The sequence below is a fragment of the Pseudomonas sp. PDM01 genome (assembly GCF_014852325.1).
Lineage (GTDB): Bacteria > Pseudomonadota > Gammaproteobacteria > Pseudomonadales > Pseudomonadaceae > Aquipseudomonas > Aquipseudomonas migulae.
On record NZ_JACVBK010000010.1, the window covers coordinates 57,482 to 115,152 of the forward strand.

The window sequence follows — 57,671 nt, forward strand, 5'->3', positions numbered from 1 at the left end:
ATACACCTCGCCCGCTACATGGCCACATCCGAGCAAGGCACCCGGCCGCGCTTCTCCACCGAGAGGTGCGGCTTTTTTTCGTCTGGCGGTTTTACACGCGAAAACGCTGCACCATCCCCTGCAACGCATTGGCCAGTTTCGACAACTCATGACTGGAGGCACTGGTCTGATCCGCGCCGGTAGCGGAACGCACCGACAGATCACGAATGTTCACCAGATTGCGATCCACCTCCCGGGCCACTTGGGCCTGTTCTTCCGCTGCACTGGCAATCACCAGGTTGCGCTCGTGGATTTCGTGAACCGATGCAGTGATCGTCTGCAATGCGTCACCCGCCCGCTTCGCCATCACCAGAGTTTCGGCAGCACGGGAAGCGCTGGCATTCATCGAGTCCAGCGCCAGGCTCGAACCATTGCGCATGCCCTGGACCATTTGTTCGATTTCCTGGGTCGATTGCTGCGTGCGATGCGCCAGTGCACGCACTTCATCGGCCACCACCGCAAAACCGCGCCCGCTTTCACCCGCACGCGCCGCTTCAATCGCAGCGTTGAGCGCCAACAGATTGGTTTGCTCGGCAATGGCCCGAATCACATCCAGCACCTTGCCGATGTCCTGGGACTGATTGGCCAGCGATTGCACCAACTCACCGGTGTGCTGAACATCATTGGCCAGGTCGCTGATGGCACTTGCGGTTTCGCTGACCCGCTCCTGCCCCAGATGCGCCGACTCGCTGGACTGGCGAGTGGCGTCGGAGGTCGACACTGCGTTGCGCGCAACTTCTTCGACGGCGGAGGTCATTTCGTTGACCGCCGTGGCGGCTTGCTCAATCTCGTTGTTCTGTTGTTGCAGGCCCTGAGTGCTGTCGAGGGTGACGGCGTTCAGCTCATCTGCCGCCGTGGCCAGCTGCGTCGCCGAGCCACTGATGGCTTGCAGGGTTTCCCGCAGGTTCTGCTGCATGGTCGCCAGCGCCTTGAGCAAACGGCTCACTTCGTCGTTGCCATGGGTCGCGATAGGTCGGGTCAAATCGCCCTGCGCCACGCTTTCCGCTGCACTCAGGGCTTCGTTCAGCGGACGGACGATACTGCGAGTCAGCAACATTGCCAGGCCGACAGTCGCCAACGCCGCGAGGGCGATGAACAGGCTGACGATGGACCGCGAGGTTTCGTAGTGCGCTGCGGATTTCTGGCTTTCAACGGCGACCTGTTTGGCGAACAGTTCCGCCAGGTCATTGAGCTGCTTGCCGGAACCATCGACCACGGTTTTCATGTCGATCAACAGCAGTTTGGTCAGCTCGTCACGGCGACCTTGCTCGGCCAGGGTGAACGACTGGGCAATGCCGGTGCGATAGGCGGCGAAGGTGGTTTTGAACTGGTCGTACAAGGCCTGACCTTCAGCGGTGTCGACCAACTTGTCGTAAGCCGCAATCTTCTCGCTCAGTTCCTTGTCGCGAGTGTCCATCTGGCCGCGGTAGGTGGGAATGTTCTTTGGGTCTTGATCCAGTGCCATGCGCAAGGAAATGGTACGGATGCGCAGCATCAGCTCGCGGATCTCATCACCACCACGGATGCTCGGCAGCCATTGCTTCTCCACCGCCACCTCGCTCTCGCGAATGCTCGACATTTGCCCCAGGGCAAATATTCCAAGCAACGCCACCAGCACGGCAATCAAGGCAAAACCCAGCGCAGCACGAGGGGCAATATTCAGCTGACGAAGAAACATAACGAGTGCCTTTCTTGTTGTTGGCCTGAATGGGAGGTCGCGAGTGCGCCCCGACAGCTCGTTATCGGCTAGTTGTACGATGACTTGAAAGGATTCGGCTTTTTCAAAGGCAAAAAAAATCCCCGTATCTTTCGATACGAGGATTTTTAATATGGTCGGGGTAAGGGGATTCGAACTCCTGACATCCTGCTCCCAAAGCAGGCGCGCTACCGGACTGCGCTATACCCCGGTAAAAAAAAGGCACCTTTAAAAGGCGCCTTCTGCGAACAGAGCTTTTGGCGTCTGATCTTAAGATTCGATTCCAGCGTTAACTGGTTTCAAAAATGGTGGGTCGTGTGGGATTCGAACCTACGACCAATTGGTTAAAAGCCAACTGCTCTACCAACTGAGCTAACGACCCAAAAATGGTCGGGGTAAGGGGATTCGAACTCCTGACATCCTGCTCCCAAAGCAGGCGCGCTACCGGACTGCGCTATACCCCGGTTTGAAATTGGCTCCGTGACCAGGACTCGAACCTGGGACCCAATGATTAACAGTCATTTGCTCTACCGACTGAGCTATCACGGAACTACATATTTCAATTTACAACGGTGAAGCTTTACTGCGTTCTCTTCGACCCGTTCGCATCGCTGCGTTCGTGTGTCTGAGGCGCGCTATTCTACAATCTTAAGCACCTCTGTCAACCCCCTAAATTGCATTCAAGTTAATGATTTGCAACTTATTTCAGATTCCTGCTTGGGGAGCAGAAACCCTTCCGGGTGACTTACTGCGGGGCGCACTTTACAAGCCTTTTCCTTTGAGTTCAACAACCTGACGAAAAAAAGGCCTCGCAATGCGAGGCCTCTTCAGTTTTGTTGCTAACGCGGATCAGGCGAAGACGATTTCGTCGTTTTCCACCACACCCTTGGCGGTATCGCCGGGCATGAAACGACCCGACAAAATCAGCTGCGCCAGCGGGTTTTCGATCCAGCGCTGAATCGCACGTTTCAGTGGCCGTGCGCCGTACACCGGGTCGTAGCCAACCGCGATCAGCTTGTCCATGGCCTCAGGGCTGAGTTCCAGTTTCAGTTCGCGCTCAGTCAGGCGACTGCGCAGACGACCCAACTGGATCTCGGTAATGCCCGCGATCTGATCCCGTGCCAATGGCTCGAAGATCACTACTTCGTCGACCCGGTTGATGAACTCCGGCCGGAAGTGCGTGGAAATCGCATCCATCACCGCTGCGCGCTGAGCCTCACGATCACCGACCAGTTCCTGGATCTGTACCGAGCCCAGGTTGGAGGTCATGACGATCACGGTGTTCTTGAAATCCACCGTGCGGCCATGGCTGTCGGTCAGGCGGCCATCTTCCAGCACTTGCAGCAAGATGTTGAACACGTCCGGGTGGGCCTTCTCGACCTCATCCAGCAGGATCACCGAATAAGGCTTGCGACGCACCGCCTCGGTCAGGTAACCGCCCTCTTCATACCCTACGTAGCCTGGTGGCGCACCGATCAACCGTGCCACGGAATGTTTCTCCATGAACTCGGACATGTCGATCCGCACCATCGCCTCTTCGGTATCAAAGAGGAACTCGGCCAACGCCTTGCACAACTCGGTTTTACCGACACCGGTCGGGCCGAGGAACATGAACGAACCGCTTGGACGATTCGGGTCGGACAAACCGGCCCGCGAACGGCGCACCGCATTGGAAACCGCGATCACCGCTTCGTCCTGACCGATCACACGCTGGTGCAACAGGCCTTCCATCTTCATCAGCTTGTCGCGCTCGCCTTCGAGCATTTTCGACACGGGGATACCGGTCCACTTCGAGACGACTTCGGCGATTTCTTCCTCGGTCACCTTGCTGCGCAGCAACTGGTTTTCGCTTTTGCCATGCTGGTCGACCATTTGCAGGCTGCGCTCCAGGTCCGGGATCACCCCATATTGCAGCTCGGCCATGCGGTTCAGGTCGCCTTTACGGCGTGCGGCTTCCAGTTCCTGGCGGGACTGTTCGATTTTCTGCTGGATCTGCGCAGAACCCTGGACTTCGGCTTTTTCCGAGTTCCAGATTTCTTCGAGGTCCGAATACTCACGCTCATGACGAACGATTTCTTCCTGGAGTTTTTCCAGACGCTTGATCGCCGCTTCGTCGCTCTCTTTCTTCAGCGCCTGGGATTCCACCTTCAGCTGAATCAGACGACGCTCAAGACGGTCCAGCACTTCCGGCTTGGAGTCGATCTCCATGCGGATGCGGCTGGCCGCTTCGTCGATCAGGTCGATGGCCTTGTCCGGCAACTGACGATCGGTAATGTAGCGATGACTGAGCTTGGCCGCGGCGATGATCGCGCCGTCGGTGATCGCCACTTTGTGGTGAACTTCATAACGCTCTTTCAGGCCACGCAGAATGGCGATGGTGTCTTCTTCGCTCGGTTCATCCACCAACACTTTCTGGAAGCGCCGCTCAAGGGCCGCGTCCTTCTCTATATATTGGCGGTACTCGTTGAGCGTGGTCGCGCCGACGCAGTGCAACTCGCCACGGGCCAACGCAGGTTTGAGCATGTTGCCCGCATCCATCGAACCTTCGCCTTTACCGGCGCCGACCATGGTGTGCAGTTCGTCGATGAACAGAATGATCTGCCCTTCCTGCTTCGACAGCTCGTTGAGCAGGGATTTCAGGCGTTCTTCGAACTCGCCACGGTACTTGGCACCGGCAATCAGCGCGCCCATGTCCAGGGACAGCAGGCGTTTGCCTTTCAGGCCATCCGGCACTTCGCCGTTGATGATGCGCTGGGCCAGGCCTTCGGCGATGGCGGTTTTACCCACGCCAGGCTCACCGATCAGCACCGGGTTGTTCTTGGTGCGGCGTTGCAGCACCTGAATGGTCCGGCGAATTTCGTCGTCACGACCGATTACCGGATCGAGCTTGCCGTCTTCGGCGCGCTTGGTCAGGTCGACGGTGTATTTATCCAGCGCCTGACGCGACTCTTCGTGGTTGGCGTCGTTGACCGCTTCGCCACCACGCAGGTTGTTGATCGCGTTTTCCAGGGCTTTTTTGCTGACGCCCTGACCGAGCAACAATTTGCCGAGTTTGCTGTTCTCGTCCATGGCGGCGAGCAGCACCAGCTCACTGGAAATGAACTGATCACCCTTCTGCTGGGCCAGGCGATCCGCCTGGTTGAGCAGACGCGCCAAGTCCTGCGACATGTTGACGTCGCCGGTCGGGTTCTGGATTTTTGGCAGCTGGTCGAGCTCTTTGGTCAGCTCTTTACGCAGGCTGTTGACGTCAAAACCGACCTGCATCAACAGGGGTTTGATCGAACCACCCTGCTGTTCAAGCATGGCTTGCATCAAATGCGCCGGTTCAATACCGGGATGGTCAAGGCCGACGGCCAGCGATTGGGCGTCGGATAGAGCTAACTGCAATTTGCTGGTTAAACGATCTATACGCATGGGTCACCTTCCTTTTGAGCAGGCCGGACCTATAAAACATCCTGAATGAAGAAACCTGCCAGATACCGCTATAGATGTGGTCGATTCTGGGAGTTTCAAGCGTCGTGACGTTGATGCAGATCAGTCGAGTCTAGCTTTCGAGCCAGACCAGGGAGGCAAACCGACCAGTGCGAGGACTGCGACGGTAAGAAAAGAAGCGGGGATCGGTCACGGTGCAGAAACCGCCACCATAAACAGCAGTGACACCACGAACCGCCAGACGCAAACGCGCCAGCTCATAGATGTCAGCCATGAATTTGCCAGCGTTTTGGCTTGGGACGAAGGCTTTGGCGGATTCGGGCAATTGCTCGACGAAGGTAGCCCGCACTTCCGGGCCGACTTCAAAGGCTTGCGGGCCAATGGCCGGACCGAGCCAGACCAGCACGTCTTCCGAGGGCACGGCCAGCGCATCGAGCGTCGCTTCGAGCACACCCGCCGCCAACCCGCGCCAACCGGCGTGGGCCGCAGCGACACGAGTGCCGGCACGGTCGCAGAACAACGCGGGCAGGCAATCAGCCGTCATCGCCGCGCAGGCAATACCGGGCGTTGCCGTCCAGCTGGCGTCGGCGGTGGCCACAAGGCTTGGGTCCGCATGAGCCACGGCGATGCCGTGAACCTGCTTCAACCAGGCCGGCTGCATGGAGAAATGATCGGTGAGGCGACGGCGGTTTTCGGCAACAGCTTCGGGGCTGTCGTCGACGTGATCGCCGAGGTTGAGGCTGTCGAACGGCGCCAGACTGACGCCGCCCGCACGGGTGGTGACGCAGGCTTTCACCCCGGCAGGCGCAGGCCAGTCGGGAATCAGCCAGTCACTCATCCGATGAACGCCTCGCGGTCTTGCTTGAGCAGCGTCAGCAACCAGACGAAATCGTCCGGCAGTGGCGATTCCCAGCTCATGCGTTTACCGGTAGTCGGGTGATCCAGCTCCAGGAACCGCGCATGCAGCGCCTGACGCGGGAACGTCTTCAAGGAATCGACCATGGTCTGGCTGGCGGCTGGCGGAATACGGAAACGACCGCCGTAGGCAGGATCTCCGACCAACGGGTAGTTGATGTGCGCCATGTGCACGCGAATCTGGTGCGTACGACCGGTTTCCAGCTTCACCCGCACGTGAGTGTGGGAGCGGAAACGCTCAAGCACACGGTAATGGCTGACGGCTTGCTTGCCACCTTCCATCACGGCCATGCGCTGGCGTTGCTGGCCGTGACGACCGATCGGCGCGTTGATCTTGCCGCCCGCCGTCACCACGCCGATCACGATGCACTCGTAGATCCGGCTGACGCTGCGGCTCTGCAACTGTGTAACCAGCTGCGTCTGCGCTTGAATGGTCTTGGCCACCACCATCAGACCGGTGGTGTCCTTGTCCAGACGATGCACGATACCGGCGCGGGGCACATTGATGATGTCCGGTACGTGGTGCAGCAAGGCGTTGAGCAAGGTGCCATCAGCGTGACCGGCAGCCGGGTGCACCACCAGGCCCGCAGGCTTGTTGATCACCAGGATGTCGTCGTCTTCATAGACGATGTCCAGCTCGATGTCTTGAGCGATCCATTCGCCCTGAGCTTCCTGCTCGGCAGTCAGTTCAAGAATGGCGCCACCGTGAACGATGTCTCGCGGGCGGATAACCGCCCCATCCACAGTCAGGCGGCCGTCTTTGATCCAGGCGGAAAGGCGCGAGCGCGAGTGCTCAGCGAATAATTGTGCGGCGACTTGATCGAGGCGTTGGCCGCCCAATTCGGACGGCACCTCTGCGCGAAGTTCAATTTTATCGGACATGCTCAGACTAGGCGTCGGCACAGCCTTTGGTTTCGGCTGCGCGCTTGTGGTTAAATACGGCGTCTTTTGCCCCGAGGCTATTCAACGGGGCGCTCATCATAACAGGACGGCCTCGCCCAAGACAGCGGCCGTCATAGGGACGCAAGCCGCCATGCAAGTGAAACACCTGCTGCTGATCGCCATCCTCGCATTGACCGCTGCTTGCTCATCGAAGGAAGTCGTAGACGAAAACCTTAGCGAAGTCGAGCTGTACCAGCAGGCTCAGCAAGATCTGGACAACAATAGCTACACCGCCGCCACAGCCAAGCTGAAGGCGCTGGAGTCGCGTTATCCGTTCGGTCGCTACGCCGATCAGGCTCAACTCGAGCTCATCTACGCCAACTACAAGAACACCGAGCCTGAGGCTGCGAAGTCTGCCGCCGAGCGCTTCATTCGTTTGCACCCTCAGCATCCGAACGTGGACTACGCCTATTACCTCAAGGGCCTGACCTCTTTCGACCAGGACGTCGGCCTGCTGTCGCGTTTCCTGCCGCTGGACATGACCAAGCGTGACCCGGGTGCTGCCCGCGACTCCTACAACGAGTTCGCCCAGCTGACCAGCCGCTTCCCGAACAGCCGCTACTCGCCGGACGCCAAGCAGCGCATGATTTACCTGCGCAACCTGCTGGCTGCCTACGAGATTCACGTCGCCGACTACTACCTGACCCGTCAGGCCTACGTCGCTGCCGCGAACCGTGGTCGTTACGTGGTGGAAAACTTCCAGGAAACCCCATCGGTCGGCGACGGCCTGGCGGTGATGACTGAAGCCTACCAGCGTCTGCACCTGGACGACCTGGCAGCCACCAGCCTCGAAACCCTGAAGCTCAACTACCCGAACCACCCAACGCTGGTAGACGGTCAGTTCGTGCCATCGGTCGACGAAGCCGACAACCGTTCGTGGTTGAGCAAGGCGACTCTGGGCCTGATCGAATCCCGTCCACCGCTGCCGCCGGGCGAAACCCGCGCCAACCAGGACGTGCAGAGACAATTCCGGGACGCCAAAGAAGCGATTCCGAACGATCTCAAGCCTAAAGATGAAAATGGCGACGTGATCGAAGAAGAAAATCACGAAGCGGAAGGCAACAACAGCGACCGCTCGTGGTTCAGCTACATGACCTTCGGCGTGTTCGACTGATACGACCGGTGGTGCAAAAAGGAGCCTTTCGAGGCTCCTTTTTTATGTCCGGACTTTTATTGCGGCGCTAACAGGCTGTGCGCCCGTCATGTCCTTGGCTAAACTGCTTAATCACTCGTCATAAAGCAGCTCATCATGCTTCGTTTACTGTTCTGGATCGCCCTGATTGCCGCTGCGGTATGGTTCTGGCGCAAGTTCAAGGGTCAGGCTTCTGTGCCCAAGTCCCCCGCCGAACTGGAAGCCGCGCCCATGGTCCGCTGTGCCCATTGCGGCGTACATCTGCCCCGCGACCGCGCGCTGAGCCTTCAACAACAGTGGTATTGCAGCCAGGCTCACCTCGAGCAAGGCCCGGGCTCCAGTGATCGCTGAGACGTCCAGTCCCGGCAGCAAACAGGCTCAGCGACTGCTGCGCCTTTATCACCTCTACCGCCTAAGCGTCGGCATCACCTTGGTGCTGCTGATCTCCAGCAACCTGGACAACCAGTTGCTGACGTTCGCCAATGACAGCCTGTTGCGCAGTGGCAGCTGGCTGTACCTGGTGCTGAACATCTTGCTGGTGGTCTTCTTCGAGAACACCCGCCGCCCGGCGCAATTGTTCGGCCTGGCGCTGATTGATGTCCTGCTGTTGTGTGGCTTGTTCTACGCCGCCGGCGGTGTCGCCAGCGCCATCGGCAACTTGCTGATCGTCTCGGTGGCCATCAGCAACACCTTGTTGCGAAGCCGCATCGGCCTGCTGATCGCCGCCGTGGGCGCGCTCGGCATCGTCGGGCTGAGCTTTTTCCTGAGTTTCAGCCATCCCGCCAGCCCCAACGATTACCTGCAAGCCGGCACCCTCGGTGTGTTGTGCTTTGCCGCGGCGTTGCTGGTGCAAGGCTTGATCCAGCGCCTGGAAGTCAGCGAAACCCTCGCCGAACAACGGGCCAGCGAAGTGGTGGGCCTCGAAGCCCTCAATGCATTGATCCTGCAACGCATGCGCACCGGCATCCTGGTGCTCGACGGCCAACTGCGGGTGCAATTGGCCAACCACAGCGCGCTGATCTTACTGGGCCGAGACAAACTCGAAGGCCAACGGATCGACGACTGCTCGCCCATTCTGGTCGAACGCCTGCAACTGTGGCAGAACAATCCGACGCTGCGCCCCCAGAGCCTGAAAATCGCCAACAGCGGCCTGGAACTGCAACCGAGCTTCATTGCCCTGGCCCAAAGCCCACACCACCAAACCCTGGTCTTCCTTGAAGATCTCGCACAAATCGCCCAACAGGCCCAACAACTGAAGCTCGCCGCTTTGGGTCGCCTGACGGCCGGTATCGCCCACGAAATTCGCAATCCTTTGGGCGCCATTAGTCATGCCGCTCAGCTATTGCAGGAATCGGAGGAACTGAACGGCGCGGATCGACGTCTGACCCAGATTATTCAAGACCACTCTCAGCGAATGAATCGGGTTATCGAAAACGTCCTGCAACTGTCCCGCCGCCAGCAAACCGTACCGCAACGACTCGATCTGAAGCCGTGGCTGGAGCAGTTCGTGGCCGACAGTCGCGAAAGTGCGCTCGATCGTCAGCAGATTCACCTGCGCATCGGTTCAGGCGACTTCAAAACCCTGATGGACCCGAACCAGCTCACCCAGATTCTCGACAATTTGTTGCGCAACGCCTGGCGTCATAGCGCTCAGGTCCACGATCAGGCGCAGGTCTGGCTCGATTTGTTTGTCGACCCCGACAGCCAGTTGCCGATCATCGAGGTTCGGGACGATGGCCCCGGCGTGGCACCGGACCAGCAGGTGCATTTGTTCGAACCGTTCTATACCACCAGCGCCCAAGGCACAGGCCTGGGGCTGTATCTGTCCCGTGAGCTGTGCGAAAGCAATCAGGCCCGCCTAGACTTCAAGCCACGCCATGATGGCGGCTGCTTTCGCATCACCTTTGCTCACGGACGGAAACAAAGTTGAACATGTGCCCACGGCAAAAAGTCCTGATCGTCGACGACGAGCCGGATATCCGCGAACTCCTGGAAATCACCCTGGGACGGATGAAACTCGACACCTTCAGCGCCCGTAACCTCGGCGAAGCCCAGGCGCTGTTGAAGCGTGAGACCTTCGACCTGTGCCTGACCGACATGCGCCTGCCGGACGGCACCGGTCTTGAACTGGTGCAACATATCCAGCAACGCGCCCCAAACCTGCCGGTGGCCATGATTACCGCCTACGGCAGCCTCGAAACGGCGATCAACGCCCTCAAGGCCGGCGCCTTCGACTTCCTGACCAAACCGGTGGACCTCACGCGGCTGCGCGAACTGGTCACCAGCGCCCTGCGCATGCCGGCACCGGGCGCAGCCATCGACCGACGGTTGCTGGGCGACTCGCTGCCCATGCGCAGCCTGCGTAAACAAATCGACAAACTGGCCCGCAGTCAGGCGCCGATCTACATCAGCGGCGAGTCCGGCAGCGGCAAGGAACTGGTCGCCCGACTGATCCACGAACAAGGACCGCGCGCCAACCAGCCGTTTGTCCCGGTCAATTGCGGGGCGATACCGTCGGAACTGATGGAAAGCGAGTTTTTCGGCCATCGCAAAGGCAGCTTCAGCGGCGCCATCGAAGACAAGCCCGGGCTGTTCCAGGCCGCTCAGGGTGGCACGCTGTTCCTCGACGAAGTGGCCGACTTGCCGCTGTCGATGCAGGTCAAGCTGCTGCGGGCGATTCAGGAAAAAGCCGTTCGCAGCGTTGGCGGCCAGCAGGAAACCGTGGTCGATGTGCGGATCCTCTGCGCCACCCACAAAGACCTCGACGCCGAAGTCGCCGCTGAACGCTTTCGCCAGGATTTGTATTACCGGCTGAATGTGATTGAACTGCGGGTTCCGCCTTTGCGCGAGCGCCGCGACGACATCGAGTCATTGGCCGGTCATGTACTCAAGCGTCTGGCGGCAGCCAGCGGCCAACCCGTCCCGAAGCTCCACCCACAAGCGCTTGAAGCGCTGAAAAGCTATCGCTTTCCGGGCAATGTGCGGGAACTGGAGAATATGCTCGAACGCGCCCACACCCTGTGCGACAACAAACAGATCGAAGCCAGCGACTTGCGACTGGCCGAAGGCAATTGCAGCGCCGACAGCGGTGTGCCGGACCTGACGCAGATCGACAATCTGGAAGACTATCTGGAAAACGTCGAACGCAAACTCATCCTCCAGGCCCTGGAGGAAACCCGCTGGAACCGCACGGCAGCGGCTCAGCGATTGAATTTGTCGTTTCGGTCGATGCGTTACAGGTTGAAGAAATTCGGGCTGGATTGAGGGCCCCTTCGCGGGCAAGCCTCGCTCCTACAGGATTTGAGTCGATCGAAAATATTGTGATCGCCACAAATCCTGTAGGAGCGAGGCTTGCCCGCGAAGGCGTTCTGGAAGGCGACGAATGTTTCGCGTCTAGATCCGCCCGGCCGGCGCATACGGCGCCGGATCAATGATCGGCGTCCTGCCCAACATCACATCCGCAAACAACTGGCACGACGCCGGCGCCAGCACCAACCCGTTACGGTAATGCCCGCAGTTGAGCCACAACCCCTCGAAGCCCGGCACCCGGCCAATGTAGGGAATGCCCTCCGGCGAACCCGGTCGCAACCCCGCCCAATGCCCGACCACCTCGGCATCCGCCAGCGCTGGAATCAATTCCACTGCAGACGCTTTCAGGCTCTCTAGCGCAGAGCCGGTCGGTGTCTTGTCGAAGCCTTCATGTTCCAGCGTGCTGCCAATCAGAATGTGTCCATCCCGGCGAGGAATCGCATAACGACCCTTGGCCAGCACCATGCTCGGCAGGAAGTCCGCCGCGCACTTGTAAAGAATCATCTGCCCTTTCACGGGTTCAACCGGCAACGCAAGGCCCAGGCTTTTGAGCAAATCACCGCTCCAGGCACCCGCCGTCAGCACCACCTGATCACCGAGGATCGCGCCCGCCGAAGTCTGCACGCCGACGACTTTTTCGCCCTCGCGAACGAACCCGCTGACTTCGCACTGCTCATGAATCGTCACGTTCGGCATCGCCAGCAAGGCAGCCTTGAGGGATTTCACCAGCCGCGGATTGCGCACATTGGCCACGTCGGCCATGTAGATCGCGCGGGTGAAACCGCCACCCAGGACCGGCACCGCATCGTGCGCCGCCGAGATATCCACAGCCCGCAATGGACGGTTTTCCCGCTCAGCCCAGGCCAGCGCCTCGGCTTCATCGTCCAGGTCCAGCCAGTACAGGCCGGTGGTGTGCACTTCTGGATCAACCCCGGTCGCGGCAAACAGACGCTCGCCCAGCTGTGGATAAAAGTCCTGAGACCAATGGGCCAGCGCGGTAACTGCCGGGCTGTAGCGCCATGGGTAGAGTGGCGAAACGATACCGCCACCGGCCCAGGACGATTCCTGACCGACATTCGAACGGTCCAGCAGCACAACGCTCTGTACTTGCGACGCGAGATTGAACGCTGTCAGCAGGCCAATCACACCGCCGCCGACTATCACCACTTGCTGTTGCATGGTCATGTTCCGATCCAACCGTTAAAGAGACAGGAGGCGCAAAAGGCGCCCGAAAAAAAACTCAGCGACCCCAGCAATCTTTGGTGGTCAGTCCGGCCGTCGCATTGACCATGCTTCTGACACCGGTGTTGGTGATGGTGAAATCGCCACACTTGTCAGTCGCCATGCTGCCGGCCTTGCGTGTAGCGGTCAGCAGGAAGGTCTGGTCGGTCAGGGTCGGGGTGATGGTGTAATAGTCATTGCCGGCGCTCAGGCCGGTGGCACCGGTGTAGACATTACCCTTCGAGTAAAACCGTTCAAGAACCTGCGCCTGCTCGGAGAGCAGCCCGGCCACTTCAGCCCGGCGGCCCTTTTTCACGTATTCGGTGAGGCTCGGGTAGCCGATGGTGATGACGATCCCGATGATCGCAATCACGATCATGATTTCGATCAGGGTAAAACCTCGGTTGGATCTGCGCATGCCTCAACTCTCACTTACTGTATTTGTCGCCACATGATGCGACGGCTGCCACCGCCGCCCTTTTCGGTCAGCTTGGTTACCGTTGAACCTGTATCGGTTACGATCTTGCCGGTGCCGCCGTTGGTAACGGCGCTCAAGAATGGCATCCCGCTAGTGAAAATCACCCCGCTGGATATCGCATCGTTGCTGTCGACTAACCCATCGCCAGTGGTGTCGAGCACCGCGTAGTTGAGCATCTTACCGCTGAACGCATCCAGTTCGACCAGTTTGCCGGTGCCAAAACTGGCACAAGGGTCAGTGGTGTCCACAATGGCCGTGGTAAATACGATTCGCCCCAGCACCAGCGCCGCCTGGCTGATCACCCGTTCACCGGTCAATACGCTGTTGTAGACCAGTGGTAAATACCAGCCCTTCTCCGCCGGATAGGTCACTTCGTTCTGGCTGGTGGTGATGAATTGCCCCGTGCTTCCCGAGAACACACCGGTCACCGATTGGGCCTGCAAACTGGACGTGGTGATCTGTCCAGAGCCGCCGTCAGCATCCCACACCGCATAGAACGCCTGCAGATCCTTGTTGGTCTTGTCGACCGTTTCATTGAATTTGCCGGTACCGAAAAACACCACTTTGCCGCCCAGTGAATTGTCCGCCAACAGCGGCTGCGCGGTGATTGGCTGGGTGGCGCCGCCCGCCGTCGTGAACAACGGTTTGCCGGAAAACGCCACGCCCCAGGTGTCCGTGGTGGCGCCGCTCAAATCAAACTTCCATAAACGCCCTTTCAGATCCCCGCCATAGGCGGCCTGCACCACATTCTGCGAGTTGACCTTGAGTTTCACCGACGACAAACCGTTGGTGGTTTCCGTGCTGTCGATGACGATTTTCTTGATCAGCGACCCATCGCGGATATCCACCACGTACAACGCCGCCACACCCGAATTGCTGCCGTAGCCGTTGGAGATGAATGCCGCCCAACGACCATCCGCCAAGCGTGCCACTTCCGGACGGGCGTAGGCATAACCCAGATCATTGAAAACGTTCGCCGTGTTTGCTGTGGCAGGGGCACTGATTTCCCACAACGCCTTGGTCACGTTGCCGGCCGAGGCGTCAAACAGCTGCAAGGCGTAGAACGTCTTGCCGCCCGCGCCTGTTCCGCCGAGTGCCAGGGTTTTCCAGGCACTGTTGAGTTGAGCATCAAAAACGCCGACCTGACCGTCGACCAGAAACTTGTGGCTGACGCCGTTGATGTAGGCGGTATCGGCGATATAGCGCAACGATGGCAAAACACTGGAGGGCATGTAGGCATAACGCCTGGCGCCGTTACCCGAGTTGATGACGCTGACAAAACCATCGTTGGCATTGACCACCAGGCTGGTGTTCATGTTGCTGGATTTGGTGGCCAGATAGGTGCTGTAGCTGGTGTCACTGACCAGATCGGATGCGGTTTTTTCCGTGGGTGAGGCCAGCACCAAAGGCGAGTTGATGATGTCGCCGAGCAACATACTGCGTACTTTCAACCCGGTCTTGTTGGTCCCCTTGCTCCACTCCACCAGGTCGCTGCCCGTGGTGCCGGTTGGCAGGCCCTGATTCAGCACCGTCTGCTGTGCCGGGGCGAAATTGGCGAAGGCCAGCGTGACGGGGGCGTTGCTCACGTTGTTCCACGACTGGTAAATCGGCGCTGTGGCGCCGGGCACGATGGCCGTGTCAGTCGTCCAGAGCACCGTGGAGGTATTGACCGAGCCGGTGGCGGTGAACCCGTAAGACTTGATGGTGCCGCGCCAATCCTTGGGGTCGTAGCTGGTCTGGTAGTAAGCGGAACCGACCCCGACGATTGCGCTGCTGGTGGTGCCGCTCCCGCCGGAACCGGCTTTCGACGTGATGTCGCTGAGTGCTGATGACAACGCGGTATTCAGGCCGGCACTGTCCGTTGCCTGGTAGTACTTGCCCTGCCCGTAACCGGCGGCGTCCGACAACATCTGGTTCGCGGCGGTGAAACCCACGGTGTAGGTGTTCATGTTCTGTTTGGGGAAATCTGCGGCGTTCCAGTTTTTGCCACCGGCGTCGGTACCGGTGGTACGCATATCGATGTCAAAGGCGAACTTGGCGATGTCGTCCAGGTACAACGTATCCCCCTCACCATCACCGGAGAGGTTGTCGCCATCGTTCGCGCTGTTGCCGTCCCAGTTCGGCAAGCGGGCGCCACCGAGCGGATCGTTGGTCGGGAAGGTACGGTCGAACGTAGGCAGGCCATCGGTGATCACCACTCCATAGTTTTTCTGGCAGCGATACTGGATCGGGCTGGTGTAAGTGGTTGGCGTCGAGTTGTAGTACGGCGCCATGCCGCGCATGTACCGCGTAATCTCGTAATAGGTTTCCGCCAACGGGGTACTGGCGATTGCACTCAAACCATTGATGGAAGAGATCAACGCGTTGTAGTTGGTGTCCGCCTGGGATTGGGAAACGCTACCACTGACGGGAGACAGATCACTGACCGCGCGGGCGATAAAACCGCCGGGGCCGGAGTTGCCACTGACAGAAGGGTTGAATGTCGCCAGGCCTATTCTCAATGAACGGTTGCTGGTGACCAGATTGGTGGACACATCCTGCGCAACGCTGATGCGGTAATCATTGGGGATCGCACCGGTACCGGTGGTGAAATCCCTGTTCGAACCGTTGGCCAGTGTGACCAGATAAGACAGATAGTTAGCCGTATAACGCGTGTTTTCGTTGCCCACCGGGTCGGGCAGCTTCAGGCATATCGATGACAGTCCCAGGAAGCCCCGATAAAAACCGTACCAGTTGCCATTGTTGGAGCAACCGCCGCGATTGAGGCTCGACAAGGCGATGTTGGTATCGTCCATGTCCAGGTTCTGACCAGTCAGACACGAGCTGTTCGAACTGCAATTGGCAATTTGCGGGCGACTGACCGTCGGATCGAATCCCGGCGCCCAAATGATGTTGTTCATGCTCCCCGAATCATCGATCAGCAGCATCACGTTGGGCGCAACCGCCGCAGCGCTCAACAGGGGCGAGTCCGAAGGTATGAACGCGTACGCAGGCGCTGACAGGTAAAGACCCAATGCAATACCACTCAGTAACCGCCAGATCCCTGAGCACCTATTAGTATTTGGCATAGATGCTCTCCACCACACTGCGCACGTTGTTGCCCACAATGGCCACTGCCGTGACCCGATAAAGCGTCGCAGAGGTGTTGCTCGGCACATTCACGGCATTCAACGTGGTGCCGATGTTCTGTACCCCATAGAAACCGTTCGCGGCCGCGATCCAGGTGACCCCCGAGGAGGAATTGAGACCGGCAGCCGTGAGGGTCGATGACTCGGCGGGCGGCAAACATTGATTGCCGCTGCAAACCGGCAATGTATAGGTATCGAGCTGAACCGCACTTTCGCCGATGCGCAACGCGGCTTCGGCGATCTGGAACGACTGATTGCGCAGGGTGACGCTGCTGGCCATCTTTTCCTGCAGGGTTGCGTTCTGCATCGATGAAATGCCAATCAGCGTCAGCAACAGAAGGAACACCAGGCTGACCAGCAGCGCCATGCCGCGCTGGGCGTGAGGGGTAGCGGGAGAAAAACTCATCTGCCCTCCCCTCATGGCAAGCGGTTGCGCAAAGCGGCAACCACGTTGAATGTTTGATCGCGGACCCGGCTGTTCGGATCTTTCAGTGTCAGCGTCAGGCGCACACTACGGATTCGCGCAGGGTCGGACGGGTTGGTGCTGTAACTGGAAGCGGCCGTATCTGTGGCTGACGCTGCGAGACCGAAGCTCACGTCAAAGGCTTTGACGTTGTCGACAAGCACCGCCTGAGCCGGCGTGCCGATGCCACTGCCCATCGTCAGTTGGCCGTTCTTGAGGCTGTAGATCAGTCGTCGAATCGGAAACGCCAATTGTCCTGTGGCGGGAGCCTGCACGTTGGAGTAAGCCGTCGCGGTGTTTCGGCAATCCGAAACCACCGTCCAGGTCGGCGTACCGCCACCCGCTCCGACATCGGCGGTCACCAGGGTCAGCTTTAAATTGGCATTGTCCCAGCTGATCGGCGTTATTTGGCTGGCAGTAAAACTCGCCCCGGCGCTTGCATCAGTAATCGTCCCCAGACAACCAAACATCCCCACCATGCGGATTTCCTGAATCATTTTGCTCAGCACGAAACGCGCGTCTTCCTGCATGTTCGCCGCCGCGTTCTGGCTGACATACGTGTTCTTGGCCGCTATGAAAATCTGCGCCACACCGAGCACCACGACCAGGCTCAACGCCAACGCGATCAACATTTCGATCAGGCCGAAACCTCTGTTGAGCCGGTTCATGGTGTCGCCACCGGATCGACGGCGGCGCGACTGGTCAGCACAAAGCTGCGACGGGAGTTGGCGGCATTGGCAGCCCGCGAGTCGTCCCAGGTAATGGTGATGGTGTACACCCGCTGATTGAGGGTGACGCTGCCCGTAGCGGTGGCGCCGAGCATACTGACGATATTGGTGGTGAAGTCGTAGAGGTCCTGATCCCGGGCAACGTTGAGGTTGCCCGACGTCGGCGGCGTGACGGTGTAATCGGCGCCGGCGTTGGCGCGGATGCGGTCCATCATGTCGTAGGCGATAAAACTGGCCTGGCTGGTCATCCGCGAACTGTCGGTGTACTTCAGCGCATTGAGCTGGAACGCCGCCGCCCCCAACAGCCCCACGCTCAAAATCAACAACGCCACGAGAACCTCGATCAGCGTCATGCCCTCCTGTGCACGCTTGCTCCATCCCCTCATCCGCAACTTCCACCCAATAGAATTCGTCCGTTCAAACACACATTCAGCGTCCTGCTTTGCGCCCCCAGTACGTAGCTGATCACCACCGCCGTGGACGGTGCCGACAGACCGCCCAGATTGTTGAAATCGATGGCGGTCACGCCTGAGGTTAGCGTCAGAGTCGCGCCGCTGCTCATCGCGGGAACAACCCGCAATACATTGGCCACAGTGCCAGTACTGTCATAGACCGCTAATTCTCCGGTCCAGACGCTGCCACCCGCCGTCGGCCGCACCCGGGTGGTGATGCCGCGATCGATGGCCTCAAGCCGGGCGAAATTCAAGGCGCGCTGCAGGTCGCCGATCTCGGTGTCGGCCCTGGTGCCTTGCACCGAACGGGTAAACGCCGGCACGGCCAGGGTGATCAAAATCAAAAAGACTGCGAGCGCGACCAGCAACTCGATCAGCGTGAAACCTTTTGTACGATGATCCATCAATGCCCTCCGTTGCCGTCGGCTATACCTGCTGTTACACGCTAGAACAATCGACCCACAGGTGTCGGTTGTTTTGCCATTACTGCGCAAGGATTGCGCGGGCCACCGCACTCCAGGGAGGGAGATGTCATGCGTCAGCAGGGTTTCAGTCTGATTGAACTGCTCATGGGACTGACGATTGTCGGGATTGTTCTGCATCTGGTCAGTCCGGCGTTTGCAGCGCTCACGGAATCGAACCATCAGGAGGAGGCAGCGAAGTCGCTTGTCAGTGGCATGCGCAGTGCCAGAAGCGAGGCGATCACGCGAAACCAGGCTGTCGTCATACACGGGATAAACGACGATTGGGGCCAAGGCTGGCGGATGATTCTGGATTTAAATGGCAAGGGACATGAGGACAGCAACAATCCGCTGCTGGTCGAGCGCCGAAGCGACACTCGGGTGCCGGTTATCGGCAATCACTATGTCAGGACTTCAGTACGATTCAGCCATCTCGGCGAACCGCAGCACGGAGGCTTTCAAGCGGGGACATTGCATGTTTGCGCAAAACACGAGCCAGTGAGTCAGCACCAAGTGGTGCTGGCCCCGAGCGGTCGCGTCAGCCTGCGCAGCATCAAGGCTGTGCAGGCGTTGTGCGAGAAAGGAAAAAAATCAAAGCAGCGAACGAACGCGTAACTCTTTCGGCATGGAGAACGTGATGTTCTCCTCGCGACCCGCCAGTTCATCGGCACCGGTAGCGCCCCAGGCCTGCAACTGCTGGATCACGCCACGCACCAGTACTTCCGGTGCAGAGGCACCTGCGGTAATGCCGATGCGCTCGACACCGTCGAACCAGCTCTTTTGCAGGTCTTCAGCGCCGTCGATCAGGTAGGCCGGAGTGGCCATGCGTTCGGCCAGCTCACGCAGGCGATTGGAGTTGGAGCTGTTCGGGCTGCCGACAACCAGCACCACGTCGCATTCGTCGGCCAGCGTCTTGACGGCGTCCTGACGGTTTTGCGTGGCGTAGCAGATGTCGTCCTTGCGGGGGCCACCAATCGCCGGGAAGCGTGTACGCAGGGCGTCGATGACGCGGCTGGTATCGTCCATGGACAGGGTGGTCTGGGTCACGAACGCCAGTTTTTCGGGGTTGTTCACCTGCAACGCGGCGACGTCTTTCTCGTCCTCGACCAGGTAAATCGCGCCGCCATTGCTGCCATCGTACTGGCCCATGGTGCCTTCGACTTCCGGGTGACCGGCGTGGCCGATGAGGATGCATTCACGGCCATCACGGCTGTAGCGCGCGACCTCGATGTGCACTTTGGTCACCAGCGGGCAGGTGGCGTCGAACACCTTCAGGCCACGGCCGGCGGCTTCGGTACGCACCGCCTGGGAAACGCCGTGTGCACTGAAGATCACGATGACGTCGTCCGGTACCTGATCCAGCTCTTCAACGAAGATCGCGCCGCGAGCGCGCAAGTCTTCGACGACGAATTTGTTGTGGACCACTTCGTGGCGCACATAGATCGGCGGCCCGAAGACTTCCAGGGCGCGGTTGACGATTTCGATCGCCCGGTCCACACCGGCGCAGAAGCCACGGGGGTTGGCGAGTTTGATTTGCATGCTGTGCCTCGTGTCTTGCGCGCAGGAAAATTAGATCTTTGTAGGAGCCGGCTTGCCGGCGATGAGGCCCTTGGCGTTGCAGCGAGCCTGATGGCCCCATCGCTGGCAAGCCAGCTCCTACAGAACAGCGTTTACAGCGATTTGACGTTGATGATTTCCACGTCAAAGGTCAATGTCTTGCCGGCCAACGGATGGTTGAAGTCGATGGTCACTTGCTCGTCATCGAACTCTTTCACCACGCCAGGCAGCTCAGTATTCGCCGCATCGTTGAAGATCACCAGCAAACCCGGCGAAAGGTCCATGTCCTTGAACTGCGAACGCGGGATGATCTGCACGTTTTGCGGGTTCGGCTGACCGAAAGCGTTTTCCGGCTGAATCGTCAGCGTACGCTTGTCGCCGGCCTTGAAGCCGAACAGGGCCGCTTCGAAACCTGGCAACAGGTTACCGTCGCCGACCTGGAAGGTCGCCGGGGCTTTGTCGAAGGTGCTGTCGACGGTGTCGCCGTTCTCCAGGCGCAGTGCAAAGTGCAAGGTGACTTCCGTGTTCTGGCGGATGCGTTGCTCAGCCAATACCTGTTCAGTCATGAACTGCTTCTCCCGTCTTCTTTGATTTGAACATGTCCAGCGCCAGCATCACCGCACCCACAGTAATTGCACTGTCGGCGAAGTTGAACGCCGGGAAGTACCAGCGGTTCTGCCAATGTACCAGGATGAAATCGATCACATGGCCCAAGGCTATGCGGTCGTACAGATTGCCCAGCGCACCACCCAGGACCAGCGCCAATGCGATGGCCAGCCAGGTTTCGTTGCGCCCCAGACGCTTGAGCCACACCACCAGCACCGCACTGACCACGACCGCGATCAGGGCGAACAACCAGCGCTGCCAGCCCGAGCTGTCCGCCAGGAAGCTGAACGCCGCGCCTGTGTTGTAGGCCAGGGTCCAGCTGAAGTAATCGGGGATCACCACGATTTGCTGGTACATCTCAAGCTTGCCTTCGAAGTAGAACTTGCTGGCCTGGTCGATGACCAGGACCAGCAAACTCAACCAGAGCCAGCCCAGCCGTCCGAAACGGCCAATGGCGTTAGGCATAGTGACGAACCTCGCCAGTGCCGCTGATGTTATCGACGCAACGACCGCAGATTTCCGGATGTTCCGGGTTCACGCCGACGTCTTCACGGCAGTGCCAGCAACGGGCGCACTTGGCGAAAGCCGACTTGACGATTTTCAGCTTCAGGCCGCTGACTTCGGTGACCACTGCATCGGCCGGAGCCTGTACGAACGGCGCAACGCTGGCGGTCGAGGTGATCAGTACGAAGCGCAGTTCGTTGCTCAGCTTGGCCAGGTCGGCGCTCAGGGCGTCTTCGGCGAACAGCGTCACTTCGGCCTGCAGGTTGCCACCGACGGCTTTGGCCGCGCGCTGGATTTCCATTTCTTTGTTCACAGCGACCTTCACCGCCATGATCCGCTCCCAGTAGGCGCGGCCCAGTTCGACGTTTTCCGGCAGCTCGGTCAGGCCTTCGTACCAGGTGTTGAGCATCACCGATTCGTTGCGCTCGCCCGGCAGGTATTCCCACAGTTCGTCGGCGGTGAACGCGAGGATCGGCGCGATCCAGCGCACCAGCGCTTCGGAGATGTGGTACAGCGCGGTTTGCGCCGAACGGCGGGCCTTGCTGTTGGCGCCAGTGGTGTACTGACGGTCCTTGATGATGTCGAGGTAGAAACCGCCCAGCTCCTGCACGCAGAAGTTGTGGATCTTGGAGTAGACGTTCCAGAAGCGGTATTCGCCGTAGTGCTCTTGCAGTTCGCGTTGCAGCAGCAAGGTGCGATCCACGGCCCAACGGTCCAGCGCGAGCATTTCTTCGGCCGGCAGGATGTCGGTGGCCGGGTTGAAACCGGTCAGGTTGGAGAGCAGGAAGCGCGCGGTGTTACGGATACGCCGGTAGGCGTCCGCACTGCGTTGCAGGATCTGCTCGGAAACCGCCATTTCACCCGAGTAGTCGGTGGAAGCTACCCACAGACGCATGATGTCGGCGCCCAGGGTGTCGTTGACCTTTTGCGGCGCGATCACGTTGCCCAGCGACTTGGACATCTTGCGGCCGGACTCGTCGACGGTGAAGCCGTGGGTCAGCAGCTCGCGGTATGGCGCGTGGTCGTCGATGGCGCAACCGGTCAGCAGCGACGAATGGAACCAGCCACGGTGTTGGTCCGAGCCTTCCAGGTAAAGGTCGGCGCGTGGACCGGTTTCGTGGCCCATCGGGTGCGAACCGCGCAGGACGTGCCAGTGCGTGGTGCCCGAATCGAACCAGACGTCCAGGGTGTCGCTGATCTTGTCGTACTGCGGCGCTTCGTCACCGAGCAGCTCGGCAGCGTCCATCTTGAACCAGGCTTCGATGCCTTCGACTTCAACGCGCTTGGCGACTTCTTCCATCAGCTCGGCGGTACGTGGGTGCAGCTCGCCGCTTTCCTTGTTCAGGAAGAACGGGATCGGCACGCCCCAGTTACGCTGACGGGAGATGCACCAGTCCGGACGGTTGGCGATCATCGAGTGCAGGCGCGCCTGGCCCCAGGCCGGAACGAACTGAGTTTCTTCGATGGCTTTAAGAGCGCGTTTGCGCAGGGTGTCGCCGCTGACAGGCTCTTTGTCCATGCCGATGAACCACTGCGCGGTGGCGCGGTAGATCAGCGGGGTCTTGTGACGCCAGCAGTGCATGTAGCTGTGTTCGATGATGGTGGTGTGCAGCAGCGAACCGACTTCGGTCAGTTTGTCGACGATGGCCGGGTTGGCTTTCCAGATGAACTGGCCGCCAAAGAACTCCAGCGAAGTCGCGTATACGCCGTTGCTTTGCACCGGGTTGAGGATGTCGTCGTTGACCATGCCGTATTTCTTGCAGGTCACGAAGTCGTCCACGCCGTAGGCCGGAGCGGAGTGAACCACACCGGTGCCAGCGCCCAGTTCAACGTAGTCGGCCAGGTAAACCGGCGACAGACGGTCGTAGAACGGGTGACGGAAGTTGATCAGTTCCAGTTCTTTACCGGTGGTGGTCGCGATGACCGAACCTTCCAGGCTGTAACGGACCAGGCAGGATTCAACCAGCTCTTCAGCCAGCACCAGCAACTTGTCGCCGACATCGACCAGGGCGTAGTTGAATTCCGGGTGAACGTTCAGCGCCTGGTTGGCCGGGATGGTCCACGGGGTGGTGGTCCAGATCACGATCGAAGCAGGCTTGCCCAGCGACGGCAGACCGAAAGCGGCAGCCAGCTTGGCTTCATCGGCAATCGGGAACGCTACGTCGATGGTCGAGGACTTTTTGTTCTCGTACTCGACTTCCGCTTCAGCCAAGGCCGAACCGCAGTCGAAGCACCAGTTCACAGGCTTCAGGCCCTTGAACACGAAACCGCCCTTGACGATTTCGGCGAGCGCGCGGATTTCACCGGCCTCGTTCTTGAAGTCCATGGTCTTGTACGGGTTGGCGAAGTCGCCCAACACGCCCAGACGGATGAATTCGGATTTCTGGCCTTCGATCTGCTCGGTGGCGTAGGCACGGCACAGTTCGCGGGTCTTGTCCGCGCCCAGGTTCTTGCCGTGGGTCACTTCGACTTTGTGCTCGATCGGCAGACCGTGGCAGTCCCAGCCCGGAACATAAGGCGCGTCGAAACCCGACAGGGTTTTCGAGCGGATGATCATGTCCTTGAGGATCTTGTTCAGCGCATGACCGATGTGAATCGTGCCGTTGGCGTACGGAGGACCGTCGTGCAGAACGAACTTCGGACGATCCTTGCCAATCTCGCGCAACTTTCCGTACAGGCCAATACTGTCCCAGCGCTGCAGAATCTGCGGTTCGCGCTGTGGCAGGCCGGCCTTCATTGGGAAGGCGGTGTCCGGAAGGTTTAGCGTGGCTTTATAGTCGGTCATTTATGGCTCTTCATTAGCGATTGGCGCTAGGTGCGACAGGGCACGGGCGGCGGCGACATCCGCATTGATCGCCGTCTTAAGCGCCTCCAGAGAGGCGAAACGCTGCTCGTCACGCAGCTTGTGGTGGAAAACCACCGTCAAACGCCGGTCATACAGATCGCCGGCAAAATCTAAAAGATGTACTTCGAGGTGGGCTTTGCCATCCCCTTGGACCGTAGGACGCACGCCAATATTGGCGACGCCTGGACAGGTCTTGCCGTCGATGTCGACGTTGACCAGGTAAACCCCGGTGAGCGGCACGCGACGGCGCTTGAGTTGAATGTTGGCGGTTGGCGTACCCAACTGGCGCGCCAGTTTCTGGCCATGCAGGACTCGCCCGGTAATCTGGAACGGCCGACCGAGCAGGCGCTCTGCCAAGGCAAAATCGGCAGCGGCCAGGGCATTTCGCACCTGGGTGCTGCTGACGCGAATACCGTCCAGCTCAACGGTTTGCGCCGCTTCGACGGTGAAGCCCTGCATGACGCCGGCCTGTTGCAGGAAATCGAAATCCCCTACCCGGTCACAGCCGAAGCGGAAGTCGTCACCGACCTCAAGATGCTGCACGCCGAGACCGTCCACCAGAATGGTATCAACGAATTCGCTGGCGCTGAGCTTGCTCAGGCGCTGGTTGAAAGCCAGGCACAGGACCCGGTCGACGCCTTCGTCAGCCAGCAGCTGCAGTTTGTCGCGCAGGCGCGCCAAGCGGGCCGGCGCTGTCTCCGGGGCGAAAAACTCCCGTGGCTGCGGCTCGAAAATCACCACGCAGCTGGGCACGCCCAACTCGAGCGCTCGCTCACGCAGCCTCGCCAGGATAGCCTGGTGGCCACGGTGAACACCGTCAAAGTTGCCAATAGTGGCGACACAGCCCCGATGCTGGGGGCGCAGGTTGTGGAGGCCTCGAACCAGCTGCATAACGCGCTTCTTGCTCATAAAGTGGTCGATTATAACCACACCCGGCGGCCGACGACAGGCAACACCGTAACCCAAAGTGATCGAACCGACAAAACCGCCGGCCCGCCCGTGTTTATCGAGGCAAAAGCCTCAGTTCAGCGCCTTGCGATTGAAGTCGCGCAAACGGAAGCCCATCAACAGCAACATGCCGAAATACGAGACCACGCCAGCCCCTACCAGAGCGCCCAGACGCAGGAATCGCTCAAGCATGTGGCCCTGATCCCAGGCCGGCATGAAATGCATCCCGGCCAGCAACACCGCGGACATCACCGTGACCGCTACCACCAGTTTGGCACCGAACTTCGCCCAGCCCGGCTGCGGCTGATACATCTGCTGTTTGCGCAGCTGATAGAACAACAACCCGGCGTTAAGGCAGGCACCGGCGCTGATCGCCAGAGCCAGACCGGCATGGGCCAGCGGCCCGATCAGCACCAGGTTGAACAACTGGGTAACCACCAGGGTGAAAATTGCGATTTTCACCGGCGTGCGAATGTTTTGTTGCGCATAAAAGCCCGGCGCCAGCACTTTGATCACGATAATCCCAAGCAACCCGACCGAATACGCAATGAGCGCGCGCTGAGTCATGGACGCATCGAAGGCGTTGAACTGGCCGTATTGAAACAGTGAGACCGTCAGCGGCTCAGCGAGAATCCCCAACGCCAGCGAGCACGGCAGCACCAGCACAAAGCACAGGCGCAGCCCCCAATCGAGAATCCGCGAATACTCTGCGCGATCCTTGCTGGCGTAGGTCTTGGCCAGGGTCGGCAGCAGGATCGTGCCCAGCGCCACACCCAGCACGCCGGACGGCAATTCCATCAGTCGGTCGGCGTAATACATCCACGACACCGAACCGGCGACCAGGAACGAGGCAAAAATGGTGTTGATGATCAGCGAAATCTGGCTCACCGAAACGCCGAGAATCGCCGGCAGCATCTGTTTCATGACCCGCCACACGCCACTATCACGCAGGTTCAGGCGTGGCAGCACCAGCATGCCGATCTTTTTCAGGTGCGGCAGTTGATAGAGCAACTGCGCCAGACCACCCGCCAGCACCGCCCAACCCAGCGCCATGACCGGCGGATCGAAATACGGTGTCAGGAACACCGCAAAGATGATCATGCTGACGTTGAGCAAGGTCGGCACGAAGGCCGGCACCGAGAAGCGGTTATAGGTGTTGAGGATCGCCCCGGCCAATGAAGACAGGGAGATCAGCAATATATAAGGGAATGTCACCCGCAACAGGCTGGAGGTCAGCTCGAATTTTTCCGGGGTATCGGTGAAACCGGGCGCGGTCACCCAGATGACCCACGGCGCAGCGAGCATGCCCAACGCAGTGACCACTGCCAGCGCCAGGGTCAGCAGTCCGGAGACGTAGGCAATAAAGGTCCGCGTCGCCTCTTCGCCTTGCTGACTTTTATATTCAGCGAGAATCGGCACAAACGCCTGGGAAAACGCCCCCTCGGCGAAGATCCGGCGCAGCAGATTGGGCAGTTTGAAGGCGATAAAGAAGGCGTCGGTGGCCATTCCCGCACCAAAAATACGCGCAATGAGGGTGTCACGGACGAACCCCAGAATCCGGGAAAGCATCGTGATAGAGCTGACGGCGGCCAACGATTTGAGCAGATTCATTGAAAGAGTTTGTGCCTGTCGATAAACAGCAGGCGAACAAAGCGCCCACTTATGCGATACTCCGCGCCGCAGCAGCACAGAGCCAAAGCTCGCGAGTTTACAGGTCAAGCGCCGGAAATAAATATCCCGCCTCTTTATACCTACCACTTAGCGGAACGTCTCAACCGCCCTTGACAAGACATCAACTCATCGGCATGATTCGCGGCCTATTTTGTTTGCTATTTCCTAAAAAGTCTTTCGAGGAGCTCGACGGTGGCCAACACACCTTCCGCCAAAAAACGTGCAAAACAGGCTGAGAAGCGTCGCAGCCACAACGCCAGCCTGCGTTCCATGGTTCGTACCTACATCAAGAATGTAGTTAAAGCCATCGACGCAAAAGACGCTGAAAAAGCTCAAGCTGCTTACGTTCTGGCCGTGCCAGTTATCGACCGTATGGCCGATAAAGGCATCATCCACAAGAACAAGGCTGCTCGCCATAAGAGCCGCCTGAATGGCCACGTCAAGGCTCTGAACCTTGCTGCTGCCTAAGTAACACGCTTGTTAAAAAACCGACCTCAGGGTCGGTTTTTTATTGCCTGCGAATTGTGTTGCACGCCTGAGATCCCATTGAAACTGATCGCCAGCAAGCCGGCTCCTACAGGTATTGCGCAATCCTTGTAGGAGCCAGCTTGCTGGCGATAGCGGTCTTCAGATCACTGATGAGCCCAAGGCAGGATAGGAATCGCCGTCACCGCATTCTGCGGACTACCCTCAATCAAGCGATCGCTGTACACCAGATACACCAGCGTATTGCGCTTCTTGTCGAGGAAACGCACCACCTGCATAGTCTTGAAGACTAGCGAAGTACGCTCCTTGAACACTTCTTCGCCATCCTTCAACTCCCCCTTGAAGTTGATCGGACCAACCTGACGGCACGCAATGGACGCTTCCGCTCGATCTTCAGCCAGACCCAAGCCACCCTTCACACCGCCCGTCTTGGCCCGGGACAGGTAGCACGTCACCCCTTCGACCTTCGGATCATCAAATGCCTCAACGACGATGCGGTCGTTCGGGCCGACGAACTTGAACACCGTCGACACCTGGCCGATTTCCTCAGCCGAAGCCAGCAGCGGCATTGCCAACAGCAAGCCCAACAACCCTTTTGCCACGCGCATTCAAATATTCCTTCAGACCAGGATCAGGTTATCGCGGTGAACCAGTTCCGGCTCCGCCATGTAACCCAACAGACCGACAATCGCCTCAGACGACTGACCGATGATTTTTTGTGCTTCCAGCGCGCTGTAGTTGGCCAGGCCACGGGCGATTTCACGACCGTCCGGCGCCACGCACACCACCATTTCACCGCGACGGAAACTGCCCTGAACCAGTTTGACACCCACCGGCAGCAGACTTTTATTGCCTTGGGACAAGGCCGTCACCGCACCGGCATCCAGCACCAGCGTGCCGCGAGTTTGCAGATGCCCGGCCAGCCATTGCTTGCGCGCCGCCAGCATGCCACGCTCCGGCGACAGCAAGGTGCCGATGCGCTCGCCGGCCTTCAGGCGATCCAGCACACGCTCAAGGCGCCCACCGACGATGATGGTGTGCGCACCGGAACGGGCCGCCAAGCGCGCCGCACGCAACTTGGTCTGCATGCCGCCACGACCCAACGCACCACCGGTACCGCCCGCCACTGCATCCAGCGCCGGATCATCAGCGCGCGCTTCGTAAATCAGCTTGGCATCGGGATTGTTGCGCGGATCGGCGTCGAACATGCCGTCGCGATCCGTCAGGATCACCAGCAAATCAGCCTCGACCAGGTTGGCCACCAGCGCCGCAAGCGTATCGTTGTCGCCGAAACGGATTTCGTCGGTGACCACGGTGTCGTTTTCGTTGATCACCGGGATCACTTTCAACTCGACCAAGGCACGCAAGGTGCTGCGGGCATTCAAGTAGCGCTTGCGGTCGGACAGATCGTCATGAGTCAGAAGAATCTGCGCAGTGTGCCGGCCATGCTCGGCAAAGCTCGACTCCCACGCCTGAACCAGACCCATCTGACCGATGGCGGCAGCAGCCTGCAATTCGTGCATCGCACTGGGTCGCACGGTCCAGCCCAGACGGCTCATGCCCGCCGCTACCGCCCCGGAGGACACCAGCACCAGCTCGACGCCCGCCTCATGCAAGGCCACCATCTGTTCAACCCAGACACCCATTGCCGCGCGATCCAGGCCCTTGCCGTCCGCCGTCAGCAACGCGCTGCCGATTTTCACGACCCAACGCTGCGCACCTGTCACCTTGCTCCGCATCATCTTCAACCTTAGCTTGAGGGCAGCGCGACCCAGCGCTGCCCGTGACGTTAATCGTGGCTATTTGTTACCAACAATCGATTTCCAGATACTAAAACGCCGCTCCAGGGAGCGGCGTTCAAGTTTATCGCAACAGATCAGTCGCGCACGTAAATGATTTCCGGACCGTCTTCATCATCTACATCTTCTTCGTCCCAATCATCGTCACCGATGTCATGGACCGACTTCACGCCACTGCGACGCAGGGCACGCTGGTCATCCAGGGCCTGCAACTGAGCGCGCGCTTCGTCTTCGATGCGCTGATCGAGCTCGGCCAGCTCTTCCTTGTAGGCCGGATCGTTCGCCAGACGGTCAGCACGATCTTCCATGTAACGCATGATGTCGTGGCAAAGACGCTCGGTACCGAGCTTGGAGATGGCGGAGATCACGTAAACCGGACCGGTCCACTCCAGGCGATCAACGATTTCCTTGACGCGAGCATCGTGCTCTTCCTCAAGGATCTGGTCGCACTTGTTCAGTACCAGCCAGCGATCACGCTCAGCCAGGGACGGGCTGAACTTGGTCAGCTCGCTGACGATCACTTCGGCCGCATCCGGGGCGCTGGTGTCATCCAGTGGCGCCATGTCCACGAGGTGCAGCAGCAAACGGGTACGCGACAAGTGCTTGAGGAAGCGAATCCCCAGGCCAGCGCCGTCGGAAGCACCTTCGATCAGGCCCGGAATGTCCGCGACCACGAAGCTTTTCCAGCGATCAACGCTGACCACACCCAGGTTCGGCACCAGCGTGGTGAACGGGTAGTCGGCGACTTTCGGCTTGGCGGCCGATACCGAACGGATAAAGGTACTTTTGCCAGCATTTGGCAAACCCAGCAGACCAACGTCCGCCAACACCTTCATTTCCAGCTTCAGGTCACGCGCTTCACCCGGTTTACCCGGAGTGGTCTGACGCGGAGCACGGTTGGTACTGGATTTGAAACGGGTGTTACCCAGACCGTGCCAGCCGCCATGGGCCACCAGCAGCTTTTGACCGGCCTTGGTCAGGTCGCCGATCACTTCCTGAGTGGCAGCGTCGATGACTGTGGTGCCGACCGGCACACGCAGTACCAACTCTTCACCCTTCTTGCCGGTGCAGTCGGTGCTGCCGCCGTTGGAACCGCGCTCGGCATCGAAGTGCCGGGTGTAACGGTAGTCCACCAGGGTGTTGAGGTTTTCGTCGGCGATCATGTAGACCGAGCCGCCATCACCACCGTCGCCGCCGTTCGGGCCGCCGTTTTCGATGAATTTCTCGCGACGGAAGCTCATGCAACCGTTGCCGCCGTCACCGGCCTTTACTCGAATCGATACTTCATCAACAAACTTCATAACAAAACGCCTCTCGCCATACGGACGAGCCGAAAAAATCCAGACATAAGACTCTTGCAAAAATGAGCGCAGCGACCTCAATCAACGACCGCAAATCCAGCGCTGGAGCTCATTACAAACAGCTTTGCAAGAGACTCACCCCACAAACGAAAAAGCCCCGTCGCGAGACAGGGCTTTTCCAGCATCTACGTAATTATGCCGCGACGACTTCAGTCTTCGGGACAATGCTCACGTAACGGCGGTTGAAAGCGCCTTTTACTTCAAACTTGATCACGCCGTCGATTTTAGCGAACAGAGTGTGATCTTTACCCATGCCAACACCGTAACCGGCGTGGAATTGGGTGCCGCGCTGACGCACGATGATGTTGCCCGGAATGATAACCTGGCCGCCATACATCTTCACGCCAAGGCGTTTGGCTTCTGAGTCGCGACCGTTACGGGTACTACCACCAGCTTTTTTGTGTGCCATGAGTCAATTCTCCTAGTGAGGAATTAGGCTGAAATTAAGCCTGAATACCGGTGATTTTGATCTCGGTGTACCACTGGCGGTGGCCCATACGCTTCATGTGGTGCTTACGACGACGGAACTTGATGATGCGGACTTTATCGTGACGACCTTGGGAGATCACTTCAGCCACAACGGTAGCGCCAGCAACAACTGGAGCGCCGATGTTCACGTCATCGCCATTGGCGACCAACAGAACGCGATCAAAAGTAACGGATTCGCCGGTAGCGATTTCCAGTTTTTCGATCTTCAGGTATTCACCTGGGGCGACCTTGTATTGCTTGCCACCAGTAACAATTACTGCGTACGACATGGTATTTCTCCGATAATCCTGCTCACCCAGCTCTTTATAAGAAGAGGTATTGGCTGGCATGGCTGCATATGGCTGGAAGGCCAGTTTGCAATTGCGTAAGGCAGGTGCTGCCCAGGAAGTTCAGGGTGCGCGATTGTACGCAAGCTACCGTGGCGTTGCAAGAGGCCGTCCATCGCGCCTTGACACCCGCCGACGTGGGTCCTAGCATGCCGCGCAACCCTTCTGGAGCGACTGTCGCTGATGCAACCCCAAGCTTTCTACCGCGCGGTGGCGGACGATTTTAGCGCCGTCGACGGCATCATCAAGAAGCAGCTGACTTCCCGAGTGCCGCTGGTATCGAAAATCGGCGATTACATTACCTCGGCCGGTGGTAAACGCCTGCGTCCTTTATTAGTGCTGCTGTGTGGCAAGGCCCTTGGCCGCGAAGGCGACGACCTGCGTCTGCTGGCAGCGACCATCGAGTTCCTGCACACCGCCACCCTGCTGCACGACGACGTGGTCGACATGTCCGGCATGCGCCGCGGCCGTTCGACCGCCAACGCCATGTGGGGCAACGCACCAAGCGTGTTGGTAGGCGACTTCCTGTACTCGCGCTCCTTCGAAATGATGGTCGAACTGGGCTCCATGCCGGTGATGAAGATCCTTTCGCAAGCCACGCGCATCATCGCCGAAGGCGAAGTGTTGCAGCTGTCGAAGGTTCGTGACGCGAGCACTACCGAAGAAACCTACATGGAAGTCATCCGTGGCAAGACCGCGATGCTTTTCGAGGCTTCGACCCACAGCGCCGCCGCCCTCTGCGAAGCCACGCCGGAACAGGCTGAAGCCCTGCGCACGTTTGGTGACCACCTGGGCGTAGCCTTCCAGCTGGTCGACGACCTGCTGGACTACAAAGGTGACGCAGAGACCCTGGGCAAGAACGTCGGTGACGATCTGGCCGAAGGCAAGCCGACCCTGCCGCTGATCTACACCATGCGCGAAGGCACGCCGGAGCAGGCTGCCCTGGTGCGCAAGGCGATCCAGAAAGGTGGCATCGAGGACCTGGAAAGCATTCGCGAGGCCGTTGATGCTTCCGGTTCGCTTGAGTACACCGCGCAACTGGCCCGCGACTACGTGGCCCGTGCGATCAAATGCCTCGACGCGCTGCCCGCCAGCGAATACCGCGATGCATTGGTGGAGCTGAGTGAATTCGCGGTCGCCCGCACTCACTAAATCGATTACCTGTGGGAGCGAGCCTGCTCGCGATAGCGGACTTTCAGTCGACAACAATGTTGAATGTGAGTGCCCCATCGCGAGCAGGCTCGCTCCCACAGGTTATTCAGCGCTCCGCCCTCTCCCGCCTAAAACCCTATATAATGTGCGCTTTTTAGCGATCCTGAATCCAAGGAGCTTTAGTGAGCACGTTGCCACCCTGCCCGAAATGCAATTCCGAATACACCTATGAAGACGGCGCGCAGCTGATCTGCCCGGAGTGCGCCCACGAATGGTCTGCCAGCGGCGAAGCTGAAGCGGCGTCCGATGACGCCGTGAAAAAGGATTCGGTGGGCAATGTCCTGCAAGACGGCGACACCATCACCGTGATCAAGGACCTCAAGGTCAAAGGCACATCGCTGGTGGTCAAGGTCGGCACCAAGGTCAAGAACATCCGCTTGTGCGATGGCGATCACGACATCGACTGCAAGATCGACGGCATCGGCCCGATGAAGCTCAAATCCGAGTTCGTCAGAAAAGTCTGAACCTGCTGTATTCCATCCCGCGCCCGGCGTGGGATGGTGCTTCGTCCTCCCCCGCTTCGCCCCGTATTTCCTCGCAATAGCCAAACGCCAGCCGCTTTGACCTTACGCAATCTTTACCCGGAAAAAATCACAAACCGCCAATAGGCCCTTGCTATTTGATGAATAAGAATTATTCTCATTGAAACCAATCAATGGAGATGAGACCCATGACTTATTTGATCGATGCCTGGCTGGACCGCCCACACCCCTACCTCAGGATCCTGCATCGGGAAACCGGGGAAGTCTGTGCTGTGCTTGAAGAAGAAGCCTTGAACGAGCTGCAGGATCAGGGTGACCTGGACGTCAACGGCTTGAGTTCCAGCGAGCCGGTGGTGCTCAAGGAACTGGTGCGCAATCTGTTTCTGTTCTGCTATGCCCGGGCGTTGCGCCCGTCGCATGAACTGCATCACAAGCTAGAAATATGAGAAACCCCACAAAACCTGTAGGAGCGAGGCTTGCCCGCGAACCCGACAACTCGGTTCCGACTTGAAACCGAGGTGATGCATTCGCGAGCAAGCTTCGCTCCTACAGGCTCATGTTTTACAGAACGTCGAGCAGCTCGACGTCGAAGACCAGTACGCTGTGCGGCGGAATGCTGCCAACGCCTTGAGCGCCGTAAGCCAGTTCGCTCGGCACGTACAGACGCCATTTGCTGCCAGCGTTCATCAGTTGCAGGGCTTCGGTCCAGCCAGCGATCACGCCGCCTACCGGGAATTCTGCAGGCTGACCGCGCTCGTAGGAGCTGTCGAACACAGTGCCGTCGATCAGGGTGCCGTGGTAGTGGGTACGCACTTGGTCTTCACGGGTCGGCTTGGCGCCTTCACCGGCGGTCAGCACTTCGAATTGCAGACCGGAAGCCAGGGTGGTGATGCCATCGCGCTTGGCGTTTTCAGCCAGGAATGCCAGGCCTTCGCCAGCAGCCGCTTCAGCTTTGGCAGCTGCTTCGGCTTGCATGATTTCGCGGATAACCTTGAAGCTGGCGGACATTTCTTCCTGACCTACACGGCTTTCCTTACCGGCGAAAGCGTCAGTCAGACCTGCCAGGATTGCGTCCAGGCTAACGCCCGGCGGCGGGTTGTCGCGCAGTTGGTCGCCCAACTGACGGCCAATGCCGTAGCTGACGCGGGTTTCGTCGGTGGACAGATTTACTTCGGACATGACACTGCTCCGCTGTGCGGACGGCCCTGGAACTTGCCGTGCGTGCACAGCGCGTCCCGGAACGCCCGGAACCAAAAGGGCCAGCAGACTAGCACAGATGTCGTTGCGCTGATGAGGGGGTGTCAGTGCTGCCAGGCAGAACCGAAGGCAATCGGCACCTTCAGGCTTTCCCCCGCACTCGCACCCAACCCGCACATTTCATCGTGAACCGATGTATGCACAAGGTTGAATGGCAAGGTGGGAAAGTTATGCAGCACTTCACGCGCATGCTCGACCGAGCGCAGGTGAACCATCTCGCCGTGAGCATCACTCAACGGGTAGGCGGCCCCGTGCATGCGCGCCTCCAACAGGTAGATTCCGCCTTCCATGGAGATCAGGTTCAGCTCATCGACTTTCCCTGCGATGGCATAAGCACGTAACTCTACGAAGTTCATGAACGCACCTCACGCAGTGGCGAGCCAGCATTCATACAGGCATAGGCCTCACAGCATCAAAGTACAAGCCATAAACGCCACCGCCCGTCTGTTTCACACCGTTCATGTAGGAGCGTGCGGTGCGGCGATCCGACTTGCCCGCGAAGAGGTCGTGTCAGTCGACATAAGTGTTGTCTGTCACGACGCCTTCGCGGGCAAGCCTCGCTCCTACAGTGCCTGGTGAGGATCAGTGCTTGGTGAGTTTATCCAGATACCCCATGGCAAACGCCGATACCACGAAGGTCATGTGGATGATCACGTACCACTTCAAATGCTCGGGATCGACGTTTTTGGCGTCCATGAAGATCCGCAGCAGGTGAATCGACGAAATCGCCACGATGGACGCCGCGACCTTCATCTTCAATGAAGACGAATCCATGGTGCCCAGCCAGTTGAGCTTTTCCTTGTTGTCATCGATATCCAGCTCGGAAACGAAGTTCTCGTAGCCGGAAATCATCACCATCACCAGCAAACCGCCCACCAGCGCCATGTCGATCAACGACAGCAGCACCAGAATCAGGTCCGATTCGGCCATCGAGAACACGTTAGGGATGACGTGGAAGACTTCCTGGAAGAATTTCAGCGCCAGGGCCAGCAGCCCGAGGGACAGACCGAAGTAGATCGGCGCCAGCAGCCAGCGGGAGGCGTACATTGCATTTTCGATAAAGCGTTCCATTGAATCTCACACGTGGGCTGGAAATGGCCGCGAGTATACCAGCCACCCGTTACAGCCAGAAACACTCGGAAAATCCGCCACCTGCGCGTGTGTGACAAGGTTTTTCTGCTAGTGTCCAAAGCATTGACACCGCTGCGACATCGGACAGGACGACGGGAAATGGATGTGCGATTGCCTTTAATGAGCGCCGGGATTTGTCTGGCCCTGCTGGTGAGCGGCTGTTCACCGGACGATGACAAACGCCAGGTCAGCCTTGAGGAAAAGACCGCGCAATTCGAAACCTCCCTCGACGCAATCCAGGACCCGAAACTCAAGGATGCCGTGGCCGAACTCGGTGGCTCCCTGCTGCTGCTCGAACGTGCGCAACTCAAACTCGACAGCAAACCGGTGGAAACCGAGTACGGCGCAGATGTCCTCGCCGTGCTCAAGCACTACCCCACGCCACAGGCGCTGGTCGACACGTACATTAACGGCCTGTTCGTGCTGCACAAGGATTCCAGCTCCGACTACCTGACCGATCTGCAACCGGTGTTCCCGTTCAACTTCAACATTCCGGCCGAGTTTCTCTTTCCCCATGGCCTGGAATGGCAGTCGGTGACCTTGAGCAACAAACGCGTGATCCCGTTCCAGCCGGAGTGGTCGGAAACCGATCCGGGCATTCAACTGAGCCCGTCGAGCTCCAACCTGACCAGCCCCGACGATCTCACGGTGACTTACCCCTTCATCGACGGCCTGGGCATGGAAATCAAGAACCAGCCGCAGCCCGTCAGCCTGCAAGGCAAGGTCGAAGTCATCGCCCCGCGCAGGCTCTATAGCTTCGAACTGACAAAAAAAGACGTCGGCCAGACTCGCAGCAATGACAACCTGAGCGTCACGCTGCTGAAGCTGACAAACAACTACGCCGAAATCGAGTTCAGCAACAGCGCGCCGCTGGCCCCGGAAGTCAGCGAGATACCCTTCAACCCGTCGGTCGTCCAGGCCAGGGACGCCACCGGGCAATTTCTCTCACGCTCGGGCTCGATCAACCAAACCGCCGCGCAAATTGCCTTCTACCAGAAACAACTGGCGAAAATGCAACAGCAGAAGAGCTGGAGCGAAGCCTTCGAAAGGCAGCTCGATGAAGAACAACGCGCGTTTGAGAAGCAACAAACCAGGCATTACTCCAAGGTGTATTTCAACGGCCCGATCGAGACCCTTGAAGTCAGCCTGCTGGACTTTTCGGCGGCCACGGTCACGCGCAAGGACCTGGACCTGCCGATCCGTCGCTTCGATCAACACACCACGGCAAAGACCATCCAGCCACTGACTTTACCCGTGGTCGTGTACGACGATCAGGCACCGACCTGGCTGAAAGGCGCAACGCTCAGCGAGGAGCAACTGAAGAAGAGCGTCAGCATCCGCCAATCGGTGGACGACCCGAGCGCGGCGCGCATCGAGTTCGATCACACCCGAAGCTTCAACGATGAACTGCTCGGCACGTCCTTCAGCCCTGGCGATAGCCCGGTCAGTTTCTTTACCGAGGACAGCAGCGGACAACGCGATGAGCCGATCGAACTGCCGCCCGAGGCTTACCAGGTCGATCCCCTGCGCGGCATCATCACTTATGACCTGAACCTGTTCGCGCAAACGCCGGCGTTTGCGGTGGGTTCCATGCCGCTGTTCCTGGCCACCGTCGATAAGCAGACACTTGAAACAGACCGGCTGCCCAAAGGCCTGGAACTGAAAGGCAATGCACTGGTGGTTGATCTGAAGCTGTTCCCCGCCCAGGACTGGCGCTTTTTCGCCAGGGACAATAGCGGCCACTATCTCAAGGAGATTCTTTCGGTCATTCACGATGCAAGTGCGCAGGGCCCGGCGTTATTCAGCGTGCATTACTTCTACGGCCAGCCGGCGCAGCTGGAAACCTACCAGCGAACCGATCTCACCACGGTGCAATATGGATTCGAGGTCAAACTCGACAAGGCTGATACGTCCAGCCTCGCCCAATAGTCGTCTCAGTGATCGGGGCGGAACTCGAAGCCGCCCATGTTGCGGCAGCGCCCACCATTGATTTCCCGTAGCTGGGCTTGCAGGTGCAGGCACCAGATTTGCGGGTCATCGGCCAGTTCATAGCCATGCAACGTCAGGCTTTCAACGATGGTGTCGAGGATCGATTCAGCCGCGAAGGGCCCAGGAAACGGGCCTTGGGCTTTGATGGCTGAGGGTTGTTCGCCGGCCATTCCGGCGGCGAAAAGCAAAGTCCACATGCCCGTATCACCAGCCAATGGCTTGATGGCACATTCGATACGGGTCACAAGGCCCAGGCATTGACGGGTGAGGCAGAGGTTGCGCGACATGGCGGCGACCCTCGGTAGATCCGGTATTCAGCTCCCACGGGAGAACTGTCTCGATCCAGTGATTACTGTCGATGTCCTTGAGCTGAGAATAGAAGAAAAGTCAGGCCCGCACGCCAACTGAGACCAGAAGGCGCCGAATGGTCATTGTGTGAATATTGACGTCAGAGTGATGGCACTTGTAGGAGCGAGCGGTGCGGCGATCCGACTTGCCCGCGAAAGCCATGACGCGGTTTGCCGGAATAACCGCGTTATCGTTCTTCGCGGGCAAGCCTCGCTCCTACAGGGACTCCTCTGTGTCAGGCCGGCTTGGCTTCGACCAACGCTTCCTGTGCCGCTTCTTTCTCGGCTTCTTTCAGGTCTTCTTCGCTGATCATTTCGGCGATCACCCGCAAGCGCTCCACCACCCGCGCATTCACGCTGCCTTCTGGAAATTCGCCATTTTCATCCGGCGCACCGGCAGGCTCGCCGACCAACAGGCTCAGCGCTTCGTCAGCCTGGCGTACTGCGTAAACGTGGAATTGCCCTGCGCGCACCGCCGCCAGCACTTTCTCGTCCAGCATCAGCGTCGCCACGTTGGCGTGAGGAATGATCGCCCCCTGCTCACCGGTCAGCCCGCGGGCTTCGCAGAGGCGGAAGAAGCCTTCGATCTTCTCGTTGACCCCGCCCACCGCCTGCACTTCGCCGAACTGGTTGATCGAGCCGGTGATTGCAAAGCATTGCTTGAGCGGTGTTTTCGACAACGCCGAAATCAACGTGCACGCCTCGCCCAACGACGCACTGTCGCCATCGACATAACCGTAGGACTGCTCCAGGGCGATACTCGCGGAAATTGCCAACGGGAATTCCTGAGCGTAACGACTGCCCAGATACCCGGTGAGGATCATCACGCCTTTGGAGTGAATCGGCTGGCCGAGGTTGACCTCACGCTCGATGTCGACAATGCCGCTGCCACCCGGGTACACCGTGGCGGAAATCCGCGCCGGGACACCAAACGCCGAATCCCCGACTTCCAGCACCGTCAGCCCGTTGCACTTGCCCACGGCCGCGCCATCGGTGTCGATCAGGATGATCCCGGCCAGCATGTCATCGAGAATCCGCGCCGAAACGCGCCCGGTGCGGGTGGCCTTGGCCTTGAGCGCACGCTCGATGTGCCCGGCGTCGGTCATTTCATCGCTGGCCAGGTGACGAATGAAATCCGCCTCGCTGACCAGTTGGAACAAGTCACCGATCCGCGCCGACAAACGCCCCTGGTGCTCGGCCAGACGCGCGCTGTAGGTCGCCAGACGCGCCACCGCATCGGCGGTCAGCGGTGCCATGCCTTCTTCGGAGGTACGGGTTTTGAGCAACTGGGCGAACTGCTCCAGGCTTTCGTCGACCATCGGGATGTCTTCGTCGAAGTCCACCAGAACGCGGAACATCTCCTGGAAGTCCGGATCGAGGTCTTGCAGCGTGTAATACAACTGCCGGGCACCAATGATGACGACTTTGACCTGCAACGGAATGTGTTGCGGTGTCAGGGTCACGGTGGCCAGACGCCCCAGCTCACCCAGCGGTGATTCCATTTTCAGTTTGCGCGATTGCAGGGCGCGCTTGAGCGCATCCCATACGAACGGCTCGCTGAGCATTTTATCGGCTTCAAGGATCAGGAAACCGCCGTTCGCGCGGTGCAGCGCGCCCGGTCGCAACTGGCGATACGTGGTGTAGAGCGCGCCCTGATCGGTGCTGTATTCGATGCGGCCAAACAGGTTTTCGTAGGTCGGGTGCGGCTCGAACACCACCGGCGCACCGCCGCTGGCCGAGTGACCGACCACCAGGCTCGGCGCGTATTGCTCTTCCAGCATCTTGCGCGCCACCGCATCGACCTTGCTGTCGTCGACCAATTGCTCGACCACGGTTTTCAGCAAGTAAACCTGCATGGCTTGCAGGTAACCGCACACCGCCGCGTTCTCGGCGTATTTTTCCGACAACGGCGACAGCAACGGCTGCAAGGCCAGGGTGATGGTTTCTTCGTTGAGGTGGCGCAGCTGATTGCTCGACTCGCGCTTCCACTGCGGCAGGCTGGCGAGTTCTTCGTTCAGACGCTCTTCCAGGCCGGAGATGTCTTCGTGGAAACGCTCGCGATCGGCTTCCGGCAACTGGGCGAATTCCGCTTCATCCAGCGCCTTGCCTTCGCTCATCGGGGTAAACGCGATGTTGCTCGCGTCACGGTACAACGCGACTTCTTTTTCCAGCGCCAGGCGCTCGATGATGTCCAGCGCCTTGTCGTAGCGCTGGTTGAAGGCGCGGTCGATGGCGCTTTTTTTCTGCTGATAAGACGGATGTTCGAATACCGCCGGGAAGGTCGCCAGCAGGTTGTCGATCAAAGCGTTGATATCACCGATGAACGCGCCGGCCGTGCCCGATGGCAATTCCAGGGCGCGCGGCTCGCGGGGTTCATCGAAATTGTTGACGTAGACCCAGTCGGCCGGGGTCTGCAGGCGCTTGCCTTCGGCCTTCAGGTAGCGTTTGACGAACGAAAACCGGCCAGTGCCAGGCTCGCCCATGACGAATACGTTGTAACCGGGGCGTGGCATGGCCACACCAAACTGCAAGGCTTCGACCGCACGTTCCTGGCCAAGCACACCGCGGAAGGGCTCCAGATCATTGGTGGTAGAGAAGCTGAACTGTTCAGCGGAAAACGGACGGGTCAGCGCTTCGGGCGCTAGACGCAAGCTGGCAGCAACAGGATCAGGCATCGGGCTTCCTTACATCAGGCGGGGCAGATAGCGGCATTCTGGCGCTGCCCATACCCCACTTGCAAGGCGCGCCTTTCGCCAAAGCATAGCCAAACGGGCATCCCCAGGCGGGCCGGGTCTAAATCAATGTTTTCAACGAATGTTTCGTAAAAAGTAACGGAACCCTTGGAACGTGCCTAAACTCCAAGCTGCGCGGCTGGAACAATAACCGGCCCACTGGCGCCGTAGTGGTCTGTACGAAAACTCGCCGAGCGGCGATCAGGCAAGGCGAAAACAGACGAGGAAGCGGAGTGTGGGGGACCCACATGAGCATTCCGAGTCTATTTTCAACGCAGCCTGATCGTCGCGCAGGCAGTTTTCGTACAGAGCCGGGCCAGAACCCTTGTCCATTGGTACGCACATAAAGAGAACAAAGCTATGAAACGGATTCTTCTCGGTACTCTCTTCACCGCTGTATCCATCAACGCTATGGCACAGGCGCCAGGCGGCCCGGATTGCGGGTGGGGCAACATGCTGTTCGAAGGTCAGCGTGGCACCCCGGCACACTTCCTGGCATCCACCACCAACGGCACTTCCGGCAACGCAACGTTCGGTATGACCTCTGGTACCAACGGTTGCGCGACTAATGCGTCGCTGACTTATGGCGGCAAATCCTGGTTTGCCATGAATGGCATGATGAACGAGCTGTCCGAAGACATGGCTAAAGGTAACGGCGAAGCGCTGACGACCTACGCCGTGGTACTGGGCGTGGCGCCGGAAGACCGTGCGCATTTCGCGGCTGTGACTCACGAGCACTTCCAGCAGATCTTCAGCAAGGCTGACGTGACTGCAGAAGATGTGCATACCAACACCCTGGCCGTTTTGAAGGCCGACCCTCGTCTGGCCAAGTACGCAACTCAAGCTTAAGCTCGACCCGCCCGCTCCTTTCGGGGAGCGGGTTTTATTTTTTGGACCTGCCCTCTTTGGTAATCCTGTTTAACTGTAGGAGCTGGCTTGCCAGCGATGATCGTTAACGATGACGCGTGCTTACTGGATAAACACGGCGCCTTTGAGACCATCGCTGGCAAGCCAGCTCCTACATTGACGGTGTCTACCGCGCTGGGTCTTTATTTTTTTCGACTTAAGTTGCCCACTATGCTCAAACGCCTTGCCTGGCTGGCGCTCTGTGTCTGCGCCCCGCTGTCCGCCGCGCCTCACATCGACAATCAACGTTTGCAGCAACTGGCCAACGACCCCTTCTGGATTTCCCTGGGGCATTACGAAACCGCCAAGCTCGGTGGCTGGCGCAGCTATGTCAGCGACAGGAAGTTCTTTCTGGCCCCCGATGGCAACGAACACCCCGACCGCGAACTGGCGGCCACCGTGCAGGCGCTGTACGCCCCGGCCAGTGCCGGCGAAAAACATGCGCAATGTGTCTACCCGGCGCGTACTCGCTGGCTCAAGGCGCAACTCAACCTGACTGACTTGCCGGCCCTGGACTGTGCCGAATTCAAGCAATGGTTCAAGGATGTCTCGCCCCACAGCGCGGTGATGATTTTCCCGGCAGCCTACTTGAACAGTCCGTCATCGATGTTCGGCCACACGCTGCTGCGCATCGATCAGGCGGATGTGCAGAGCGACAAGACGTCATTGCTCAGCTATGCCATCAACTTCGGCGCCTACATCGAAGGTTCCGACAACAGCATTCTCTACGCCTGGAAAGGTTTGATGGGCGGCTACCCGGGCCTGTTTGCGCTGGTGCCGTATCAGGAAAAACTCTCGGAGTACCGCAGCCTCGAAAATCGTGACCTGTGGGAATACCGGCTGAACCTGACGCAGCAGGAAACCGAGCGCATGGTCGAGCACGTCTGGGAACTCAAGCAGATCCAGTTCGACTATTTCTTCTTCGACGAAAACTGCTCCTATCGCCTGCTGGAACTGCTGCAAGTGGCGCGTCCAAGCCTGCGCCTGACCGAACAATTCCCGCTGACCGCCATCCCCACCGACACGGTCAAAGCGGTGAAAGAAGCAGGCCTGGTGGAATCCATCCAGTATCGGCCGTCCCGCGAACGCGAACTGCTGAGCCGCGCCGAACCGTTGAATCCTGAAGAGCAGCAGTGGGTACTGAAAGTCAGCGCCGACCAGAAACAGTTGCAGGAGCCGGCGTTCAAGGCGCAATCGCGCGAGCGTCAGGCACTGATCATCGACGCGGCTTACCGGCTCGAACGCTACCGCGCCAACGGCCAGGAACGCGACCCGCAGCGGGCTCAGCGCAGTTTTGAATTGCTGCGGGCGATCAACCAGAACCCGGCGCCGGAGCTGGACATCCCGCAACCGGGCTTGCCCGAAGATGGCCATGAATCGCGCACCTGGCAGGCCGGCCTCGGCACCCGGGGCGACAAGGCCTTCGGTGAATATGGCCTGCGCATGGCGTATCACGATCTCAACGACAACTCGGAAAGCTTTCCCCTCGGCGCGCAGATCGAAATCCTGCAAATGAAACTGCGCCAGTACGAAGGCAATCAGTGGCAGTTGCAGCAACTGGATCTGGCGACCATTCGCTCCCTGACCCCGCGCAACGAGCTGCTGCAACCGCTGTCGTGGCAGGTCACCGGCGGCCTGGAGCGGGTGCCGGGCAAACATGACGATGAAACCCTCGTTAGTCATGTCAACGGCGGTGGTGGCGGCACGTGGCAACTGGGCGACGACATGCTCGGTTTTGCCTTGGGCACCGTGCGCGTCGAGCACAACAACGACTTCGCCGGTTTCATCGCCCCGGCGGCGGGTTTCAACAGCGGTGTGCTATGGAAGAATCCGCTGGGGAATTTCAGCCTGGAGGCCAAGGGGGATTTCTTCACCAATGGCGAAGTGCGCCGTAGCGTGAGTCTGAACCAGCAGTGGGAATTGTCGCGCAACCTGGGTCTGCGTCTGAGCGCCCAGCGCGAATTCAGCCATCTGGCCACACCTGAGAATGAAGTGATGCTTGAGCTGAAGTGGTATCACTACTGACCTGTAGGAGCCGGCTTGCTGCGGGCGGCGTTCCGACGATGGCATCACCGCGGCGTAACTGAACGACCGTGTTGATGCCATCGCCAGCAAGCCGGCTCCTACAGGTGATGGCGTCATTGCGGTGTAGCTGAGCGACCGTGTCGATGCGATCGCCGGCAAGCCGGCTCCTACAAGGGATCTGTGTTGTTCAACGGATTCATCACAGGTCTTTCACGAAGGTCTCACGAATGCACTTCTAGACTTGAACCATAGGCCGTTGAACGGCCGGGAGTCCGAGATGTGGCGTTGTGTGGGTGTGATGGGTGTGTTGCTGTTGTGCGCGGGTTGCCAGACGACTCACGAAGACCTGATTGCCAAGGGTTATCCTCCGGCCTTCGCCGATGGTTTCGATGACGGCTGCAGCAGTGGTCGACAGGCTGCCGGGGCGATCACCGGTGAATTTCGCAAGAACGTGCCGCGGTATCTCAAGGACAAGCCATACGCCGAAGGCTGGAGCGATGGCTTCCGCCAATGCCAGGCCATGCGCGAAAGCGAAGACCGCGAGGACTATCGTAGCCACCATTGGGACGAACGTGAAAAAGCCTGGCAACAGCAGAAAGATCAGGACGCCGCCCGTGCGTTTCGCTCGCAATGAGTCGCTGACAGACATCCGCCGAAACTAAAAGCCTGTGACCATGGCCTAAACCCTATAACGGGAGGAAACCATGAGTCGCGCCTTCGTCAATGAAGATAACGCCGCCGCGCAAGTTGATCAGCCCGTCGAACGGCAGGTCAGCACGCAGCCCAATTACGTCACGCCCGCAGGCCTTGCCCAGTTGCAGGCAAAAGTTGCCGGGTTGCAACAATTGCACAATGAACAATCGGCCAAAGGCGAGCAGGCCGACAAGCAACGCCTGGTGGACCTTGAGCGGGATTTGCGCTACTTCAATCAGCGCCTGCAAAGCGCTCAGGTCGTGACCGCCGCCAGTTCAACGCAAAAGGTGCAGATCGGCAGCCGCGTGACCTTCGCCGATGAGCACAGCACCGAGCAAACCGTGCAATTGGTCGGGGAAGACCAGGCCGACGCGTCTGCGGGCCTGATCAACTGGGGTTCACCGCTGGGCCGGGCATTGCTTGGGGCGCAACTCGGCGACGAGGTGCTGTGGCAACGCCCGGCCGGCGATCAGACGATCGAAATCATCCGCATCGAACCGGCTTAAACCACGCCCTGGGCGAGCATGGCGTCGGCGACCTTGACGAAACCGGCAATGTTCGCGCCTTTGACGTAGTTGATGCGGCCGTTCTCTTCGCCGTAATGCACGCACGCATGGTGGATCGACTGCATGATCCCGTGGAGCTTGCTGTCCACTTCCCCGCCGGTCCACAGCAGACGCATGGCGTTCTGCGACATCTCCAGCCCGCTCACTGCGACACCGCCGGCGTTGGACGCCTTGCCCGGCGCGAACAGAATCCCAGCCTCGATAAACAGGTCCACGGCTTCCAGGGTGGTCGGCATGTTCGCGCCTTCCGCCACGCAGATGCAGCCGTTGCGCAGCAACGTGCGCGCGGCCTCGGCATCCAGTTCGTTTTGAGTGGCGCAGGGCAGCGCGATGTCGCACGCCAAGTCCCACGGGCACTGACCCGCACGGAACTCCAGACCGAAACGCGTGGCCAGCTCGCTGATCCGTCCACGCTTGACGTTTTTCAGCTCCAACAGCGCCAGCCACTGTTCTTCGGTCAAACCCGCCTCGCAGTACAGCGTGCCTTCGGAGTCCGAGAGCGAAATCACCTTGCCGCCCAGGTCCATGACCTTGCGCGCCGCGTACTGCGCAACGTTACCGGAACCCGAGATCGCTACGCGCTTGCCTTCGACGGCTTCACCGCTGCGCTTGAGCATTTCCTCGGCGAAGTACACGCAGCCGAAACCGGTGGCTTCCGGACGAATCAGGCTGCCGCCATAGCTCGGGCCCTTGCCGGTCAGCACGCTGGTGAACTGGTTGCTCAGGCGCTTGTACTGACCGAACAGGAAACCGATCTCGCGGGCACCGACGCCGATGTCGCCGGCCGGCACATCAACGTCTGCACCGATGTGGCGGTACAACTCGCTCATGAAGGCCTGGCAGAAGCGCATGACTTCCGCGTCGCTTTTGCCTTTCGGGTCGAAGTCCGAGCCACCCTTGCCACCGCCCATGGGCAACGAGGTCAGGGAGTTTTTGAAGGTTTGTTCGAAGGCGAGGAATTTCAGTACACCGAGGTTCACCGATGGATGGAAACGCAAGCCGCCCTTGTACGGACCGATCGCGCTGTTCATCTGGATGCGGAACCCGCGATTGACCTGCACCTTGCCGTGATCGTCGACCCAGGAAACACGGAACACAATCGCCCGCTCCGGCTCGCAGATCCGCTCCAGAATGCCGGAGGTCAGATAATGCGGATTGGCTTCGAGAAATGGCCACAGACTGCGCAGGACCTCTTCGACGGCCTGGTGGAATTCAGGTTGGTCCGGGTCGCGTTTTTTCAGTCGGGCAAGGAAAGTTTCGACGGATTCGATCATGGAAAAGTCTCGGCAAATTTATTGTCGTTGGAAGAGATTGGGCCGGACTTTAGCAAACGGAGTGCGCACAGTAATAGAGCAAAATGTCGCGTTTATGAAATTAAATGGTGCGCAGGATATAAATAACCTCCATTTTCAGGCTGATTTCGCACCTAAAAAGGGATTCACAATCTGGGTTTTGCACCATTAGTTACACCGCTATCGCGAGCAGGCTCACTCCTACAATTTGAATTGCATTCCCCCTGTGGGAGCGAGCCTGCTCGCGATGAGTTCGCCACGATGCCACTGAAAAAACGCATAAAAAAACGGAGCCCCGAAGGCTCCGTTTTTTATGCAACCAACCCGAAATCAGGCCAGTTTCTTGTGCCGTACACGATGCGGCTGGGAAGCCGCTTCGCCGAGGCGTTTCTTGCGGTCGGCTTCGTACTCGGTGTAGTTACCTTCGAAGAACACCGCTTGCGAATCGTCTTCGTACGCCAGGATGTGCGTCGCGACGCGGTCAAGGAACCACCGATCGTGAGAGATCACAATGGCGGCGCCCGGGAAGTCCAGCAGGGCTTCTTCCAGGGAACGCAGGGTTTCAACGTCGAGGTCGTTGGACGGTTCGTCGAGCAGCAGGACGTTGCCGCCCTCTTTCAGGGTCAGGGCCAGGTGCAAGCGACCGCGCTCACCACCGGACAGGTCCTTGACGAACTTCTGCTGATCGCCGCCCTTGAAGTTGAAGCGACCGACGTAGGTACGCGACGGGATCTCGTAGTTGCCGATGCGGATCTGATCCGAACCGTCGGAGATTTGCTGGAACACAGTCTTGCTGCCGTCCAGGTCTTCGCGGCTCTGATCGACGCAGGCCAGTTGCACGGTTTCGCCGACTTCGATGCTGCCCGAATCCGGTTGTTCCTTGCCCATCAGCATGCGGAACAGCGTCGACTTACCGGCACCGTTACCGCCGATCACGCCAACGATGGCACCTTTTGGCATGGAGAACGACAGGTTGTCGATCAGCACGCGATCGCCATAGCCCTTGGAAACGTTCTTGAACTCGATGACCTTGTCACCCAGGCGCGGACCGGCCGGGATGTAGATCTCGTTGGTTTCCGAACGCTTCTGGAATTCCTGCGATTGCATTTCTTCGAAGCGTTGCAGACGTGCCTTGGATTTCGACTGGCGGGCCTTGGCGCCTTTGCGCACCCACTCCAGTTCTTCCTTCATGGCTTTTTCGTGGGCCGACTGCTGCTTGGATTCCTGGGCCAGACGATCGGACTTGGCTTCAAGCCAACCCGAATAGTTGCCCTCGTACGGGATACCGGCGCCGCGGTCGAGCTCGAGGATCCAGCCAGCAACGTTGTCCAGGAAGTAACGGTCGTGCGTGATCGCAACGACAGTGCCCGGGAAGTCGTGGAGGAAGTGTTCCAGCCAGGCGACGGAATCGGCGTCCAGGTGGTTGGTCGGTTCGTCGAGCAGCAGCATGTCCGGTGCGGACAGCAGCAGGCGGCACAGGGCCACACGACGCTTTTCACCACCGGAAAGGAATTCGACCTTGGCGTCCCAGGCCGGCAGGCGCAGCGCATCGGCGGCGACTTCCAGTTGGCGATCCAGGTTGTGACCGTCGCTGGCTTGCAGGATGGCTTCGAGCTTGGCCTGTTCGGCGGCCAGTTTGTCGAAGTCGGCATCTTCATCAGCGTAAGCCGCGTAGACCTCGTCCAGGCGTGCCTGGGCGTTCTTGATCACGCTGACCGCTTCCTCGACCACTTCACGCACGGTCTTGGTCGGGTCAAGGATCGGTTCCTGTGGCAGGTAGCCGATGTTCAGCTCCGGCATCGGACGTGCTTCGCCCTCGAACTCGGTGTCGACGCCGGCCATGATTTTCAGCAGCGTGGATTTACCCGAACCGTTGAGGCCGAGCACGCCGATCTTGGCGCCGGGGAAGAAGGACAGCGAAATGTTTTTCAGGATTTCCCGCTTCGGCGGAACAACTTTGCCCAGCCGATGCATGGTGAAGACGTATTGAGCCATGGAGAACCTTGGGTCAGTGACAGATGAATGATTGGAGCGCAGGCGATGCCCGGCCAGGCCGTGCGCGTCGACGACTGATAGGTATCAATGCTGCGCGCTGAAAAAACCTGATTCTAGGAGCTGGAACGCTCCCGCGTAACCGGCAAAGCTACCTTATTGACAGAAGGCAGTCCAGCCGGGAGGGTCTGGCACTTTGCCACAACTCAAGGCATGCTAGCCGCCCTCCGGGCGTCCGGCTTATAGTGCACGTCGCGCCAGTCCAGCTAAATCGCAGGATTACAGTTTGTCTAATGTCACTCCGCCCTTGACCACCCGTGCACCGACTGCTGTGCCCGGTTCCCCCCTGCGCGGAACATTAAAGGGCGCGCTGGCGACACTCGTGCTTTTGCTGCTCGCGTTGCTGTTCTGGCAACTGCTGGATCAGCTGCGTGAAACCCAGAAAAACCAGCGCCAATACACCATCGACTACACCGCCGATCTGGCTGCGCAAGTCAGCCTGAACATGTCGCTCAATGCGCAGATCGCCCTCAACCTGCTACCGATCGTCGAACAGCCGCAAAGCGCCGACGAACAGCAGGAGCTGCTGCGCAAGCTGCAAAAGTCCTTGCCCGACCTGCGTAGCCTCGCGTTGTTGAGCCCCTCAGGGAAAGTCATCAGCGACACCACCGCCGACAGCGACGACGCCGACTACCTCGTCGAACTGGTACGCCGCAGCCGTACCCAGGCACATTATTTCAGCAACGCCGATAACGGTTCGGTGGTGCACCTGTTGCTGCATCAAGCCAGCGGCAGCTCTCGGGGCTATTGGGTCCTGCGCCTGACGCCGAGCTTTTTCTCGTCATTGACCAAACCAGGCGAGGCCGGTATCCGCCCAATGTGGCTGGTGGAAAACCGCGTCAATCACCAGGTCATCAGCCGCGATGATTCACAGCCCCTGGCCAAGCCGAGCGAGCTGACCGCAAATGATGTGGCCAACAGCGTGCTGACAGTCCCCCTGACCGGCAGCGACTGGCAACTGCGCGGGTTGTTCGACCGGCAACGTGTGATCGAAGAACTGCTGCCGGCGTTTATCGGTAAATGCCTGTTGGGGCTGGCGCTCTCTCTGCTGCCGCTGATCGCCCTGTTGAACATACGCCGTCGTCAGCGCCAGGTGAGTGAAGGTCGTCGGCGCTATCAGGATATTTTCGAAGGCACCGGCGTCGCCCTGTGCGTGCTCGACGTGTCTGGCCTCAAGAACGTCTTCGACAAAAACCAGTTGCTCAGCACTGAACACCTGCAAGCCTGGCTGGAAACCCCGGAACAGCGCCAGCAACTGTTGCAGGAACTGCGCATCACCGAGGTCAACCAGGTCGCCCTGCAACTGCTCAACGTCAATTCCTGTGAACAAGCCTGGAAGTTGCTGATCGACGGCAATCCGCTGGATGGCACCGCCATCGGCAATCAAGTGCTCGAAGCGGTACTCAACCAGCAGAAACAGTTCGAGCTGGAAATAAAACTGCAAGACGCCAATGGCCGCGATCAACACCTGTGGCTGGTGATGCGCCTGCCGGAAAACCAGGACGACTATAAAGCGGTGATCCTGAGCATCAGCGACATCACCAGTCGCAAGCTCATCGAACTGTCGCTGCTTGAGCGTGAAGGGTTCTGGTCCGACGTGGTGCGCACCGTGCCGGATCATTTGTACGTCCAGGACGTGATCAGCCAGCGCATGATCTTCAGCAACCACCACCTGGGCCAGACACTCGGTTACAACCGCACCGAACTGCACCAGATGGGCGAGTACTTCTGGGAAATCCTGCTGCACCCCGAAGATGCCGACCACTACCACCGCGCGCGACAGACCCAGCGGCACGCGGGCTATACGCAATTGCTGCAATGCCAACTGCGCTTCCGTCACCGCAACGGCAAATGGCGACGTTTCGATATTCGTGAACAGGCGCTGGCGCGGGACAAACACGACCAGGTCACACGGATCATCGGCGTGGCCAAGGACATCACCGAGCAGATCGAGGCCAGTGAGTCCCTGCGCGACAGCGAGCAGCGCTACCGGATGCTCGCCGAAAGCATCAGCGACGTGATTTTCTCCACCGACAGCAAGCTCTCGCTCAACTACGTCAGCCCGTCGGTGCAAGCCGTGCTGGGCTACGACACCGACTGGATTTTCCAGAACGGCTGGCAGTCGACCATCGCCAACCCGCAACAGTTGACCGGCATCTACAACCTGATGGACCGCGTCAGCAAAGCGCTGGGCAAACCCGACCAACTGGCGCTGTTGCGCAGCCAGGTGCAGACCCAACTGTTCCTGTTCGACTGCCTGCGTGCCGATGGGCGCAAGATTCCGATCGAGTTGCGGCTGGTGCTGGTCTGGGACGAACACGGTGCCTTCGAAGGCGTGCTCGGTGTCGGTCGCGACATCAGCCAGCAACGCCGCGCCGAGAAAGACCTGCGCATGGCGGCCACGGTATTCGAACACTCGACGTCGGCGATCCTGATCACCGACCCGGCAGGCTACATCGTGCAGGCCAACGAAGCGTTCAGTCGCGTGAGCGGCTATGCGGTGGAGCAAGTGCTCGACCAGTTGCCGAACATGCTGACCGTCGACGAGCAGCAGGAAGCGCACCTGCGCTATGTGCTCAAGCAATTGAATCAGCACAGCACCTGGGAAGGCGAAGTCTGGCTCAGGCGTCGTAACGGCGAGCATTACCCGGCGTGGGTCGGTATCACGGCGGTGCTCGACGATGAAGGCGATCTGGCCAGTTACGTGTGTTTCTTCAGCGACATCAGCGAGCGCAAGGCCAGTGAACAACGGATTCACCGCCTCGCCTATTACGACGCCCTGACGCACCTGCCCAACCGCACGCTGTTCCAGGACCGCCTGCACACTGCGCTGCAATCGGCGGAACGGCAGAAGTCCTGGGTGGTGCTGATGTTCCTCGACCTCGACCGTTTCAAGCCGATCAACGACTCCCTGGGCCACGCCGCCGGCGATCGCATGCTCAAGGAAATGGCCACGCGCCTGCTCGGTTGCGTCGATGACGACGACACCGTGGCGCGCATGGGCGGCGACGAATTCACCTTGCTCCTGCAACCGCGGGCCAACCGTGAAATCGCCCTCAATCGGGCGATTCACGTGGCCGAACAGATTCTCGCCAGCCTGGTGAAACCGTTCGTGCTTGAAGGCCGCGAATTCTTCGTCACCGCCAGTATCGGCATCGCCCTGAGCCCGCAGGACGGCAACGAACTCAGTCAGCTGATGAAGAACGCCGACACCGCGATGTACCACGCCAAGGAACGCGGCAAGAACAACTTCCAGTTCTATCAGGCGGACATGAACGCCAGTGCCCTCGAGCGTCTGGAGCTGGAAAGCGACTTGCGTCACGCCCTGGAACAGAACGAATTCGTTCTGTACTACCAGCCGCAATTCAGCGGCGACGGCAAACGCCTGACCGGTGCCGAAGCCTTGCTGCGCTGGCGTCATCCGCGCCGTGGCCTGGTGCCGCCGGGGGATTTCATTCCGGTGCTCGAAGAACTGGGCCTGGTGGTGGACGTCGGCGACTGGGTGATCAGCGAGGCGTGCCGTCAGCTCAAGACCTGGCATCAGGCCAAGGTGCGGGTGCCGAAGGTATCGGTCAACATCTCTGCCCGGCAGTTCTCCGACGGCCAACTCGGCACGCGGATCGCCACCATCCTCAAGGAAACAGGCCTGCCACCGGCGTGCCTGGAACTGGAGCTGACCGAAAGTATCCTGATGCGCGAAGTCAGCGAGGCGATGCAGATTCTGGCCGGGCTGAAAAACCTCGGGCTGAGCATCGCGGTCGACGACTTCGGCACCGGTTATTCGTCGCTCAACTACCTCAAGCAGTTCCCGATCGACGTGCTGAAGATCGACCGAACCTTTGTCGATGGCTTGCCGTCGGGTGAACAGGATGCGCAGATCGCCCGGGCGATCATCGCCATGGCCCACAGCCTCAACCTGGCGGTGATCGCCGAGGGCGTGGAAACCCATGAGCAGCTGGACTTCCTGCGTGAGCATGGCTGTGATGAGGTTCAGGGTTACCTGTTCGGGCGGCCGATGCCGGCGGGCCGGTTTGAAGCGCAGTTCAGTAATGATGCGTTGTTCATGTTCGACTGAAATTTGTAGTGCTGCAGATGACCCCTTCGCGGGCAAGCCTCGCTCCTACGGATATCACCGACTGTAGGAGCGAGGCTTGCCCGCGAAGAGGCCGGCACGATCGCCGCCGATTCCTGCATGAACACCACTTGTCTGCGACATGATGCCCTTTCATATGCCATCTAAATCCCATTGGGTTAGAATGCCCCCCTTTTCTGCCCCGATCCTTGAGGACCGCCATGTTCAGCCGTGATTTGACTATTGCCAAGTACGACGCCGATCTTTTTGCCGCCATGGAGCAAGAAGCTCAGCGCCAGGAAGAACACATCGAGCTGATCGCTTCGGAAAACTACACCAGCCCTGCGGTGATGGAAGCTCAAGGCTCGGTACTGACCAACAAGTACGCCGAAGGCTATCCGGGCAAGCGCTACTACGGTGGTTGCGAGTTCGTCGACGTCGTTGAGCAACTGGCCATCGACCGTGCCAAAGAACTGTTCGGCGCCGATTACGCCAACGTTCAGCCGCACGCCGGTTCGCAAGCCAACAGCGCCGTTTACCTGGCCCTGCTGCAAGCTGGCGACACCATCCTGGGCATGAGCCTGGCTCACGGTGGTCACCTGACCCACGGTGCCAGCGTTTCCTCCTCCGGCAAGCTGTACAACGCCGTTCAGTACGGCATCGACGCCAATGGCCTGATCGACTACGACGAAGTCGAGCGCCTGGCCGTTGAGCACAAGCCGAAAATGATCGTGGCCGGTTTCTCTGCCTACTCGCAGATCCTCGACTTCCCGCGCTTCCGCGCAATCGCTGACAAGGTTGGCGCCTACCTGTTCGTCGACATGGCCCACGTGGCCGGTCTGGTCGCCGCTGGCGTCTACCCGAACCCGGTGCCATTCGCTGACGTCGTGACCACCACCACGCACAAGACCCTGCGCGGTCCACGTGGCGGCCTGATCCTGGCTCGCGCCAACGCCGACATCGAGAAGAAGCTGAACTCCGCAGTATTCCCGGGCGCCCAGGGTGGCCCGCTGGAGCACGTGATCGCTGCCAAAGCGATCTGCTTCAAGGAAGCGCTGCAGCCTGAGTTCAAGGCTTACCAGCAACAAGTGGTGAAAAACGCCCAGGCCATGGCCAGCGTCTTCATCGAGCGCGGTTTCGACGTGGTTTCCGGCGGTACTGAAAACCACCTGTTCCTGCTGTCGCTGATCAAGCAGGAAATCTCCGGTAAAGACGCTGACGCCGCTCTGGGCAAAGCATTCATCACCGTGAACAAGAACTCCGTGCCAAACGATCCACGTTCCCCGTTCGTCACCTCCGGCCTGCGCTTCGGCACTCCGGCTGTGACCACTCGCGGCTTCAAGGAAGCAGAGTGCAAAGAGCTGGCCGGCTGGATCTGCGACATCCTGGCTGACCTGAACAACGAAGCGGTGATCGACGCCGTTCGTGAGAAGGTCAAGGCCATCTGCAAGAAGCTGCCGGTGTACGGCGCTTAATTGCACCGCTAGACCGTAGTTAGAAAAAACCGGCCAGTGATGGCCGGTTTTTTTTCGCCTGCGATTTGTGGGAGGTGGCTGGCTGGAGCGCTTGTTCTTGAGCCTTGCATTGATCTTTTGGGCGCCATCGCCAGCAAGCCGGCTCCTACACACCCAGCTTCGCTGGTCAGACCGGTCATGCCAATTTTCAGGTTTTCACTTGTAATCGTAAAAAAATCCGGCGTAGACTGCGCCTGCACTGGACATACCGGTAAGACCACAATAATTAAGTCCTGAATCTGATGCGCGCAGCGCACGGCAGCCAGGACACCGACCAGGATTCCTCCCATGCTCAGATGGTGCTCGCGTTCAATCTTCCTTCAAGTGGTTCTCGGACTGGTGCTCGGCATCGTCTGCGGGCTGACCCTTCCCGAATACTCCGCCCAGCTCAAACCCCTCGGCGACGGTTTCATCAAACTGATCAAGATGCTCATCGGCCTGATCGTGTTCTGCGTGGTGGTCAGCGGCATCAGCGGTGCCGGCGACCTGAAGAAGGTCGGGCGCATCGGCCTGAAATCGGTGATCTACTTCGAAGTGCTGACCACCATCGCCCTGGTGATTGGCCTGGTGTTCGCCTTCAGCACCGGCATCGGCAGCGGCGCGAACATTCATCTGGAGCAGCTGTCTGCCGCCGACATGGGCGACATCGCCCAGCGCGGCCAGCACATGCACACCACCACACAGTTCCTGATGGACCTGATTCCGACTTCGGTGATCGGTGCCTTCGCCGACAACAACATCCTGCAGGTCCTGCTGTTTTCAGTGCTGTTCGGCAGCGCACTGAACCTGGTGGGTGAAGCCGCGTCGGGCATTTCCCGGCTGATCAATGAGCTGAGCCACGTGATTTTCCGCATCATGGGCATGATCGTGCGCCTGGCGCCGATCGGCGTATTCGGCGCAATTGCCTTCACCACCAGCAAATATGGCCTGGACTCCCTGCAACACCTGGGCAGTCTGGTCGGTCTTTTCTACCTGACGTGTGTCGCGTTCGTGGCGCTGATTCTCGGCCTGGTGATGCGCCTGTCCGGCCTGCGCATGTGGCCGCTGCTCAAATACCTGCGCGAAGAACTGATGATCGTCATGGGCACCGCATCGTCCGACGCCGTGCTGCCGCAAATCATGCGCAAGCTCGAACACCTGGGCATCGGCAGTTCAACGGTCGGGTTGGTGATTCCCACCGGTTACTCATTCAACCTCGACGGTTTTTCGATCTACCTGACATTGGCCATTGTGTTCATCGCCAATGCCACCGGTACGCCGTTGGCCATGACTGATTTGCTGACCATTTTGCTGGTGTCGCTGATCACCTCCAAAGGGGCTCACGGGATTCCCGGCTCGGCGCTGGTGATTCTGGCAGCGACACTGACAGCCATCCCGGCGATTCCGGTGGTCGGTCTGGTGCTGGTACTGGCGGTGGACTGGTTCATGGGCATCGGCCGCGCGCTGACCAACCTGATCGGCAACTGCGTCGCCACCGTGGCCATCGCCCGCTGGGAAAAAGACATCGATATCCAACGCGCAAACAAGGTGCTTTCCGGTCAGGTGGGTTATACCTTCCAGCCTCGAAAACCGGTCGCGCCCGCGCACCAGCAGGAATTTTAAACAACGTGTGCCCGCCTATGGGCGGGCACATTATCGCGACTTGGAGCGAACAGTGATTACCTCGTCAACCGTCGTAAATTCAGTAGTGGAAAAACTTCGTGCCGCGCTGGCACGTGGGCAATGGCGCTCCGGCGAGATGCTGCCGGGGCAACGTGAACTGGCCGAACAACTGGGCATCAGCCGTCCGAGCCTGCGCGAGGCGGTCATCGTCCTGGAAACCCTCGGCCTGGTGCGCTCGATGCCGGGCAAAGGCGTGGTGGTGCTCGATGCCCAACTGACAGACAGCCAAAGCCACGACAGTGCAGTGGCCGGCGCGAGCCTGGAAGACGTGCTGCAACTGCGCTACACCCTTGAGCCGTTTATCGTCGGCCTGGTGGCGCAGTCGATCAGCAGCAAGGAAGTCGGGCAATTGCGCCTGACCCTGATGGACATGCGCGAAGCCCTGGAGGCGAACGACAGCGAAGCCGGGGTCAACGCCTACATCGCGTTCCACGAAGAGCTGTTCACGCTGACCTCGAACCCGATTTTCCAGAGCGTGGTACAGCAGACCAGCAACGCCCTCAAGCAAAGCGCCGAGGTGCTGCGCAACTCACCCGAGCATCTGGCCGAACGCCTCGAAGAAAACGAAGCCGTGGTACGCGCGATCCGCAGCAAAAACAGCGCCCTGGCGAGTGCCGAAATGCGTCGACACATTCTTCGCGAAGGCCAGCGGATGGGCATCGAATTGAATATCCCGGACGACAACCTCGGCAGTTGAACCCTCTTGGAACCGGAGACAGGCCATGAACAGCTTCGCTTCAGCGCAAACTCTTGTTGCCCTGCCCTTTCCCGCGCCGACGGATGATCTCTACTCGCGAGTCTTCGACGCCATTCTTGAACAGCGCATCGATGCGGCCAGTCGCTTTACCGAAGAAAGCCTGGCGCAGATGTTCGGCGTTCGCCGCAGTGACATGCGCGGGGTGCTGACGCAGCTGTCCCATCAGCAGATCATCGTGTTGCGCACTCACCATCGCCCCCGAGTCGCTGCGCTCGATCATGAGCAAGTCCGGCAGACGCTGCATGCGCGGCGGCTGACCGAAACCACGGTGGTGCGGTTGGCGTGCCAGCAGCCCCGTGCGCAAGACTTGAAGTGTCTGCGTGGGTTGATTGATCGCGAGCGCCAATGTGCCGCGCATGGCTCGGCGATCAGGTTGGCGGGGGCGTTTCATCTGCAGCTGGCCGAAATGGCGGGGAATGCACCGTTGGCGCATTTTCTGGGCAGCCTGGTGCCACTCACTTCACTGGCGATTGCGCAGTTTGATGTATCGGTGGAGGGTTATTGCGATTGGCGGGTGCATTCCGCGATTCTGGATGCGGTGGCGCGTGGGGATGCGGTGAAGGCAGTCTCGCTGCTGAGCGGGCACCTGGATAATCTTGAGGAAATATTGCTGAACTCAGGACTTGGGCTTAGTCAGGATCGTGTTGCTGGTTAGATCGCTTTCGCGGGCAAGCCTCGCTCCTACGGATATCACCGACTGTAGGAGCGAGGCTTGCCCGCGAAGGCGTTATCACTGACGAACGAAATGATTCAATCCGCCGCCACCCGCGCAAACCCCTCGCGGATCTTCTCTTCCGGCAATTCATCGGCAATAAACACAATCACGCTTTCCCGCGCCTCGCCCTCTGCCCATTCCGTGTCCCAGTCGAAGCCATACAACTTCAGCACCCCCTGAAACACCATGCGCCGCGGCTCGCCAAGGATGTTCAGCACGCCTTTGTAGCGCAGCAACTGCTTGCCATGTTCTTCCAGCAGTTCGTTCATGAATTCGCTGAGCTTGTCGATATCCAGCGGCTTGTCGGTGCGCAGCACCAGGCTGGAAATGCGGTCGATGGAAGGCGCTTTGCTGACTGGGCGCAAACTCACGCCGCCACCCAGGTCGGCATTGAGGTTGAAGCCGCGCACATCGAGCAGTTCGGCCAGATCGATCTGGCCGTGGTCGACCACGCGAATCGGCGCGCGACGGTTGATACGGGTCAGGCGCTCGCTCAACGCGGTGAAGGTCGGTTCGTCCACCAGATCGCGTTTGCTCACCAGCAAGCGGTCGGCGAAACCAATCTGCGCCTGGGCGATGGTTTGGGTCAGGTGTACGTCGGCGTGTGCGGCATCGACCAACGTGATGATGCCGTCGAGGATGTAACGCTCACGCAGTTCTTCGTCGATGAAGAAGGTTTGCGCCACCGGTGCCGGATCAGCCAGGCCGGTGCACTCGATCACCAGACGGTCGAAGGCGATTTCTCCACTGTCCAGCCGTTCGAGCAACAGGTAGAGCGCCTTGGTCAGGTCGGTGTGGATGGTGCAGCAGACGCAGCCGTTGGACAGCGTCATCACCTGCACCGGCTCGTCGCCCAACAGTTGGGTGTCGATGCCGGCGTCACTGAATTCGTTTTCGATCACGGCGATTTTCAGGCCGTGCTCGGCTTTGAGCAGGTGGCGCAACAGCGTGGTCTTGCCGGCGCCGAGGAAGCCGCTGAGGATCGTGACGGGGATGGGAGAGGACAACTGGAGTCTCCTGCTTTACAAAATTAGAAAACAACATAAAACAAATGTGGGAGCTAGCCTGCTAGCGATGGCGGACTGTCAATCAACAGTGATGTTGAATGTTCAGCCGCCATCGCCAGCAGGCTAGCTCCCACAGGGATTGCTGTTAACCCGACAACCGGGTCAACAGCACTTCGGCCCACCCTTGCCACCGTAACGGGCTTCCTGACGTTCCCGAAAGAACATTTCGTAGCTCATCACCGGTTTGTCCGGGTGTTTGGTCTGCATATGCT

50 protein-coding genes and 4 tRNA genes (1 of these 54 cut by a window edge) are annotated in these 57,671 nt (G+C 59.3%); 19 read left to right on the forward strand and 35 right to left on the reverse strand.

What is annotated here, in order from left to right; translation table 11 throughout:
* Positions 1 to 91: 91 nt before the first annotated feature.
* The 8 genes from IB246_RS23700 to rluD form a co-directional block, all read right to left on the reverse strand.
* Positions 92 to 1,717, reverse strand: coding sequence for a methyl-accepting chemotaxis protein (locus IB246_RS23700; RefSeq protein ID WP_008037880.1), 1,626 nt, complete (start codon positions 1,715 to 1,717; stop codon positions 92 to 94).
* 152 nt (positions 1,718 to 1,869) lie between these two features.
* Positions 1,870 to 1,946: transfer RNA gene (locus tag IB246_RS23705), tRNA-Pro, on the reverse strand.
* A 95-nt stretch (positions 1,947 to 2,041) separates the two neighbouring features.
* Positions 2,042 to 2,117 (reverse strand) — tRNA-Lys (locus IB246_RS23710).
* Positions 2,118 to 2,122: 5 nt separating this feature from the next.
* Positions 2,123 to 2,199: transfer RNA gene (locus IB246_RS23715), tRNA-Pro, on the reverse strand.
* Positions 2,200 to 2,208: 9 nt separating this feature from the next.
* Positions 2,209 to 2,284 (reverse strand) — tRNA-Asn (locus tag IB246_RS23720).
* Between the two features lie 300 nt (positions 2,285 to 2,584).
* Positions 2,585 to 5,149 (reverse strand): ATP-dependent chaperone ClpB, encoded by a 2,565-nt coding sequence (gene clpB / locus IB246_RS23725; protein WP_008037881.1) that lies wholly within the window; start codon positions 5,147 to 5,149, stop codon positions 2,585 to 2,587.
* A 130-nt stretch (positions 5,150 to 5,279) separates the two neighbouring features.
* Complete coding sequence (pgeF, locus tag IB246_RS23730) at positions 5,280 to 6,005, reverse strand: peptidoglycan editing factor PgeF (protein ID WP_008037882.1); 726 nt, start codon at positions 6,003 to 6,005, stop codon at positions 5,280 to 5,282.
* Positions 6,002 to 6,964, reverse strand: a complete 963-nt coding sequence (gene rluD / locus IB246_RS23735) for a 23S rRNA pseudouridine(1911/1915/1917) synthase RluD (protein WP_008028788.1) — start codon at positions 6,962 to 6,964, stop codon at positions 6,002 to 6,004. Before rluD ends, pgeF begins: the two co-directional genes overlap by 4 nt.
* A 151-nt stretch (positions 6,965 to 7,115) precedes the next feature.
* Here rluD and IB246_RS23740 point away from each other — a divergent pair, with 151 nt between their 5' ends.
* The 4 genes from IB246_RS23740 (at position 7,116) to IB246_RS23755 (ending at position 11,420) form a co-directional block, all read left to right on the forward strand.
* Entirely contained in the window at positions 7,116 to 8,138 is a 1,023-nt protein-coding gene (locus tag IB246_RS23740; protein WP_008028792.1) for an outer membrane protein assembly factor BamD, read from the forward strand.
* A gap of 135 nt (positions 8,139 to 8,273) precedes the next feature.
* Positions 8,274 to 8,507, forward strand: a complete 234-nt coding sequence (locus tag IB246_RS23745) for a PP0621 family protein (RefSeq protein ID WP_008037883.1) — start codon at positions 8,274 to 8,276, stop codon at positions 8,505 to 8,507.
* On the forward strand, positions 8,497 to 10,086 hold the full coding sequence (locus IB246_RS23750) for a sensor histidine kinase (protein ID WP_008037884.1): 1,590 nt from the start codon (positions 8,497 to 8,499) through the stop codon (positions 10,084 to 10,086). Before IB246_RS23745 ends, IB246_RS23750 begins: the two co-directional genes overlap by 11 nt.
* 2 nt (positions 10,087 to 10,088) lie before the next feature.
* Positions 10,089 to 11,420: a sigma-54-dependent transcriptional regulator gene (locus tag IB246_RS23755; protein ID WP_008037885.1), complete on the forward strand. Its 1,332-nt coding sequence runs from the start codon at positions 10,089 to 10,091 to the stop codon at positions 11,418 to 11,420.
* A 129-nt stretch (positions 11,421 to 11,549) separates the two neighbouring features.
* On the opposite strand, the gene thiO is transcribed toward IB246_RS23755, so the two are convergent.
* Genes thiO through IB246_RS23790 form a run of 7 tightly spaced genes read right to left on the reverse strand, consistent with a single transcriptional unit; the run spans position 11,550 to position 18,339 of the window.
* Positions 11,550 to 12,650 carry a glycine oxidase ThiO gene (thiO, locus tag IB246_RS23760; protein WP_008037886.1) on the reverse strand — a complete coding sequence of 367 codons (1,101 nt, stop codon included), beginning with the start codon at positions 12,648 to 12,650 and terminating at the stop codon, positions 11,550 to 11,552.
* Between the two features lie 55 nt (positions 12,651 to 12,705).
* On the reverse strand, positions 12,706 to 13,104 hold the full coding sequence (locus tag IB246_RS23765) for a type IV pilin protein (protein WP_008028801.1): 399 nt from the start codon (positions 13,102 to 13,104) through the stop codon (positions 12,706 to 12,708).
* A 14-nt stretch (positions 13,105 to 13,118) separates the two neighbouring features.
* On the reverse strand, positions 13,119 to 16,232 hold the full coding sequence (locus tag IB246_RS23770; RefSeq protein WP_192230184.1) for a pilus assembly protein: 3,114 nt from the start codon (positions 16,230 to 16,232) through the stop codon (positions 13,119 to 13,121).
* The gene (locus IB246_RS23775; protein ID WP_008037888.1) at positions 16,219 to 16,698 is read right to left on the reverse strand and encodes a PilX N-terminal domain-containing pilus assembly protein; all 480 of its coding nucleotides are present in this window, start codon (positions 16,696 to 16,698) and stop codon (positions 16,219 to 16,221) included. The genes IB246_RS23770 and IB246_RS23775 overlap by 14 nt, the downstream gene beginning before the upstream one ends.
* 11 nt (positions 16,699 to 16,709) lie before the next feature.
* Entirely contained in the window at positions 16,710 to 17,423 is a 714-nt protein-coding gene (locus IB246_RS23780; protein ID WP_008037889.1) for a PilW family protein, read from the reverse strand.
* Positions 17,420 to 17,869 (reverse strand): type IV pilus modification protein PilV, encoded by a 450-nt coding sequence (gene pilV, locus IB246_RS23785; RefSeq protein WP_008037891.1) that lies wholly within the window; start codon positions 17,867 to 17,869, stop codon positions 17,420 to 17,422. The genes IB246_RS23780 and pilV overlap by 4 nt, the downstream gene beginning before the upstream one ends.
* On the reverse strand, positions 17,866 to 18,339 hold the full coding sequence (locus tag IB246_RS23790) for a GspH/FimT family pseudopilin (RefSeq protein WP_008028811.1): 474 nt from the start codon (positions 18,337 to 18,339) through the stop codon (positions 17,866 to 17,868). The genes pilV and IB246_RS23790 overlap by 4 nt, the downstream gene beginning before the upstream one ends.
* A 129-nt stretch (positions 18,340 to 18,468) precedes the next feature.
* Between IB246_RS23790 and IB246_RS23795 the strand changes: the two genes are divergently transcribed.
* Complete coding sequence (locus IB246_RS23795) at positions 18,469 to 19,011, forward strand: GspH/FimT family pseudopilin (protein ID WP_008037893.1); 543 nt, start codon at positions 18,469 to 18,471, stop codon at positions 19,009 to 19,011.
* Here the strand turns inward: IB246_RS23795 and ispH are convergent.
* The 6 genes from ispH to murJ form a co-directional block, all read right to left on the reverse strand.
* Positions 18,988 to 19,935 carry a 4-hydroxy-3-methylbut-2-enyl diphosphate reductase gene (gene ispH, locus IB246_RS23800; protein WP_008028815.1) on the reverse strand — a complete coding sequence of 316 codons (948 nt, stop codon included), beginning with the start codon at positions 19,933 to 19,935 and terminating at the stop codon, positions 18,988 to 18,990. The two genes, IB246_RS23795 and ispH, sit on opposite strands and share 24 nt — an antisense overlap.
* 131 nt (positions 19,936 to 20,066) lie before the next feature.
* Positions 20,067 to 20,504, reverse strand: a complete 438-nt coding sequence (gene fkpB, locus IB246_RS23805; protein WP_177318165.1) for an FKBP-type peptidyl-prolyl cis-trans isomerase — start codon at positions 20,502 to 20,504, stop codon at positions 20,067 to 20,069.
* A gap of 7 nt (positions 20,505 to 20,511) precedes the next feature.
* Complete coding sequence (lspA, locus tag IB246_RS23810) at positions 20,512 to 21,024, reverse strand: signal peptidase II (protein ID WP_008028819.1); 513 nt, start codon at positions 21,022 to 21,024, stop codon at positions 20,512 to 20,514.
* Positions 21,017 to 23,848 carry an isoleucine--tRNA ligase gene (ileS, locus tag IB246_RS23815; RefSeq protein ID WP_192230186.1) on the reverse strand — a complete coding sequence of 944 codons (2,832 nt, stop codon included), beginning with the start codon at positions 23,846 to 23,848 and terminating at the stop codon, positions 21,017 to 21,019. The genes lspA and ileS overlap by 8 nt, the downstream gene beginning before the upstream one ends.
* Positions 23,849 to 24,799 carry a bifunctional riboflavin kinase/FAD synthetase gene (gene ribF, locus IB246_RS23820; protein ID WP_192230187.1) on the reverse strand — a complete coding sequence of 317 codons (951 nt, stop codon included), beginning with the start codon at positions 24,797 to 24,799 and terminating at the stop codon, positions 23,849 to 23,851.
* A gap of 129 nt (positions 24,800 to 24,928) precedes the next feature.
* Complete coding sequence (gene murJ / locus IB246_RS23825) at positions 24,929 to 26,467, reverse strand: murein biosynthesis integral membrane protein MurJ (protein WP_008037902.1); 1,539 nt, start codon at positions 26,465 to 26,467, stop codon at positions 24,929 to 24,931.
* 252 nt (positions 26,468 to 26,719) lie between these two features.
* Here murJ and rpsT point away from each other — a divergent pair, with 252 nt between their 5' ends.
* Positions 26,720 to 26,995, forward strand: coding sequence for a 30S ribosomal protein S20 (rpsT, locus tag IB246_RS23830; protein WP_008028826.1), 276 nt, complete (start codon positions 26,720 to 26,722; stop codon positions 26,993 to 26,995).
* Positions 26,996 to 27,159: 164 nt separating this feature from the next.
* Here rpsT and IB246_RS23835 read toward each other — a convergent pair whose 3' ends face one another.
* The 5 genes from IB246_RS23835 to rplU form a co-directional block, all read right to left on the reverse strand.
* Complete coding sequence (locus IB246_RS23835; protein ID WP_008028828.1) at positions 27,160 to 27,621, reverse strand: CreA family protein; 462 nt, start codon at positions 27,619 to 27,621, stop codon at positions 27,160 to 27,162.
* Positions 27,622 to 27,633: 12 nt separating this feature from the next.
* Complete coding sequence (proB, locus tag IB246_RS23840; RefSeq protein ID WP_017340857.1) at positions 27,634 to 28,752, reverse strand: glutamate 5-kinase; 1,119 nt, start codon at positions 28,750 to 28,752, stop codon at positions 27,634 to 27,636.
* 137 nt (positions 28,753 to 28,889) lie between these two features.
* Positions 28,890 to 30,113, reverse strand: coding sequence for an Obg family GTPase CgtA (gene cgtA, locus IB246_RS23845; protein WP_008037904.1), 1,224 nt, complete (start codon positions 30,111 to 30,113; stop codon positions 28,890 to 28,892).
* Between the two features lie 193 nt (positions 30,114 to 30,306).
* A complete protein-coding gene (gene rpmA, locus IB246_RS23850) occupies positions 30,307 to 30,582 on the reverse strand; it encodes a 50S ribosomal protein L27 (protein ID WP_003215862.1) in 276 nt (91 codons plus the stop codon).
* 34 nt (positions 30,583 to 30,616) lie between these two features.
* Positions 30,617 to 30,931: a 50S ribosomal protein L21 gene (rplU, locus tag IB246_RS23855; RefSeq protein WP_003176051.1), complete on the reverse strand. Its 315-nt coding sequence runs from the start codon at positions 30,929 to 30,931 to the stop codon at positions 30,617 to 30,619.
* A 240-nt stretch (positions 30,932 to 31,171) separates the two neighbouring features.
* On the opposite strand from rplU, the gene IB246_RS23860 reads away from it, so the two are divergent.
* The 3 genes from IB246_RS23860 to IB246_RS23870 all read left to right on the forward strand — a co-directional run bounded on the left by IB246_RS23860 (position 31,172) and on the right by IB246_RS23870 (position 33,128).
* Positions 31,172 to 32,140 (forward strand): polyprenyl synthetase family protein, encoded by a 969-nt coding sequence (locus IB246_RS23860; protein WP_008028837.1) that lies wholly within the window; start codon positions 31,172 to 31,174, stop codon positions 32,138 to 32,140.
* 182 nt (positions 32,141 to 32,322) lie between these two features.
* Positions 32,323 to 32,664 (forward strand): zinc ribbon domain-containing protein YjdM, encoded by a 342-nt coding sequence (locus IB246_RS23865; RefSeq protein WP_008028840.1) that lies wholly within the window; start codon positions 32,323 to 32,325, stop codon positions 32,662 to 32,664.
* 206 nt (positions 32,665 to 32,870) lie between these two features.
* Positions 32,871 to 33,128: a hypothetical protein gene (locus tag IB246_RS23870; protein WP_008028843.1), complete on the forward strand. Its 258-nt coding sequence runs from the start codon at positions 32,871 to 32,873 to the stop codon at positions 33,126 to 33,128.
* A 115-nt stretch (positions 33,129 to 33,243) separates the two neighbouring features.
* Here the strand turns inward: IB246_RS23870 and IB246_RS23875 are convergent, their stop codons facing one another.
* The 3 genes from IB246_RS23875 to IB246_RS23885 all read right to left on the reverse strand — a co-directional run bounded on the left by IB246_RS23875 (position 33,244) and on the right by IB246_RS23885 (position 35,010).
* Entirely contained in the window at positions 33,244 to 33,861 is a 618-nt protein-coding gene (locus IB246_RS23875; protein WP_008028844.1) for an FKBP-type peptidyl-prolyl cis-trans isomerase, read from the reverse strand.
* 122 nt (positions 33,862 to 33,983) lie between these two features.
* Positions 33,984 to 34,295 (reverse strand): DUF6482 family protein, encoded by a 312-nt coding sequence (locus IB246_RS23880; protein ID WP_008028846.1) that lies wholly within the window; start codon positions 34,293 to 34,295, stop codon positions 33,984 to 33,986.
* Between the two features lie 226 nt (positions 34,296 to 34,521).
* Positions 34,522 to 35,010 carry a TIGR00645 family protein gene (locus tag IB246_RS23885; protein ID WP_008037914.1) on the reverse strand — a complete coding sequence of 163 codons (489 nt, stop codon included), beginning with the start codon at positions 35,008 to 35,010 and terminating at the stop codon, positions 34,522 to 34,524.
* A gap of 159 nt (positions 35,011 to 35,169) precedes the next feature.
* Here IB246_RS23885 and IB246_RS23890 point away from each other — a divergent pair, with 159 nt between their 5' ends.
* Positions 35,170 to 36,999, forward strand: coding sequence for a hypothetical protein (locus IB246_RS23890; protein WP_008037915.1), 1,830 nt, complete (start codon positions 35,170 to 35,172; stop codon positions 36,997 to 36,999).
* Positions 37,000 to 37,004: 5 nt separating this feature from the next.
* On the opposite strand, the gene IB246_RS23895 is transcribed toward IB246_RS23890, so the two are convergent.
* Both IB246_RS23895 and IB246_RS23900 read right to left on the reverse strand, forming a co-directional pair.
* Complete coding sequence (locus IB246_RS23895; RefSeq protein WP_008028851.1) at positions 37,005 to 37,346, reverse strand: hypothetical protein; 342 nt, start codon at positions 37,344 to 37,346, stop codon at positions 37,005 to 37,007.
* Positions 37,347 to 37,642: 296 nt separating this feature from the next.
* Positions 37,643 to 40,081, reverse strand: coding sequence for a Lon protease family protein (locus tag IB246_RS23900; protein WP_008028854.1), 2,439 nt, complete (start codon positions 40,079 to 40,081; stop codon positions 37,643 to 37,645).
* Positions 40,082 to 40,498: 417 nt separating this feature from the next.
* Here IB246_RS23900 and IB246_RS23905 point away from each other — a divergent pair, with 417 nt between their 5' ends.
* The 4 genes from IB246_RS23905 (at position 40,499) to IB246_RS23920 (ending at position 44,268) form a co-directional block, all read left to right on the forward strand.
* Complete coding sequence (locus IB246_RS23905) at positions 40,499 to 40,987, forward strand: DUF3015 domain-containing protein (RefSeq protein WP_008028855.1); 489 nt, start codon at positions 40,499 to 40,501, stop codon at positions 40,985 to 40,987.
* A 228-nt stretch (positions 40,988 to 41,215) separates the two neighbouring features.
* Positions 41,216 to 43,069, forward strand: coding sequence for a DUF4105 domain-containing protein (locus tag IB246_RS23910; RefSeq protein WP_032832413.1), 1,854 nt, complete (start codon positions 41,216 to 41,218; stop codon positions 43,067 to 43,069).
* Between the two features lie 277 nt (positions 43,070 to 43,346).
* Complete coding sequence (locus IB246_RS23915; protein WP_008037920.1) at positions 43,347 to 43,703, forward strand: hypothetical protein; 357 nt, start codon at positions 43,347 to 43,349, stop codon at positions 43,701 to 43,703.
* A gap of 70 nt (positions 43,704 to 43,773) precedes the next feature.
* Positions 43,774 to 44,268: a GreA/GreB family elongation factor gene (locus tag IB246_RS23920; protein ID WP_008037922.1), complete on the forward strand. Its 495-nt coding sequence runs from the start codon at positions 43,774 to 43,776 to the stop codon at positions 44,266 to 44,268.
* On the opposite strand, the gene gdhA is transcribed toward IB246_RS23920, so the two are convergent.
* Both gdhA and ettA read right to left on the reverse strand, forming a co-directional pair.
* Positions 44,265 to 45,602 carry an NADP-specific glutamate dehydrogenase gene (gene gdhA, locus IB246_RS23925; protein ID WP_008028863.1) on the reverse strand — a complete coding sequence of 446 codons (1,338 nt, stop codon included), beginning with the start codon at positions 45,600 to 45,602 and terminating at the stop codon, positions 44,265 to 44,267. The two genes, IB246_RS23920 and gdhA, sit on opposite strands and share 4 nt — an antisense overlap.
* 348 nt (positions 45,603 to 45,950) lie before the next feature.
* On the reverse strand, positions 45,951 to 47,615 hold the full coding sequence (gene ettA / locus IB246_RS23930; protein ID WP_008037925.1) for an energy-dependent translational throttle protein EttA: 1,665 nt from the start codon (positions 47,613 to 47,615) through the stop codon (positions 45,951 to 45,953).
* A 283-nt stretch (positions 47,616 to 47,898) separates the two neighbouring features.
* On the opposite strand from ettA, the gene IB246_RS23935 reads away from it, so the two are divergent.
* The 5 genes from IB246_RS23935 to IB246_RS23955 all read left to right on the forward strand — a co-directional run bounded on the left by IB246_RS23935 (position 47,899) and on the right by IB246_RS23955 (position 56,332).
* The gene (locus IB246_RS23935; protein WP_008037926.1) at positions 47,899 to 51,747 is read left to right on the forward strand and encodes a bifunctional diguanylate cyclase/phosphodiesterase; all 3,849 of its coding nucleotides are present in this window, start codon (positions 47,899 to 47,901) and stop codon (positions 51,745 to 51,747) included.
* 218 nt (positions 51,748 to 51,965) lie between these two features.
* Complete coding sequence (gene glyA, locus IB246_RS23940; RefSeq protein ID WP_008028869.1) at positions 51,966 to 53,219, forward strand: serine hydroxymethyltransferase; 1,254 nt, start codon at positions 51,966 to 51,968, stop codon at positions 53,217 to 53,219.
* A 327-nt stretch (positions 53,220 to 53,546) separates the two neighbouring features.
* A complete protein-coding gene (locus tag IB246_RS23945) occupies positions 53,547 to 54,860 on the forward strand; it encodes a C4-dicarboxylate transporter DctA (protein WP_008040326.1) in 1,314 nt (437 codons plus the stop codon).
* 52 nt (positions 54,861 to 54,912) lie between these two features.
* Positions 54,913 to 55,617, forward strand: coding sequence for a FadR/GntR family transcriptional regulator (locus IB246_RS23950; RefSeq protein WP_008040325.1), 705 nt, complete (start codon positions 54,913 to 54,915; stop codon positions 55,615 to 55,617).
* A gap of 25 nt (positions 55,618 to 55,642) precedes the next feature.
* Complete coding sequence (locus tag IB246_RS23955) at positions 55,643 to 56,332, forward strand: GntR family transcriptional regulator (RefSeq protein ID WP_008040324.1); 690 nt, start codon at positions 55,643 to 55,645, stop codon at positions 56,330 to 56,332.
* Positions 56,333 to 56,427: 95 nt separating this feature from the next.
* On the opposite strand, the gene yjiA is transcribed toward IB246_RS23955, so the two are convergent.
* A complete protein-coding gene (gene yjiA / locus IB246_RS23960; protein ID WP_008028882.1) occupies positions 56,428 to 57,399 on the reverse strand; it encodes a GTPase in 972 nt (323 codons plus the stop codon).
* 162 nt (positions 57,400 to 57,561) lie between these two features.
* On the reverse strand, positions 57,562 to 57,671 hold the 3' portion of the coding sequence (locus IB246_RS23965) for a YbdD/YjiX family protein (protein WP_007895266.1). The gene runs 88 nt beyond the window's last position; the window shows 110 of its 198 coding nt (coding positions 89-198); its start codon lies beyond the right edge, outside the window — the gene reads right to left on this strand; it ends in the stop codon at positions 57,562 to 57,564.

Bases quoted from the DNA above. Each gene is read 5' to 3' on its own strand.
- IB246_RS23700 (WP_008037880.1), bottom strand. From the start codon at position 1,717: ATGTTTCTTCGTCAGCTGAATATTGCCCCTCGTGCTGCGCTGGGTTTT.
- clpB (WP_008037881.1), bottom strand. From the start codon at position 5,149: ATGCGTATAGATCGTTTAACCAGCAAATTGCAGTTAGCTCTATCCGAC.
- pgeF (WP_008037882.1), bottom strand. From the start codon at position 6,005: ATGAGTGACTGGCTGATTCCCGACTGGCCTGCGCCTGCCGGGGTGAAA.
- rluD (WP_008028788.1), bottom strand. From the start codon at position 6,964: ATGTCCGATAAAATTGAACTTCGCGCAGAGGTGCCGTCCGAATTGGGC.
- IB246_RS23740 (WP_008028792.1), top strand. From the start codon at position 7,116: ATGCAAGTGAAACACCTGCTGCTGATCGCCATCCTCGCATTGACCGCT.
- IB246_RS23745 (WP_008037883.1), top strand. From the start codon at position 8,274: ATGCTTCGTTTACTGTTCTGGATCGCCCTGATTGCCGCTGCGGTATGG.
- IB246_RS23755 (WP_008037885.1), top strand. From the start codon at position 10,089: ATGTGCCCACGGCAAAAAGTCCTGATCGTCGACGACGAGCCGGATATC.
- thiO (WP_008037886.1), bottom strand. From the start codon at position 12,650: ATGACCATGCAACAGCAAGTGGTGATAGTCGGCGGCGGTGTGATTGGC.
- IB246_RS23765 (WP_008028801.1), bottom strand. From the start codon at position 13,104: ATGCGCAGATCCAACCGAGGTTTTACCCTGATCGAAATCATGATCGTG.
- IB246_RS23770 (WP_192230184.1), bottom strand. From the start codon at position 16,232: ATGCCAAATACTAATAGGTGCTCAGGGATCTGGCGGTTACTGAGTGGT.
- IB246_RS23775 (WP_008037888.1), bottom strand. From the start codon at position 16,698: ATGAGTTTTTCTCCCGCTACCCCTCACGCCCAGCGCGGCATGGCGCTG.
- IB246_RS23780 (WP_008037889.1), bottom strand. From the start codon at position 17,423: ATGAACCGGCTCAACAGAGGTTTCGGCCTGATCGAAATGTTGATCGCG.
- pilV (WP_008037891.1), bottom strand. From the start codon at position 17,869: ATGAGGGGATGGAGCAAGCGTGCACAGGAGGGCATGACGCTGATCGAG.
- IB246_RS23790 (WP_008028811.1), bottom strand. From the start codon at position 18,339: ATGGATCATCGTACAAAAGGTTTCACGCTGATCGAGTTGCTGGTCGCG.
- IB246_RS23795 (WP_008037893.1), top strand. From the start codon at position 18,469: ATGCGTCAGCAGGGTTTCAGTCTGATTGAACTGCTCATGGGACTGACG.
- ispH (WP_008028815.1), bottom strand. From the start codon at position 19,935: ATGCAAATCAAACTCGCCAACCCCCGTGGCTTCTGCGCCGGTGTGGAC.
- lspA (WP_008028819.1), bottom strand. From the start codon at position 21,024: ATGCCTAACGCCATTGGCCGTTTCGGACGGCTGGGCTGGCTCTGGTTG.
- ileS (WP_192230186.1), bottom strand. From the start codon at position 23,848: ATGACCGACTATAAAGCCACGCTAAACCTTCCGGACACCGCCTTCCCA.
- ribF (WP_192230187.1), bottom strand. From the start codon at position 24,799: ATGCAGCTGGTTCGAGGCCTCCACAACCTGCGCCCCCAGCATCGGGGC.
- murJ (WP_008037902.1), bottom strand. From the start codon at position 26,467: ATGAATCTGCTCAAATCGTTGGCCGCCGTCAGCTCTATCACGATGCTT.
- IB246_RS23835 (WP_008028828.1), bottom strand. From the start codon at position 27,621: ATGCGCGTGGCAAAAGGGTTGTTGGGCTTGCTGTTGGCAATGCCGCTG.
- proB (WP_017340857.1), bottom strand. From the start codon at position 28,752: ATGCGGAGCAAGGTGACAGGTGCGCAGCGTTGGGTCGTGAAAATCGGC.
- cgtA (WP_008037904.1), bottom strand. From the start codon at position 30,113: ATGAAGTTTGTTGATGAAGTATCGATTCGAGTAAAGGCCGGTGACGGC.
- rpmA (WP_003215862.1), bottom strand. From the start codon at position 30,582: ATGGCACACAAAAAAGCTGGTGGTAGTACCCGTAACGGTCGCGACTCA.
- rplU (WP_003176051.1), bottom strand. From the start codon at position 30,931: ATGTCGTACGCAGTAATTGTTACTGGTGGCAAGCAATACAAGGTCGCC.
- IB246_RS23860 (WP_008028837.1), top strand. From the start codon at position 31,172: ATGCAACCCCAAGCTTTCTACCGCGCGGTGGCGGACGATTTTAGCGCC.
- IB246_RS23870 (WP_008028843.1), top strand. From the start codon at position 32,871: ATGACTTATTTGATCGATGCCTGGCTGGACCGCCCACACCCCTACCTC.
- IB246_RS23875 (WP_008028844.1), bottom strand. From the start codon at position 33,861: ATGTCCGAAGTAAATCTGTCCACCGACGAAACCCGCGTCAGCTACGGC.
- IB246_RS23880 (WP_008028846.1), bottom strand. From the start codon at position 34,295: ATGAACTTCGTAGAGTTACGTGCTTATGCCATCGCAGGGAAAGTCGAT.
- IB246_RS23885 (WP_008037914.1), bottom strand. From the start codon at position 35,010: ATGGAACGCTTTATCGAAAATGCAATGTACGCCTCCCGCTGGCTGCTG.
- IB246_RS23890 (WP_008037915.1), top strand. From the start codon at position 35,170: ATGGATGTGCGATTGCCTTTAATGAGCGCCGGGATTTGTCTGGCCCTG.
- IB246_RS23895 (WP_008028851.1), bottom strand. From the start codon at position 37,346: ATGTCGCGCAACCTCTGCCTCACCCGTCAATGCCTGGGCCTTGTGACC.
- IB246_RS23900 (WP_008028854.1), bottom strand. From the start codon at position 40,081: ATGCCTGATCCTGTTGCTGCCAGCTTGCGTCTAGCGCCCGAAGCGCTG.
- IB246_RS23905 (WP_008028855.1), top strand. From the start codon at position 40,499: ATGAAACGGATTCTTCTCGGTACTCTCTTCACCGCTGTATCCATCAAC.
- IB246_RS23910 (WP_032832413.1), top strand. From the start codon at position 41,216: ATGCTCAAACGCCTTGCCTGGCTGGCGCTCTGTGTCTGCGCCCCGCTG.
- IB246_RS23915 (WP_008037920.1), top strand. From the start codon at position 43,347: ATGTGGCGTTGTGTGGGTGTGATGGGTGTGTTGCTGTTGTGCGCGGGT.
- IB246_RS23920 (WP_008037922.1), top strand. From the start codon at position 43,774: ATGAGTCGCGCCTTCGTCAATGAAGATAACGCCGCCGCGCAAGTTGAT.
- gdhA (WP_008028863.1), bottom strand. From the start codon at position 45,602: ATGATCGAATCCGTCGAAACTTTCCTTGCCCGACTGAAAAAACGCGAC.
- ettA (WP_008037925.1), bottom strand. From the start codon at position 47,615: ATGGCTCAATACGTCTTCACCATGCATCGGCTGGGCAAAGTTGTTCCG.
- glyA (WP_008028869.1), top strand. From the start codon at position 51,966: ATGTTCAGCCGTGATTTGACTATTGCCAAGTACGACGCCGATCTTTTT.
- IB246_RS23945 (WP_008040326.1), top strand. From the start codon at position 53,547: ATGCTCAGATGGTGCTCGCGTTCAATCTTCCTTCAAGTGGTTCTCGGA.
- IB246_RS23955 (WP_008040324.1), top strand. From the start codon at position 55,643: ATGAACAGCTTCGCTTCAGCGCAAACTCTTGTTGCCCTGCCCTTTCCC.